Genomic DNA, 57,671 nt, shown 5'->3' on the forward strand with positions numbered 1-57,671 from the left:
TCGGTCCAGGAGACCTCCTGGCCGGTGCGGCGGATCACCAGGACGTGCTCGACGCCGTCGGTCTTGGTCAGCGCCTCGTCGATGGCGGGCTTGAGTGCGGACGGCTTGCCGCGGCGGTAGCCGCCGTCGGCGGTGATGACCAGCTTGGCCTGGGCGTCCTGGATCCGGGAGGCGACGGCGTCGGCCGAGAAGCCGCCGAAGACCACGGAGTGGGTGGCGCCGATCCGGGCGCAGGCGAGGATCGCGACGACCGCCTCGGCGATCATCGGCAGGTAGACCGCCACCCGGTCGCCCTTGGCGACGCCGAGCTCCAGCAGCGCGTTGGCGGCGCGGGAGACCTCGTCCTTGAGCTGGGCGTAGGTGATCGAGCGGCTGTCGCCGGGCTCGCCCTCGAAGTGGATCGCGACCCGGTCGCCGTTGCCCGCTTCGACGTGGCGGTCGACGCAGTTGTACGCGACGTTGAGCTTGCCGTCCGCGAACCACTTGGCGAACGGCGGGTTGGACCAGTCGAGCGTCTCGGTGGGCTCCACGGCCCAGGTGAGGCGGCGGGCCTGCTCGGCCCAGAAGCCCAGGCGGTCCTCGGAGGCCTGCGCGTACGCGGCCGCGGTGACGTTGGCGGCTGCGGCGAGCTCTGCCGGCGGGGCGAAGCGCCGCTCCTCCTTGAGCAGGTTGGCCAGGCTCTCGTTGCTCAACGCGCACTCCTCATCGAGTCATGATCGGGGTCAATCCCGTGCGTGGGGATTGTCCCGTGTGTCCCAGCGCACAGCTCACCAGGCGAAGTGGTCGGTTGACAAGAGGCGCCGGGTAATTGGTGTAGACCTTTGACCGAGAGTCGAACGGCAGGCCGAGGGAGGAGAGCCTCGGTGGCGGTACGGAGAACTGGGCCCGTGCCCCGGTCCGCCCCGGCGGGACACGGGCCCGGCTCTCAGGCGGCCAGCCGGGGGTCGCCCCCGGTGACGGCTGCCGTGGCGAGGTCCGCACCGGCGGCGGAGACCTCTTCGATTTCACTCATTCGCCCGGGCGTGTCGCAGGGTGCCGGGCCCGCCGTGCCGCCCAGGGCCTCGACCGAACTGAACCGGCCGCTCTCCCGGTCGAGCACGTAGGCCTGGGCGGTGGCGAAGTCGAAGTACATCCCCACCAGCCGCAGGCTCCCCTCGGCGACCCGGCGCTCCACTGCGGGGTTCGCCATCAGCTGGTCCAGCTGCTGGACCACGTTGGTGATGCAGAGCTGCTCCACCACGTCGGCCGCCGGGCGGGTGGCGAACTCGGCGGGCACGCGGCGCAGCCGGTCGAGCGAGCCGCGGCCGTTGCGCAGCCAGCGGGTGAGCGCGGTCGGCGGCCCGGGGCGGTCGTGGACGCCGTCCAGCAGGGCCTTCATGGCCCCGCAGCCGGAGTGCCCGCAGATCGTGATGGAGCGCACCTCCAGTACCTCGACGGCGTACTGCACCGCGGCGGCCACCGAGTCGTCGGCGGCGCCCGGCTCGAACGGCGCCGGTACGAGGTTGCCCACGTTGCGAACGGTGAACAGGTCACCGGGCCCACTGTTGGTGATCATGCTGGTGACCAGGCGCGAGTCGGAGCAGGTCAGGAACAGCTGGGAGGGCGTCTGCCCCTCCCGGGCGAGCCGGGCGAGCTCGGGGCGGACCAGCGGAGCGGTGTGCAGCTGGAACACCCGGACGCCGTCCAGGAGCCGGCCGTGCGGATCCTCCTGCTGGTCGATGCAGTGGTGGCCGACCCAGGGAGTCCAGGCGCGGCAGCGGTGCGGGCCGGAGGAACTGCCCGCCCGGACGGTGCCGTCGGGATCGAGGACCTCGTCGTCCTGGCGCCGCGTCACCATGGACACCTGGCCGCCGGCCGCCTGGCGGCCCGTCCGCCAGCTGTGCAGCGTCTCGTACGCGGCGTGGTCCAGGAAGGAGCCGTCGTGGACGACCGCCACGTCGGCGGCGGCGGGGATGCCGGCCAGCGCGCGGCTCAGCCGGGGCACGGCGGTGAAGGTGAGCGGCCCGTGCGTCTGCACCGTGAAGGAGCCGTCGGGGCCGGCCAGGACGTCCACATGGGCGCGGGTCAGGCGGTAGAGCGCGAGCAGGACGGCCGTCGCGGCGCCCAGCGCCACCCCGGGCAGAACGCCGAGCAGCACCACGCCGAGCACGGTGGCGAGGTAGACCGGGAACTCGCGGTGCCGGTGCACCTTGCGGATGTGCGCGAAGCTGACCATCTGCAGGCCGACCACCAGCACGAGCGCGGCCAGCGCGGCGAGCGGGATCCGGCGGAGCCCGCCGGTGAGCGCCAGCGCGGCCGCGAGCACCCAGACGCCGTGCAGGATCGAGGACCACCTGGTCTGTGCGCCGGCCCGGACGTTGGCCGTGCTGCGCACCGCGCCGCCGGCGATCGGCAGCCCGCCGAGCAGGCCACTGATCATGTTGGCGAGGCCCTGTCCCCGCAGCTCGCGGTCGAGGTCCCCGGTGCGGTGGGCCATCCGGTCGATGGCGACGGCGGAGAGCAGCGACTCGACGCTCGCCACGGCGGTGACGGTCAGCACGGCGGCCAGGATCGCGGCGATCGGCCCGTGCGGCAGGTCGGGGACGAGGTCGTGCGGCTCCCAGGCGGGCAGTTCGACCCGGGCGAGCTGCAGCCCGAGGGCCATCGCGAGCGCGGTGGCGGCGCCGACGGCGACCAGCGGGCCCGGCACCTTGGTCAGCCGGGCACCGAACGCCCCGGCCCTGCCGGGGAGTCGGCCGAGCCTGGGCCAGCCGAGCAGGACGGCGGCGGTGACCGTGCCGACGGCCAGCGCGGACGGGTGCGGGCCCGCCAACTGGCTCGGCAGCGCGCGCAGATTGGCCAGTGCGGAGCTCTGCGGGGATCCCCCGAGGACGACGTGCAACTGGGCGATGGCGATGGTGAGGCCGACGCCGGCCAGCATGCCGTGCACGATGGCGGGCGAGACGGCGAGCGCCGTCCGGGCCACCCGGCGGACGCCGAGCAGGAGCTGGAGCAGCCCGGCGGCGAGCGTGATGGCGCAGGTGGCCTGCCAGCCGTACTGGGTGATCAGCCCGGCGGTGATCACGGTCAGCGCGGCGGAGGGGCCGCTGACCTGGAGGGGAGTGCCGCCGAAGAAGCCGACCACGATGCCGCCGACGGCGGCCGCGGCGAGCCCGGCGGTGAGCGGGGCGCCGGTGGCCAGGGCGATGCCGAGGGAGAACGGCACCGCGATCAGGAAGACCACCAGGGAGGCGGAGAGGTCCTGCACCCAGTGACCGCGAGAGGGCGGTCCGGGCGGGGCGTGGTCGTTGGTGTCGGAGGCGATGGGTGCGCTGGAGATGTCGAGGGTCATTGTCTTCCCGTCTGTCCGGGGGAACGAACGCAGTCAGGTCCGGTGGTGAGTCCGGTTGTGGGGGCTCGGGGAGTCGGATCGGCTGTCGTGGGTCGCGACGGTGTGGCGGGATGGCGTGGGGCGCGGCGGGGATTGCGGGTGTCACCGGCCGGGCCGTGGACCATCAAGGGGCCTCGAAGAAGCCGGGGAGGACCAGGCCGCAGAGAGGACCATCAAGACTCGGTAAACCGAGGGTAATGAAAGCTTTGCACAGCGTCATCTCGGGCGGTAGGTCCAGCGCCCTTGATTCACCCCATTGGGTGGTGTTCGAACGGACGGAAATCTGCTGGTGGCGCCCGTGGCGGCGTCGAACACGCGCAAATGGGCCGTGGCTTCCCCGGGGGCGGGGGAAGCCACGGCCCATGGGCGGCGGCGGGGCGGGCGTGCGACCGGGGCGCGCTCCGGCGCGGCGTCCGAGGTGGGGCGGGATCAGCCTTCAGGCGTGGGCGCCCGCCGGGGCGGGCCGCTGGCCGCCGAGCACGAAGTCGCCGTCCACCTGGGTGGCGAGGTCGATGCCGACCTTGGCGTTGGCCCAGCTCTCCGCGTTGCGGAGGTGGAAGAGGACGGCCTGCTCGGTGTAGCGGAGGGCGTCCCGCCGCTCGTGGGCGGCGTCGGCCTCGGCGCGCAGCTGCTCCAGCACGGCGCGGTTGCCCGGCTCCAGGGCGCGCAGCGGAGGCTCGGCGCCGCGCTCCAGCCGGCGCACCCAGTCGGACTGCCCGAAGGTGGTCAGCAGGTCGTCGCCGACCTCGGCGCGCAGGAACTCCAGGTCCTCGGCGCTCTGCACCTTGTTGCCGACCACGCGCAGCCGGACGCCGAAGTCCCGGGCGTAGTCCTTGTACTGGCGGTACACCGAGACGCCCTTGCGGGTCGGCTCGGCCACCAGGAAGGTCAGGTCGAAGCGGGTGAACAGCCCGGAGGCGAACGAGTCCGAGCCCGCCGTCATATCGGTGACCAGGTACTCGTCCCGGCCGTCCACCAGGTGGTTGAGCAGCAGCTCGACCGCGCCGACCTTGGAGTGGTAGCAGGCCACCCCGAGGTCCTCCTCCGTGAAGGCGCCGGTGGCCAGCAGTCGTACGGACCCCTCGTCGAGCGCGATCGGACGGGCGCAGGCCGCGTACACCGGGTTCTCCTCGACGATCCGCAGCAGGCGCGAACCGCGGCCGGGCGGCGTGGTCTTGATCATCTCCTCGGCGGACCGGATCAGCGGATTGTCGCCGCGCAGGTACTCCTTGATCTCCGGCAGGTGGGCGCCGAGCGACGGCAGCTCCGCCGCCTGAGCGTCCGTCAGGCCGAGGGCAGGGCCGAGGTGCTGGTTGATGTCGGCGTCGACGGCGATGACCGGGCGCCCCGCGGCGGCCAGGTGGCGGATGAACAGCGAGGACAGCGTGGTCTTGCCGCTGCCGCCCTTGCCGACGAAGGCGATCTTCAACTGGGACTCCCGCTCTCGCTCTGGGGCCCGATCTCGGGGCCGCCTGCTCGGGGCCTCTGCCGGGCCGCTCCGCGCGCCCCTTCCGGGTCGCGTCCGCACTGCGCCGAGGCCGACGATCTCCTGAATTGGAAATCGTTATCGTCTCCGATAGTGGCCATGCTATCCGTGGTTTCGGGTTCACCGGCGGAGGGAAGTGAGGATTGCCTCGAACGGGTGATGCGGGGTTGCTGTTCCGGGAGGGGGTCCTCGTTCATTACTCTCGGGTAGGTGAGCACAGGAACAGATCCCCTCGCCCCGCTGGCCCAGCTCCCCGGGGTGCCCGACGCGGTGGCCGAGGTGCGCAAGGCCGTCGACCGGCTCTACGGCCACCGGGTGATGCGCCGCCGCGCGGCCGAGGTCACCTCCGAAGCCGCGCTGCGCGGGGCCCGCGCCTCGGCGGCGCTGGCCGGGGCGGACTGGCCGCTGGAGGAGGTCCGGCGCCGCAGCGACTTCAGCGCCGACGAGGAGTCCCGCACCGTCGGCGCCGCGCTGCGGATCGCGGCCGAGGCCGGTCAGCTGCTGAGCGTCTGGCGGCACTCGCCGCTCCAGGTGCTGGCCCGGCTGCACCTGCTGGCGGTCGGGGACGCCGACCCCGCGGCGGGTCGGCCGAGGCGGGCCGGGGAGGGTGTGGAAGACCTGTTCCCGCTGGAACTCAAGCCGGTGGAGAGCGTCGAGGTGGAGGCGACTCCGGCCGGGCCGGCGGTCGAACCGCCACCGGCGCCCGGGGCCGAGGAGGTCGCCGCCCGGCTGGACCAGCTCTCCCGCCTGCTGATCGCCCGTGCCGAGGGCCAGGGCGTCGGGACGCCGGCCCTGGTGGTGGCCTCGGTGGTGCACGGGGAGCTGTTGGCGCTGCGTCCGTTCGGCTCGTTCAACGGTGTGATCGCGCGCGCCGCGCAGCGGATCGTCCTGATCGCCGAGGGGCTCGACCCGAAGTCGATCTGCCCGGCCGAGGTCGGTTTCGCGGAACTCGGCACGGACACCTACCGGCGCGCGCTGGCCGGCTACCTGGCGGGCACACCGGACGGCCTTGCGGCCTGGATCGGCCACTGCGGCCGGGCGTTGCGGCTGGGCGTGCGGGAGAGCACGGCGGTCTGCGAGGCGATGCAGCGCGGCATGGTCTGACCGGTCCGGGGGCGCGGTCCGGCCGGGCGCGCGCCCTGGGCCGGACCCGGCGGGGTCGGCCGGCTTCGGCGACGCGGGCGGTTCGGCGGGCGGTGAGAGCGAGGATGCGGCGGCACCCGATCCTGCCTGGGTGCCGCCGCTGGTACAGGTGCCGGGTGACCATGCATGCACCGGAAGTGCCCATCAGACGGGGATCCTGCCCGTTCGTCTGGTGCGGCGGCCCGACAGCGGGTCGGCTGCATGTGGGTGCTCGACTATCTGTACGTGCGGTCCGTGGGGCCTGAACTGCGTTGTCGGTTTGACCTCTTCGGTCCTGTACCGGGTCTCGCGGGCCGTGCTTCCTTTGTATCGCGTTTCGGGGGAAAGGGGAACCCGAATCGAGAAGTCTTCGGCTTTTGCCCGTTCTATCCGAAGGGCCCGGGTAAGTATCTCTTTGGGGAGAGCTGCTTTCGGCAGGCCGGGACGGCGCGAGCGGCAGGCGCCCGGCGCACGGGCCGAGTGTCGGCCCACCCGCCCGGTGCGCCGGCCGCCGGCCACGCGCCCTCAGGCCGCCGGACGGCGGCGGCGCGCCACGTACCAGATCACACCGGCGGTCAGTGCCGCGGCGCCGACCGCCACCGCCGTCAGCACCGAGCCGCTCGGCGCGGAGAATTCCGGGAGCCGGCGCCGCAGTTCCACCGGACGGTCGAAGACCAGCACCGGCCACTCGCGGGCCACCGCCTCCTTGCGCAGTGCCCGGTCCGGGTTGACGGCGGACGGGTGGCCCACGGCCTCCAACAGCGGCAGGTCCGTCGAGGAGTCGCTGTAGGCGTAGCACTGGGCGAGGTCGTACCCCTCGACCTCGGCCAACTCCCGGATGGCGGCGGCCTTGTTCTCGGCATAGGCGTAGTAGTCGATCTCGCCGGTGTACCGGCCGTCCTCGATCTTCAGCCGGGTGGCGATCACGTGGTCCGCGCCGAGCAGTGCGCCGATCGGCTCGACCACCTCGGAGCCGGAGCTGCTGACGATGACCACGTCGCGCCCGGCGGCATGGTGCTGCTCGATCAGCGAGGCGGCCTCGTCGTAGATGATCGGGTCGATGAGGTTGTGCAGGGTCTCGGCGACGATCTCGCGGACCTGCTGGACGTTCCAGCCCCGGGTGAGCGCGGAGAGGTACTCGCGCATCTTCTCCATCTGGTCGTGGTCCGCGCCTCCGACCAGGAAGACGAACTGGGCGTAAGCACTGCGCAGGACGGCCCGACGGTTGATCAGACCGCCCTGGTAGAAGGGCCGGCTGAAGGCCAGGGCGCTCGACTTGGCGATGATGGTCTTGTCGAGGTCGAAGAAGGCGGCAGTCCTGGGGCCTGTCGGGCGCGTGCGGGTGACCGGCAGGCCGGCCGCCGCGGGAGCGCCGGGCTCCTCGGCCGCGGTGGCGCCGTCCTGCTCGGCCGCCGCGGAATCCGGGACGGCGCCGGAGTTCCCGCGCTTCCCCTCCGCCGCCTTCCCGTCCACCGCAGGGTTGTCGCTGTTCTCGACAGCCGCCCCCTTGGTCCCGGTGGCCGCCGAGGACTTCGAGGACGCCGCGGTCCCGGTCGTCCCGGTCGTCCCGGCGGACTCCGCGGACTCCGCGGTCTCGATGGTCTCGGCGATCTCGGCAGTCTCGGCGGTGGAGTCCGGGGACTCGTCGGCGTACTCGTCGGCGTTCTCGGTGGTGTCCACGGGAACCGAGGATAGAGGGCGCTGGAAAACAGCCCGCCATTCGGCGTACTCATGGCCGCGCGGGTTTGTGTTTCTGGCCGCTCGGGTACACCATGGAAGTCACGGATCGTTCGCGACCGTGCTAACCCGGTCCGGCTCCTCCCCCCCGAGTCGGGCTGTGGATAGACGACCCCCGCTCTCCCCCCCGGCGGGGGTCGTCGCACGTCCGGGGCCATTTTCAGGGCTTGAACGGCTGCTGCGGAGGATTCCGCGCCCGGCCCGGTGGCGATCTACAAGGGGTGTCGGATCGAGGGTGCACCGGTCCGCTTTCATCACTCTCGGTAGCCAGTTGCTCAGGTTGCCGTGCGCCGGCCCCCAGCCTCCGAAGCCGCCCTCGGGATGCTTCGAAGAGCGTGCGAAGAACCCCGGAGCGTGTTCGGGAGGCCTCGGTGGAGGCCGGGACGATCAGCCTCGGCGTGATGTTCCGACTCTTCTCGGTGAGCCCGTTTCGTCAATTCACTGCTCAATAGCCCCCTGTCCGAGTGAACGAAGTTATCCACAGACCCGAGTTGTCCACAGGGAATCGGAACGGGGCTGACGGAATCCGGATCACCCCCCACCGTGATGCACGGCAGCGGTTGCCGGTCGGGCCCCATGGGGCCGGCCGCGCGGTCGCCCGCCGCGTCCATCCGGATGCGCGCCCGTACCGCTCAGCGCGAGCGGTACGGGCGCCGTACAGGGGAGACCGTCATGTCGACACCACTCACCGACCACGCCGCCGCGGACGGCCCGGCGACCACCGGCCCGCTCGTCGTCACCGAGGACGACGGCCTGGCCGAGCACCTGCTGCGGCTGTGCGCGGCCGCAGGTACCGAGCCGCAGCTGATCCGGGGTGCCCCGCCGACGCGCGGGCTCTGGGAGAGCACACCGCTCGTACTCGTCGGGGACGACCAGGCCGAGCGCTGTGCCGGGCTCCCCCGCCGCACCGGGGTACTGCTGCTCGGGCTGGACCTGGACGACCCGGGCATCTGGGTCAGGGCCGTCCAACTCGGCGCCGAGCACGTGCTGTTCCTGCCGGACGCCGAGGCGTGGCTGCTCGACCGGATCGCGGACGCCACCGAGGGCATCGGCACCTCGGCGCTCACCGTCGCCGTCCTCGGCGGCCGGGGTGGGGCCGGTGCCTCCACCCTGGCCTGCGCGCTCGCGGTCACGGCCGCCCGCACGGGCCGGCGGACCATGCTCGTCGACGGCGATCCGCTGGGCGGCGGCCTCGACATCCTGCTCGGCGGTGAGACGGCCGGCGGCCTGCGCTGGCCCGACCTGGCCGGTTCGCGGGGCCGGGTCAGCGGCGCCGAACTCGCGAAGGCGCTTCCGGTGCTCAAACGGCTGACCTCGCTCTCCTGCCTGTCCTGGGACCGCGGCGACACGCTCGCCGTGCCGCCCGAAGCCATGCGCAGCGTGCTGGCCGCCGCCCGGCGCAGGGGCGGGCTGGTCGTGGTCGACGTGCCGCGCCGGCTCGACCCGGCCGCCGGCCAGGCGCTGGAGCAGTCCGACCTGGCACTCCTGGTGGTGCCGGCCGAACTGCGCGCGGTCGCGGCCGCCGACCGGGTCGCGGCATCCGTCCGGATGCGGCTCCACGACGTACGGGCCGTGGTGCGCCCGCTGCGGCCCTTCGGGCTCCCGGCCCACCGGATCGCGCAGGGGCTGCGGCTCCACCTGGTGGGGGAGTTGGAGCCGGAGCCCGGGCTGGCCGCCGACGCCGAGCAGGGCGTACCGCCGGGGATCCGTACGGAGGGCCCGCTGGCGCGTTTCTGCGAGACCTTCCTGGACGAGGTGCTGCCGCCGGTGCCGGCGGTGGGCGGAGGTGTGTACTGATGGTTCGTCTCGGAGGTACGGGAAGGGCGAACGCCACCGGGCGGAGCCTCGCTGCGCGGGAGCGCCGGCCGCTGCGCAGCGTGGCGACGGCGGCCGGGCCGGCGGAGTCCGGCCGGCGGCCCGAGCCGCCCCCCTACGGGCGGACGGCTCGGGAGGAGCGGACGGCGGCGCTGGTCGACGCGGTGCGGCTCAGGTTGGCCGAGTCGGGCGCCGCGCCGACCGCCGGGTCCGTCGCGGCGGCGCTCCGGGCGACCCGGCCGCCGCTCGGCGGAGACGAAGTCCTCGACACCGTGCGCTCGCTGCGCGCCGAGCTGGTGGGTGCGGGCCCGCTGGACCGGCTGCTGTCGGCGCCTGACGTCACGGACGTACTCGTCAACGGGCCGGACGAGGTCTGGGTCGACCGGGGCGGCGGTCTGCGCAGGGCCACCGGTGTCCGCTTCGCCGACGCCGAAGCGGTCCGTCGGCTGGCCCACCGGCTCGCCACGGCGGCCGGGCGCAGGCTCGACGACGCGCGGCCCTGGGTGGACGCCCGCTTGCCGGACGGCACCCGGTTGCACGCGGTGCTGCCGCCGATCGCGGCCGGGTGCACCCACATCTCGCTGCGGGTCTGCCGGCCCCGCCCGTTCACGCTCGACGAGTTGGTGGCCGGTGGCGCGCTTCCCGCCGCCGGGGCCGAACTGCTGGCAGGCATCCTGCGGGCCCGGCTCTCCCTGCTGATCAGTGGCGGAACCGGCACGGGCAAGACCACGCTGCTGGCGGCGTTGCTCGGGCTGGCCGGGCCCGGCGAGCGCATCGTCGTCGTCGAGGACTCCGCCGAGCTGCGACCGGCCCATCCGCATGTGGTACGGCTGCAGAGCCGACCGCCCAACCAGGAGGGGCTCGGTGAGCTGACCCTGCGGGATCTGGTCCGCCAGGCGTTGCGGATGCGGCCCGACCGACTGGTGGTGGGGGAGGTGCGCGGAGCCGAAGTATCCGACCTGCTGGCCGCCTTGAACACCGGACACGAAGGTGGCTGCGGCACTGTGCACGCGAACGCCGCGGCGGACGTCCCGGTCAGGCTGGAGGCGCTCGGCTCGCTCGCGGGGCTGGACCGGGCGGCGCTGCACAGCCAACTCCGGGCCGCGCTGGACGTGGTGGTGCACCTGGTGCGGGATCCGGCCTCCGGGAGGCGCCGGGTCGCCGAGATCCACACGCTGTCCGGTGACCGCGACGGGCTGGCCGTCACGACTGCGGCGGTGGCGTTCACGGCGGGCGGGGCCACCGTGCCCGGAGCCGGCCGGGACCGGCTTCTGCGGCTGCTCGCGGCCCGCGGGGTGGCGGTGGGCGCGGCGCTCGCGGGAGGACCGTCGTGATCCCGGGGGCGGTCGAGGTGGCGTTCGGCCTGCTGGTCTGCGGGTGCGCGGTGGGTGCGGCCGGGCTGCTGGGGTTGTGGCGCGGCAAGGGTGAACGGCGAAAGGAGTGAGCGGGATGACGAGAGATCAGGTCGAGCTGTGCTGGGTGGCGATGCTCTGTGTGGTGGCCACGGTGGGGTGGAGCGCTCTCCAGCGCCAGGTGGTGGGAGTCAGGCGGTCCAGGCTCCTGTTCGTCGGTGGGACGGGTGGGGGAGGGGGTGGGAGCGATGGCGTGCCGATGCCCCGGTGGCGGTGGCCCTGGTCGAGCCCCGAGGCGGCCGGATCCGGTTCGGCCGCGCGGCCGCGACGGCCGGAGTGGCTGACGCCGGAGTTGCTCCTCCTGCCCGGCGGGCTGGGAGTCGCCCAGGTGACGGCTTCGCCGGTGCCGGTGCTGGTCGCGGGCTTGGCCTTCCTTCCCTTGCGGCGCCGACGGCGGCGTCGCGCGGTGGAGGCGGAGGCCGGTCGGCGGGCCGCCGCAGTGGTGGACCTCTGCGCGGCACTGGCCGGGGAGTTGCGCAGCGGCGCCACGCCCGAGCAGGCGCTCCACCTGGTGACCACGCGAATCGCCGAGGACGACGAGGCCCTGCACCGGATCGGCCTGGAGCCGGTGGCCCGGCTCGCGGCCGGCCGGTACGGCGGAGATGTGCCCGGTGCCTTCGAGTCGCTGGCGGAGTTGCCGGGTGGCCGCGGGGCGACCGCGATCGCCGCCTGCTGGCGCGTCACGTCCGACGGCGGCGCGGGGCTGGCCGCCGGGCTGGACGGGGTCGCCGAGGCACTGCGGGCCGAACGGGCGCTGGCGGAGGAGATCGCGGCCGAGCTGGCCGCGCCGAGGACGACGATCGCCGTCCTGGCGGCGCTGCCCGTCGCCGGGCTGCTGCTCGGCGCGGCGCTCGGGGCCCGGCCGCTGACCGTCCTGCTGCACACTCCGGCCGGGCTCGCCTGCCTGGCGGGCGGAGCGGCGCTGGAGGGGCTCGGCGCGGCCTGGACGGCCCGGATCGTCCGGGCTGCCTCCCGGGGCGCCCTGGAGGGTCCTCTGGGCGACGGAGGGACGGCCGCCGGGGCCACGGTCGGGTCCGGGGTCGCGGCCGAGCCCGGAGGCGGCGGCGCAGTCGGCGACCGGCCGGACGGTGGGTGGCGGTGCGGCATCTCCCGCACGCGGGCCCGGCCCGGTCGCCCGAGCGGTTCGTTCCGTGCCGAGGCGGCTTCGGCGTGACGCCCGGTACCGAGCGGCTCGCCCTCCTGGCAGGGCTGGGAGCGGGAGCGCTGTTCCTGCGGCGGTGGTCGAGGGGGCGGACCGGCCGCCGGAGGGCGGTCGCGCTGCTCCGTTCCGGCGGCTTCCGGTCCAGTGCTCGCTCCCGGCCCCGGCGGCCGGGCCGGCCCACGGCGCGGGGGCGTCGGCCGACCTGGGCCGGGCGGCCGACCTTGCCCGGCCGGCTGGCCGGCGGGGGAGAGGGCCACCTCCGGCGCGCCGGGTCCGCCGCACCGGGCATCGCCGCGATGGTGCGTGCGCGACGGGCCGTGGTGGCGGCCTGCGCCGGGACGGCCATGGCCGCCGTGCTCGGCGGTGGGCCAGGCCTGGGGGCGGGCTTCCTGCTGGCCGTGGGTCTGCACCGGTGGCTGACCAGGGCGCGGTCCCCGGCGGAGCGGCGGTCCGCGTGGGAGGAGGAACAGCTCGCCCGGCAACTCCCGTTCGCCGCGGAGCTGCTCGCGGCCTGCCTCGGGTCGGCCGCCTCGCCCGCCGCGGCGGTGGCGGCGGTCGGCCGGAGCGTCGCCGCGCCGATGGGGCCACGGTTGGTGACGATCGCGGCCGAACTGGCTCTGGGGGCACCGCCGGAGCTCTGCTGGAGACGATTGGGTGAGGAGCACCCGGCCCTGGCGCCGCTGGCCCGCTGCCTGATCCGGACGAGTCTGAGCGGAACCCCGGCGGCCGGGCCGCTGGTCGGGCTGGCGCAGGCCCGTCGGACCGCCGCCGCCCGTACGGCGCACGCCAGCGTCCGCCGTGCCGGCGTGCTCGCCACGGCGCCGCTGGGGCTCTGCTTCCTCCCCGCGTTCGTACTGATCAGCGTCGTCCCGGTGGTCATGGGGCTCACCGCCGGCTTCGCCCGGTCGATCTGAATCGACGACCTCAAAACCTCCGCTGTCGAACTCGAAGCACCGCCCGGGCCGCGAGTCGGCCCTGAGCGGCAAAGAACCCAAGGAGAGAATCCATGACTGCATTGATCGCGCACCGGCCCGCCGACAACGGCCGACCGTACCGGCGCCTGCTCGGGGTGTGTCGCCGGCGGAGTCGCTGGGCGGCCGTCCGGATCCGACGGGCAGCTCGCGCCCGGGGCAGGTCGGACGCCGGAATGACCACCGCCGAATACGCCGTGGGCACGGTCGCCGCGTGCGCGCTGGCCGCCGTGCTGTACAAGGTGGTGACCAGCACGGCCATCGTCGAAGCGCTGACCGAGGTCATCACCCGGGCGCTCCATGCGTCGTGACGGCCGGTGGGCCGGCAGGCCTCCCGGGGCATTCGGGGCAGCCAGGACGTCCGGGGCAGCCGGGGTGACCCGGCTCCGTCGCCGGGACGCGGGCTTCGTCACCGCCGAGACGGCGGTGGCGATGCCGGCCCTGGTCCTGCTCGCCGTGATGCTGATCTGGGGAGTGCTCGCGGCGGCCGCGCAGATCCGCTGCGTCGACGCGGCGCGGGTGGGCGCCCGGGCGGCCGCACGTGGCGAGGTGGACGCTGCCGCGATCGCCCAGGCGGCGGCCCCGCCCGGGGCGGCTGTGCGGGTGGCCGTCGAGGCGGACACGGTTCGGGTCACGGTGGACGCGCCCTCGGCGGCCCCGGGCCGGCTCGCCGGCCTGCTCTCGGTACGGCTCGGCGCGGCCGCGGTGGCGGCGCGGGAGGACACCCTGACGGGCGGCGGGGGTGCGGGTCCATGGCCCTCCTGACCCCTGGGGCGGCCGTGATGGGCAGGGTGGCCAGGGCCCGGGGCGCCCGTGCGTCGGTCGGGCGCCCGACCGACGGCGGATCCGCGACGGTCTGGCTGGTCGCGTTCGCGGTGCTCGGCTGTACGACGTTCGCCGCGGTCCTCTCGGTCGGCGCGGTGGTGGGCGCCCGCCACCGCGCCGAGTCCGCCGCCGACCTGGCGGCCCTCGCGGCGGCCGACCGGCTGCTGCTGGACCTGGACGGCGGGTGCGCCCGGGCCGCCGGGATCGCACGGGCACAGGCGGCCGCCCTGGTGTCCTGCACGGTGGACCGGGAGGCGGACGCTGTCGAGGTGGTGGCGGAGGTGTCGATCGGCCGCCTTCCGGTGGATCTGCCGATCGGGCCGGCGCGGGCCCGTTCCCGAGCCGGGCCGATCCGTGCCGCGGCTGCTGCTACGGCTGCTGCCGCGGACGAGGGCGTCGGTGCGACGGCAGGCGGCTCATGAGCCCCCGGCGGACGGCTCGGCCGCCCCGGCCCCGGCCTCCGGGCCGCCGTCGCCCTGAGGCTCGTGAGGCGTCCGGCCCCCGTCCCCGTCCCCGTCCCCGTCTCGGCCCCCGTCCCCGTCTCCGTCCCCGTCTCCGTCCCCGCTTGGGGCCCCGGCCCCGTCGGCCACCGGTGCTCCGGCGAGCAGGATGTCCAGCAGTCGGACGGCGGCCGCCTTGTCCAGCGGTTCGTTGCCGTTGCCGCACTTGGGCGACTGCACGCAGGACGGGCAGCCGCGTTCGCACTCGCAGGCGGCGATCGCCTCCCGGGTGGCCGTCAGCCACTGGACGGCGCGCTGGAAGCCGCGTTCGGCGAACCCGGCCCCGCCCGCGTGGCCGTCGTAGACGAAGACCGTCGGCAGCTCGGTGTCGGGGTGCAGCGGCACCGAGACACCGCCGATGTCCCAGCGGTCGCAGGTGGCGAAGAGCGGCAGCAGGCCGATGGAGGCGTGTTCGGCGGCGTGGGCGGCTCCGGGCAACTGGTCGAGCGGGATGTCCGCGTCGAGCAGCTGGTCCTCGGTGACGGACCACCAGACCGCCCGGGTCCGCAGGGTCCGGGGCGGCAGGTCGAGTTTGGTCTCGCCCATGATCTCCCCGGTGGAGATCCGTTTGCGGAGGTAGCCGACCACCTGGTTGACGACCTCCACCGAACCGAAGCTGAGCCGGCCCTCGCCCCAGGCGAGGGAGGTGTCGGTGGAGAGCACCGAGATGGAGGTGATGTCCCGGGCGGCCGTCGTGTACGGCGGGTCGGCCGGCTCGACCAGGGCGACGGAGCTGTCCAGGTCGAAGTCCCGGACGAGGTAGCTGCGTCCCCGGTGGATGTGGACGGCCCCGGTGTGGACGGTGGTGTGGGCGGCGGAGGCGTCCACGGTGCCCAGCAGCCGGCCGGTCGGGGCCTCGACGATCTGCACCGGGCTGCCACCGCTGCCACGCAGGTCGACGGCGTCGGCGGCGCGTTCGCGGCGGGTCCAGTACCAACCGCCACCGCGGCGGCGGAGCAGCCCGCGCCGCTCCAGGACGGGCAGCAGCGGGCCCGCGGAGGGGCCGAACAGGTCCAGGTCGCCGTCCGTGAGTGGGAGTTCGGCGGCCGCCGCGCACAGGTGCGGGGCGAGGACGTGCGGATTGTCGGGGTCGAGCACGGTGGCTTCGACGGGCGTGGCGAAGAGCGCCTCCGGGTGGTGCACCAGGTAGGTGTCCAGCGGGTCGTCGCGGGCGATCAGGACGGCCAGGGCGCCCTGGGCCTCGCGCCCGGCCCGCCCGGCCTGCTGCCAGAGCGAGGCCCGGGTGCCGGGGTACCCGGCCATCAGGACGGCGTCCAGACCCGAGATGTCGACGCCCAGTTCGAGAGCGGAGGTGGAGGCGACGCCGAGCAGCCGGCCGGACTGCAGATCGCGTTCGAGGGCCCGGCGCTCGTCGGCGAGGTAGCCGCCGCGGTAGGCGGCGACCCGGTCGGCGAGCGGTCGGCCGAGCTGGTCCTGGGCCTGGAGCGCGACGAGTTCGGCCGCCCGGCGGGAGCGGACGAACACGACGGTGCGGGTCTGCCGTTCGACGAGGTCGGTCAGCAGGTGGGCGGCCTCGGCGGTGGCCGTCCTGCGGACCGGGGCCCCGTGCTCGCCGACGTTCTCGGTGAGCGGCGGTTCCCAGAGCCCGAACACCATCGGACCGCGGGGCGAGGCGTCCTCGGTGACGGCTTCGGCGGGCAGCCCGGTGAGCAGCCGGGCGGTGGCGCCCGGGTCGGCGGTGGTGGCCGAGGCCAGCAGGAAGGTCGGGGAGGAGCCGTACCGGGCACAGATCCGGCGCAGTCGGCGCAGCACCTGGGCGACGTGCGAGCCGAACACGCCCCGGTAGCTGTGGCACTCGTCGACCACCACGTAGCGCAGCGTCTTGAGGAAGGAGGACCAGCGCGCGTGCGCGGGCAGGATGCCGCGGTGCAGCATGTCGGGATTGGTGAGCACGTAGGAGGCGTACTGGCGGACCCACTCGCGTTCCTCGGGCGGGGTGTCGCCGTCGTAGAGGGCGGGCCGGACCCTGGGCGGGGCGAGTTCGGCGGCCCGTCGCCGCTGGTCGGCGGCGAGCGCCTTCGTCGGGGCCAGGTAGAGCGCGGTGGCGCCACGGCCGTTGCGGGCCTCGGTCCCGTCCAGCAGGTCGCTGAGCACCGGCGCCAGATAGCCGAGTGACTTGCCCGAGGCGGTTCCTGTGGCGATCACCACAGTATGGCCGCTTTTGGCCAGGTTCATCGCTTCTGCCTGATGAGCCCAAGGACGTTCCACGCCCAGCTCCCGGGCGGAGGCGACGATCTCGGGTCGGATCGAGTCGGGCCAGGGTGAATAACGTGCTGGTCGGGCGGGAAGGTGCTCCGTATGGGTGAGCCGGTCCGACCGCCCCCGGGTGGTGGACAGGGTCGTGAGCAGTGCCTCGGGCAGGCTGTGACGGGGCGGCATGAGGACCCAGTGTGTCACCGGCGTGACGGAGAATCGTCGTAAGCCATCGTGCGGTCATGGTCGCAGGTGGTTGAATGTGGCCGTGACGGCCGTACGGCCGGGGGTCGCAGCGCTGAGGCTCGCCACGCGTGATTGGGCGCGTCCGGGGTACGCGACCATGCGGTGACGGCCGTCCGGCCGAAGATCGCAATGACGTAGCAAGGCAAGGTGCTGGAGGTTCCGTGGACCTGTCCCTGTCGACCCGTACAGTCGGCGATCGCACGGTCGTCGAGGTTGGCGGCGAGATCGATGTGTACACCGCCCCGAAGCTGCGTGAGCAGTTGGTCGAGCTCGTCAACGACGGCAACTACCACCTCGTCGTCGACATGGAGGGCGTGGACTTCCTCGACTCGACCGGTCTGGGCGTGCTGGTGGGCGGTCTGAAGCGAGTGCGGGCCCATGAGGGCTCGCTGCGCCTGGTGTGCAACCAGGAGCGCATTCTGAAGATCTTCCGTATCACCGGCCTGACCAAGGTCTTCCCGATCCACACCTCGGTGGACGACGCGGTCAACTCGACCGACTGACCAGGCCGGGCCGGCCTCGTGTCGACCCGTCCGATCCACGTGTCCGGCGTGCCGGGGCCCCGTGTGGCCCCGGCCCGTCCGGGCCCGCCCCGGAGCCGGTGGGACCGGTTCGCAGGGGCCCGCATGCCCGGCCTCGGCCGGACACCCCGAGGGGGAGAGATGGCAACCGTCGAACTTCGATTCAGTGCGCTTCCCGAGCATGTCCGTACGGCCCGGCTGGTCGCCGCGGCTGTGGCAAGACGAGCCGGGGTCGACGAGTCGGTGCTCGACGAGGTCCGGCTCGCCGTGGGCGAGGCGTGCTCCCGTGCGGTCGGCCTGCACCAGCGCGGTGGCATCACCGGTGCGGTCAGGGTCGCTCTCACGGACCAGGAGAAGCGTTTCCTCATCGAGGTCGAGGACGAGGCGGGCCCCGCCACCGTGCCGGCCCCTGGTGCTGCCGAAGGCGATCCGGACGAGGACACCCTGGGTCTCGCCGTGATCACCGGACTGGTGGAGGAGCTGGAGGTCACCAGCGGAGCGAGCGGTGGCCTGATCCGGATGAGCTGGCCGGTCTCGGTCGACGCGATGGCACTCTGACCGGCGACTGCCGACGGCCGACCGGGCCCTCCCGTCCGGCCGGTTCCTGCTGCCCGCCGACTACGGCGGTGGCCGCTGTCGTGGTCGCTCGCGCGCTGTTGTGGCCGCGTCGCCGTCGTGACGGCCGACCGGTTGCCGCACACGTCCCTCGCGCCACGCCACGGCCGCAGCCGGGGAGTCCACCTGACGGGAGCGCATTGACAAACTGTTGAATCCAGCGGTTCCCTGCTCTCGGCACGACCGGCCCCGATCGGTGATCGGGTCTGTCGTAGAAGGTCGTAGAAGAGGGAACCCATGCGGATTCGCATCCTGTGGCCCGCCGGTCAGGCGCTCGCCACGCTCACGGCCACCCCCACCGCCCAGGCGCTCTGGGGTGCGTTGCCGATCAGCTCGTCGGCCAGTACCTGGGGCGAGGAGGTGTACTTCGGGACGCCGGTCAGCGTGCCCAGGGAGGACGACGCCCGGCAGGTCGTCGAGCCGGGCACCGTGGCGTTCTGGACGGACGGTGACAGCCTCGCGCTGCCCTTCGGGCCGACGCCGATCTCCCGGGACGGCGAGTGCCGGCTGGCCAGCCCCTGCAACATCCTCGGCTCCCTGGACGGGGATCCCGAAGTGCTGCGCACCGTCCGCCCGAACGACCCGGTCAGGGTCGAGCGGGCCTGAACCAGGTCCGCCTGGGTTCGGTCGGCCTGAGTCCATATCCCGGGGCCGGTGCGCCCGGGCCCGGTACGCCTCTCGCCGTGAGGGCCCCCGAGGCCGGGGAAAGCCGTCCGAAGGAGGGGAGCGACCGATCCAGGCCGGGGAGACCGATCGGAGCCGGTACGGGCGGGAACCGGGGGCCGGGTGGCGGCCGTGTAGGTTCGCAGTTCGACGACCGAAACCGAAAGGGCTTCTCCCGGTGAACAAGCGACTGCTGGCCGTACCCGCGCTCGGCGCGCTGCTGGCGTTCGGCGCCGTCGGCTGCGGCGACGACAACAGCAAGCAGCTGGAGTCCTGGGCGGCGAACGTCTGCGGCGCGGCCAAGGACCCGATCGCCCAGGCGCAGACCGCTCTGGCGGACACCGGCCAGGTGAAGACCGGTGAGGCCCCGGCCGATCTGCAGAAGCGCCTCTCCGCCGACATCGGGCGGCTGGCCAAGACCAACCAGGAGATCGCCGCCGCCATCGACTCCGCCGGTGCGCCCAAGGTCGACGAGGGCGGGAACCTCCAGAAGGACACCGTCTCGGAGCTCAACAAGGCGGCCGACCTGTACCTCGACGTCCAGAAGAAGCTGGACGCGCTGCCGAACGACGAACAGGCGAAGTTCGCCGACGGGCTGCGCAGCGTCGCCGACCAGGTGCAGAAGCTGGCCTCGCTCTCCACCCAGGCACAGGCCAAGCTGCAGCGCGGCGACCTGGGTGCCGCGATGGCCAAGCAGGAGGGCTGCAAGCCGGGCTCGGCCGCCGCGGCGCCGACCGCCGGAGCGAGCGGGACGCCGACGGCCGGCGGCAGCACCGGCACCCCCGCGCCCGGCGCGACCGACGGCGCGAGCCCGGCGGGCAGCCAGGCCGCGACGGACCCGGCCGCGACCTCGGCCCCGCCCGCCCCCGCCGCGTCCAGCCCCGCGCCCTCGGCGAGCTGACCCGACCGGTCCGGAGCCGACCCCGTCCGGAGCCTCGTCCCCGTCCGGAGCCGGTCCCGCCCGGCCGTGCTCGGCGCGGGCGGGTCGGCGGCCCGGCCCCGGCACGGGCGGCCCGGGCGGGGAAGCGGCCCCGGCGGGGAAGCGGGCCCGGCGGGGAAGCGGGCCCGGCGGCCGGGGGGACAATGGCGGGGTGATCAGTAGCCCCGTTCTCGACCCGACCCGCCTCCCCAAGTTCCGTGAGGCGCTGCTCGCCGCCGCGTACACCGCCGACGGCTGCCTCGACCTGCTCGGGCCCACCGGCTACGCGGCGCTGGCGCGCAGCGAGGCCGTCCCGGCGCTGCGCGCCACCCGTGGCGGCAGCCCGCTGGAGACGCTGGTGCGGCTGTTCCTGCTGCAGCAGCCCGTGCCGTACCAGGCGGCCGCCGCCGCGCTGCCGGTCGAGGACTGTCTGACCGACGGCTGGCTGCGCGCGGACGGGGACCAGGTGCGCGCCACCGTGGACGTCCGCCCGTATGCCAACGAGGTCTCCGGTCTGCCCAGTTCGGACGCCTGGGTGGTCTCCGACCTGGGCTGCGCGGTCGGCGGCGCGGGCGGGATCGGCTCCGGCGAGACCGCGCACGGCGTGGCCCGCAAGGACCTGGTGCTCGGGGTGGGGGGCGCCTCCACGACGCTGGCCAACATCACGGTGCGCCGCCCGGTCCGGGCCGCCCTGGACCTCGGCTCGGGCTCCGGGGTGCAGGCCCTGCACGCCGCCCGGCACGCGCAGCGGGTCACCGCCACCGACCTCAATCCGCGGGCGCTGAGGTTCACCGAGCTGACGCTCGCGCTCTCCGGCTTCGACAACACCGACGCCGCCGCCGGCAGCCTCTTCGAGCCGGTCGGGGAGCGGAAGTTCGACCTGATCGTCTCCAACCCGCCGTTCGTGATCTCGCCCACCGGCCGCTTCACCTACCGCGACGGCGGCATGGCCGGCGACGACCTCTGCCGCAGCCTGGTCCGCTCCGCCGCCGCGCACCTGGAGCCGGGCGGCTACTGCCAGTTGCTCGCGAACTGGCAGCACGTCAAGGGCGAGGACTGGCACGACCGGCTGGCCGGCTGGGTGGCGGGCACCGGCCTGGACGCCTGGGTCGTCCAGCGGGAGGTCCAGGACGTCGCCCAGTACGCCGAGTTGTGGCTGCGCGACGGCGGTGACCACCGCGGCGCCGGCGGTGACTACCAGGCCCGGTACGGCGAGTGGCTGGATGCCTTCGAGGCGGGCCGGGTCGAGGGCATCGGCTTCGGCTGGATCACGCTGCGGGCGAGCGGCGCCGAGCGGCCGACCGTCCGGGTGGAGGAGTGGCCGCACCCGGTCGAGCAGCCGCTCGGCCCGCACATCGAGGAGTGGTTCGACCGGCAGGACTACCTGCGCACGCACGACGACGCGGGGCTGCTCGCGGCCCGGTACGTGCTGGCCGACGAGGTGGTCCAGGAGCAGGTCGGCGCACCCGGGGCGGAGGACCCGGAGCACGTGATCCTGCGCCACAACCGCGGCATGCGGCGGGCCACCAAGGTGGACACGGTGGGAGCCGGGTTCGCCGGGGTCTGCGACGGGACGCTGTCGGCCGGCGAGATCGTGGACGCCATCGCGCAGCTGCTCGGCGAGGACCGGGTGGTCCTGCGGGACCGGGTGCCGGAGTCGTTGCGGCTCCTCACCGAGCAGGGGTTCATCCGACCGGTCGAGTAACGGCCCCGGAGCTGCCCCGCGGGCCTGCTGCCCTGCTGCCCCGCTGCCCCGCAGGCCGGCCGCCCTGCGGGTCCGCCGCCCCCCGGCGCCCGGTCGGCCGCCCACCCGCGGCCGACACCCGGTGTCCGTCCGCCACCCGCCGGTGCCCTCGTTCGTTCGGCTCGCGTCGAAGCCCGAAGGCGGCCCCGCCGCGACCTGCCGTGGCTCGAAACGGCCTGCCGTGACCCGGCACGGCCCGGCGCGGTCCGACGGCCCGCCACGGCTCGGTCCGGCACGACCCGATTCGGTCCGAACGGGCCGGCTCGAGCCCCTGCCGGTTCATCTCCCGGTGCCTCCTGGTTCGCCCGCCGGTCGCCGAACGGCTGTCCCGCGTTGGCCCCGGACTGTGAAGCTCTGTCCACAGGCTGTGGACAGAGCTGGGGGCAAGAGGTGGACACGACGACGGCCACGGCGGGCGGCGCGGTGCTCGCGCTCTTCGGCGGCGCACTGCTGCTCTGGTGCGCGTCCGAAGTGCGCCTTCGCCACCTGGTGCGACGCCGTGGCGTGCCGGCGGTGGCCACGGTGGTCGCCGAGGCCGACGCCCACGGTGAGCTGGACAGCGCACCGTTGCTCTCCTTTTCCGCGCCGGCCGTGAGGGGCGCCTCCGGCCCGGGACGATGCGCCGAGCTGGTGATCACCCGCCCGCGCGGCCACACCCCGCTGCGCCGGCCGGCCCGCTTCGCGCCCGGGGCGTCCGTCCGTATCTCCTACGATCCTCGGCGGCCGAGCCGCGCGGTCCTGGCGGCGGCGGAAACCGGCCGGGCGGCGGTGGCCGATCTGCTCTGGACCTCGCTCGGCACCGGCTGCGTGGCCGCGGGGGCGGCACTGATCGCCGCCGGCCTCAGGGGCTGAGCCCCGTCCCACCGCCCGCTCCGCCCGCCGCGAGGTGTCGATTTTCCGTTGACAGATTTTGAAATCCGTCATTCCATCCTTCGAAACCCGCCGAAGCCCCCCTCGACGGGGCGCGATCCTCCATCATCGGGTTACCGTTCGAGTGGCGTCGGTCGGCCTTGCCGGTGAAAAAGCAGGATCCTTCCGTTTGACAAGGGTGGCCGGGGTACGGTCACACTCCGCTGGTGGGGTCGTCGTGCAGCGGCGCCCCCGGGACGGTGGAGGGGTCGGGCGGAGCGCAGCCTGTGCTGCCGGCGCCGACCAGCTCACGTAACGACCGGGAGAGAAGAGCGAAGGTGTCCCCGAGCAGCGAGACCGCGCACGGACAGCGACTCGTCATTGTCGAGTCGCCGGCCAAGGCGAAGACGATCAAGGGCTACCTTGGCCCCGGCTACATCGTCGAGGCGAGCGTCGGGCACATCCGGGACCTGCCCAGCACAGCGGCCGAGGTCCCGGACAAGTACACCGGCGAGGTGCGCCGCCTCGGCGTCGATGTCGACCACGACTTCGCGCCCATCTACGTGGTGAACGCGGACAAGAAGTCCCAGGTCAGCAAGTTGAAGTCGCTGCTGGCCGAGTCCGACGAACTCTTCCTCGCCACCGATGAGGACCGCGAGGGCGAGGCCATCGCGTGGCACCTCCAGCAGGTCCTGAAGCCCAAGGTGCCGGTGCACCGGATGGTGTTCCACGAGATCACCAAGACCGCGATCCAGGAGGCGGTGGCCAACCCGCGCGAGCTGAACCAGCGCCTGGTCGACGCCCAGGAGACCCGCCGCATCCTCGACCGCCTCTACGGCTTCGAGGTCTCGCCGGTGCTCTGGAAGAAGGTCATGCCGAAGCTGTCGGCCGGCCGCGTCCAGTCCGTCGCGACCCGCCTGGTGGTCGAGCGGGAGCGCGAGCGGATCGCCTTCCGCAGCGCCTCCTACTGGGACCTGGTCGCCACCTTCGGCACCGGCCGCACCCCGGCCGACGCCGCCAACCCGGAGACCTTCGGCGCCCGGCTCTCGGCCGTCGACGGCAAGCGGATCGCCAGCGGCCGCGACTTCGGTTCGGACGGCCGGCTGAAGGCCGGCAGCGTCAACACCCTGCACCTGGACGAGCAGGCCGCCCGCGCGCTGGCCGCCGCCCTGGAGCAGACCTCGTTCGGTGTCCGCAGCGTCGAGTCCAAGCCGTACCGCCGCTCGCCGTACGCGCCGTTCCGCACCACCACGCTCCAGCAGGAGGCCAGCCGCAAGCTGGGCTTCGGTGCCAAGCGGACCATGCAGGTGGCCCAGAAGCTGTACGAGAACGGCTTCATCACCTATATGCGTACCGACTCCACCACGCTGTCGGAGACCGCGATCTCGGCCGCCCGGGCGCAGGTCACCCAGCTCTACGGGGCCGACTACCTGCCGGACGCGCCGCGCACGTACGCCAGCAAGGTCAAGAACGCCCAGGAGGCGCACGAGGCCGTCCGCCCCTCCGGCGACCGCTTCCGCACCCCGGCCGAGACCGGCCTGAGCGGCGACGACTTCCGGCTCTACGAGCTGATCTGGATGCGCACCGTCGCCTCCCAGATGAAGGACGCGGTCGGTCAGTCGGTGACCGTGAAGGTCGGCGGCCGTTCCGCGGACGGCCGGGACGCCGAGTTCTCCGCCTCGGGCAAGATCATCACCTTCCACGGCTTCCTCAAGGCCTACGTCGAGGGCGCCGACGACCCGAACGCCGAGCTGGACGACCGCGAGCGCCGGCTGCCGCAGGTGACCGAGGGCGACCCGCTGTCCGCCGAGCAGCTCACCCCGGAGGGCCACGCCACCAAGCCGCCGGCCCGCTACACCGAGGCCTCGCTGGTCAAGGAGCTGGAGGACCGGGAGATCGGCCGCCCGTCCACCTACGCCTCGATCATCGACACCATCATCGGGCGCCGCTACGTCTTCAAGAAGGGGACGGCGCTGGTGCCGTCGTTCCTCTCCTTCGCCGTGGTCAACCTGCTGGAGAAGCACTTCGGCCGGCTGGTCGACTACGACTTCACCGCGCGGATGGAGGACGACCTCGACCGCATCGCCGCGGGCGAGGCGCAGTCCGTGCCGTGGCTGAAGCGCTTCTACTTCGGTGAGGGCGAGGGCCACGCCACCGGCGGCGCCGCCGAGGCCGGCAACGGCGACGGCGACCACCTGGGCGGTCTGAAGGAACTGGTCACCGACCTCGGCGCGATCGACGCCCGGGAGATCAGCTCGTTCCGGATCAGCGACGACCTCACCCTGCGGGTCGGCCGTTACGGCCCGTACGTCGAGCGCGCCTCCACCGTGGAGGGCGAGCCCGGCCGGCGCGCCGACATCCCGGACGAGCTGCCGCCGGACGAGCTCACCGTCGAGCTGGCCGAGGAGCTGCTGGCCAAGCCCAGCGGCGACTTCGAGCTCGGCCAGGACCCGGTCAGCGGCAACCAGCTGGTCGCCAAGGACGGCCGGTACGGCCCCTACGTGACCGAGATCCTGCCCGAGGGCACGCCGAAGACCGGCAAGAACGCCGTGAAGCCGCGGACCGCGTCGCTGCTCCAGTCGATGTCGCTGGACACCGTCACGCTCGACGACGCGCTGAAGCTGCTGTCCCTGCCGCGCGTGGTCGGTCTCGACCAGGAGGGCGTGGAGATCACCGCGCAGAACGGCCGCTACGGGCCGTACCTCAAGCGCGGCACCGACTCCCGCTCGCTCACCAGCGAGGAGCAGATGTTCACGGTCACCCTGGAGGAGGCCCTGGCCATCTACGCCCAGCCCAAGCAGCGCGGCCGGGCCGCGGCCGCGCCGCCGCTCAAGGAGCTGGGCACCGACCCGGTCAGCGAGCGTCCGGTGGTGGTCAAGGACGGCCGGTTCGGCCCGTACGTCACCGACGGCGAAACCAACGCGACGCTGCGCAAGGACGACGAGGTCGAGACCATCACTCCCGAACGCGGCTACGAGCTGCTGGCGGAGAAGCGGGCCCGCGGGCCGGTGAAGAAGACGGCCAAGAAGGCCCCGGCGAAGAAGGCGGCGGCCAAGAAGACCGCCGCCAAGAAGACCACCACCACCAAGACGGCCGCGGCCAAGACCACGGCCAAGAAGACGACGACCAAGGCCGCCGCGAAGAAGACGGCGACCAAGAAGGCCGCCGCGAGCAAGACCGCCGCCGTCGACGAGGGCTGACCCTCCACCAGCGGCACCGGGCCCGCGCCCTCTTCGGAGGCGCGGGCCCGAGGTCTGTGGGCGACCGGTGCGCGAGCACCTCCGGCGCGGGGTGGCGAGCGTGTGCGCGGCGCGTCACAACCCTGCAATGACGGGCATCCGGAAGCCCGCACCCCTCTTTTCCGACCGGTGCCGACCGCTACGCTGACCGTATGACGAGCGAGGAGCAGCCCACCCCCGGCACCGGCGGTGCCGCCAGAGCCGGCACGCCCGACCTGCCGGAGGTCGCGCCCGCCGGAACCCCCGGTGAGCGCGCCCGGGCACTGTTGCGGCTGCGCCCCTACCGCCGCCTCTGGACCACCCAGCTGATCGGCGGCACCGCCGACCGGCTCGGGCTGCTGGTGCTGCTCGCGCTGACGGTGATCGCGGCCGCCCTCGGCGGGCAGTTCGGCGACCTGCCGCGCAGCCTCGCCTTCGCCGTCGCCGCGGTCTTCGCGGCCCGGCTGGCCGCCACCCTGCTGGTCGGCGCCGCCCTGCTCGGCCCGGTGCACGGGCTGCTCAGCGGCCGCCTGGACCGGCGCTGGACGCTGCTCGGCGCCGACGCGCTGCGGGCCGTGCTGATCGGCGTCGCGCCCTGGTGGATCGTCTGGCTGGGCTCCGACTCCGGGCCCTCCGCCGCCGCGACCTACGTACTGCTCGCCACCGTCTTCGTGACCGGTGCGGCCGAGCGGGTCTGGGCGATCGCCAAGGGCGCCGCCGTACCCGGCCTGCTGCCGCCGGCCAACCCCTTCGCGCCCCCCGGGGAGCAGCGTCCGTCCGCGGCCAACCTGGAGAGCGTGCGGACGCTGGACCGCCGCACCGGCTGGGCCACCGTGCCGCTCGCGGCAGCCGCGCTGGTCGCGCTCACCCTGGTCAACAACGTCTTCGCGGCCCTCGGCTCGGACTGGCTGCGCGTCCACCAGACCACCTTCGCGGCGCTCGGCGCGGCCGCCCTGTTCACGGTCTCGGCCGTCCGGGCGTACCTCCAGCAGCTGCCCGGCGGTCCGACGGTGGCCCCTCCGCACTCCCCGCTGCGGAGCCTGCGCGCGCCGACCGACGCCACGCCCGGCCCCGCGCTGAGCAAGGGCCGCACCGGCGCCGCCCCCTACTTCACCTTCTCGGTCGCCGCCGCCTTCGCCTCGATGGCGGGCGTCGCGGCGCTCGCGCTGCTGACCGCCGCCGAGCACCGGGCCGGGCCGATCGGCTACGGCCTGCTGGTGCTCGCCGCCGTCGGCACCCCGGCGCTCGGCTCCCGGCTCACCCGGGCCACCCTGCCCGCGCTCTCCCGCCGCCGGCTGCTCGCACTGGCGCTGCTGACCGAGGGCGTCGCGCTGATCCTGGCCGGCCTGGTGCTGGACTTCGTCCTGGTGCTGCTGCTGACCGTGCTGGCCGGCCTGGCCGCCGGGATCGTCGTCTCGGCCGGGCGCTCGCTGCTCGCCCAGGAGGTCGAGGAGGCGCGGCTCCCGAAGGTCGACGAGCACCTGTACGCGGTGCTGCGGGCCGTGGTGGGCGGCGCGCTGATCGTCGTCCCGCTGATCGCCGCGGCCTACGGCGAGGTCGAGTACGGCACGGTCGAGCCCGGCTCGTTCACCTTCATCCACGGCGGCGCGGCCCTCGCGGTGGCCACCGCCGGGGTGCTGACGCTGGTGCTCGCGGCCGTCGTGCTGCTCAAGACCGACGACCGGCGGGGCACCGCCCCGTTCGGCCGGGACCTCGTCGACGCCGTGCGCGGCGCCGCCGGTCCGGCCCCGCACCGCACCACCGGTACCGGCTTCTTCATCGCCCTGGAGGGCGGCGACGGCGCCGGCAAGTCCACCCAGGCCCAGGCGCTCGCCGAGTGGATCCGGGGCAAGGGCCACGAGGTGGTGCTCACCCGTGAGCCCGGCGGCAGCCCGGTCGGGCAGCGGCTGCGCGGCCTCGTCCTGGACGTCGGCAACACCGGTCTGTCGCACCGCGCCGAGGCGCTGATCTACGCCGCCGACCGGGCCGAGCACGTCGAGAACGTCATCCGCCCGGCGCTGGCCCGCGGCGCGGTGGTCATCACCGACCGCTACATGGACTCCTCGATCGCCTACCAGGGCGCCGGGCGCGACCTGGCCGCCACCGAGGTGGCCCGGATCTCGCGCTGGGCGACCGGCGGGCTGGTGCCCGACCTGACCGTCGTCCTCGACGTCGACCCGACCAGGGCCCGGGAGCGGTTCACCGAGGCGCTGGACCGGCTGGAGTCCGAGCCGACCGAGTTCCACCAGCGGGTCCGGTCCGGCTTCCTCTCGCTGGCCGCCGCCGACCCGGCCCGGTACCTGGTCGTGGACGGCAGCCAGCAGCCCGGCTTCGTCACCACCGCGATCCGCCACCGGCTCGACCGCGAGCTGCCGCTCTCCGAGCAGGAGAAGGCCGCCCGGGTCGAGCAGGAGCGGCTGGCCCGCGAGGAGGCCGAGCGCCGCGCCGCCGAGGAGGCCCGCCGGCGCGCGGCCGAGGCGGAGGCGGAGCGCAAGCGGTTGGAGCTGCTGGAGCAGCTCCGCGCCGAACAGGCGGAGAAGGAGCGGCTGGCCAAGGAGGAGGCCGAGCGGGTCGCCGCCGAGGCGGCGCGCAAGGCGGCCGAGGAGGCCCGGCGCAAGGCGGAGGAGGAAGCCCGCCAGCGGGCCGAGGAGGAGGCCAGGCAGCGTGCGGCCGAGGAGGCCCGGCTCGCCGCCGAGGCCGCCGAGCGCCGGCGGCTCGCCGAGGAGGCGGCCGCCCAGGCGGAGCTCCAGCGGCAGCGTGAGCTGCAGCGCGAGGAGCAGCGCCGGCGCGCGGAGGAGGCGCTGCAGCGGGCCGAGGAGGCCCGGCTGGCGCAGGCCGCCGCGCTCGCCGCGGCCGCTGCCGCCGCCGAGAGCGCGGCGGACCGGGCGGACCGGCCCGCTCCGCCGGCCGACGACGTGACCACCGAGCTGCGGATCGTGCCGGAGCCCGAGGACGCGACCCAGGAGATCTCCGAGCGGGACCGCCGGGCGGCCGTCCGGGCGGCCGAGGCGGCCGGCGCCGCGGGGGCCGGTGGCGCTTCCGCGTCCCGGGCTCCGGAGGCCGACGCGACGGCGAAGCTGCCGGTCGTCCCCACCGCTCCGGCGGACGAGACGGCGGTGCTGCCCCGAGTCCCTTCGGCGGACCCCGACCGGTCGGGTGCCGGGCGGCGCGACCACGCCGACCGGACGGAGGTGCTGCCGCAGGTGGAGCCGACCCGTCCGGCGGACCGGACCGAGGTGCTGCCGCGGGTCGAGCCGACCCGTCCGGCCGGACCGGCCGGACGGGAGACGCCGGTCGACAGCACCCGCGAGCTCCCGGCGGTGGAGGAGCAGCCCGCCGCCGAACCGCGCCCCCGGCCCTCCTGGGCCGAGGAGACGCCGATGGACGACCTGCCGAGCCTCACCGACACCCTGCTGGGCTCGCGCGACGAGTGGGCCCGCTGGGAGCAGGGCGGCCCCGCCGACCCGGCGCCGCAGGACCCGCGCGGTGGCGCGGCCGCTCCTCCGGCCGGCCCCGGCTGGCCGGAGAGCCGTGGCAGGACGGACGCCCAAGGCGGGTCGGACGACCGGGGCGACGGCAAGGGCAAGGGCCGGCGCTGGGGGCGCCGGAGCTGACTCGGTCCCGGCCCGCGCGGTCCCACGCGGTCCACGCGGTCCACGCGGTCCACGCGGTCCACATGGCCCACTCGGCCTGGTGGGCCGACTCGGCCGGGGCGGGGCAGGGGCCTGAAGGACGGTGGGCGGTGCGGCCGGGGCGGTGCTCCGGCGGCACCGCCCACCGTCGTACCGGGCACGTATGCTCGACTCCGGGAAACCGTGCCCGGAGCGCCGTCCGCCGCCCGGGTGACGGACGCCGGCGCAGTCCGTACCGAGCTTGGGAGCAGCAGTGGCCGTCTGGGACGACCTGGTGGGCCAGGAGCGGGTGGTCGAGCAGCTGAGCGCCGCGGCCCGGGCGGCCTGGGCGACGGCCGCCGCCGGTCGCGGGGCCGCGCCGGAGCCGGGCGGCAAAGCCTCGCTGATGACGCACGCCTGGCTGTTCACCGGCCCCCCCGGAGCCGGCCAGATCACCGCGGCCCGCGCCTTCGCCGCCGCCCTCCAGTGCACCAGCCCCGATCTCGCGCTCGGCGGTACGCCCGGCTGCGGGTTCTGCGACGGCTGCCACACCGTGCTCGCGGGCAGCCACGCGGACGTGAAGTACGTGCGCACCGACGGCCTGTCGATCGGCGTCGGCGACATGCGCGCCCTCGTACTGCGGGCGTCCAGCTACCCGACCGGCGGCCGCTGGTCGGTGATCCTGGTCGACGCCGCCCACCGGCTCACCGAGGCCGCCGCCAACGCCCTGCTCAAGGGAGTGGAGGAGCCCTCCCCGCGCACCGTCTGGCTGCTCTGCGCGCCCTCCGTGCAGGACGTCCTGCCCACCATCCGCTCGCGCTGCCGACTGCTGGTGCTGCGCCAGCCCGCCGCCGAGGCCGTCGCCGACATGCTGGTGAACCGCGACGGTGTCGACCCCACGACGGCCCGGATGGCCGCGCTCGCCGGCCAGGGGGACATCGAGCGCTCCCGTCGGCTGGCCGTCGACGACCAGGCCCGCACCCGGCGCACGGACGTGCTGCGGATCCCGCTGGAGGTCGGTGACATCGGTGGTTGCCTGGCCGCCGCCCAGCGGCTGGTCGACACGGCGAAGGCCGATGCCGAGGCGCTCGCCGAGACCCAGGACGCCAAGGAGACCGGCGACCTCAAGGCCGCGTACGGCGCGGCCGAGGGCAGCAAGGCTCCGCGGGGCATGGCCGGCGCGGTCAAGGAACTGGAGAAGCGGCAGAAGAGCCGGGCCACCCGGACCCGCCGGGAGACGCTCGGCGTCGCCCTGCTCGACCTGCTGAGCTTCTACCGGGACGTGCTCGCCCTCCAGCTGGGCTCCACCGGCGCGCTCTCCAACGAGGACCAGCGGCAGGCCCTGAACCGCGTCGCCCAGGCCGGCCCGCCGGAGGGCACGCTGCGGCGGATCGAGGCGGTGCTCGCCTGTCGGCAGGCGCTGGACCGCAACGTCGACCCGCTGCTCGCCGTCGAGGCGATGACCGTCGCCCTGCGCGCGGGCTGAGTCGGCGGACGCGGATGGCGGCCGGGGCGGGGCCGTCACCGGTAGGACCGCCGGGGGGCCGCCGGTAGGGCCTCCCGCGCTACCCGGGTGTCCCACCTTCGAGTGAACGGGCCGTACGCGCCGGGGACACCTGCGTGTGACGGCCGGATCGCCCTGCACGCTGGGGCCGACTGCGCCCCGACGCCGGGGCCGTCGCGTCCCGTCCGGCACCGGCCCCCACCGGTCGTCCGGCCCTCCTCCCGAGGCGGTGCGTCCCATGGTCCGTTCGCTCCTCGTCGTCCCACTGCTGGCAGCCGCCTCGGGCGGGATCTGGCTCGCCCGAGGCGCCCTGCTGCGCTGGCGCGACCTGCGGTCCGCCGAGACCTACGAGCTGACCGGTGATCAGCGGCCGATGCTGCTGCGCGCGGCCGGCGCGATGGTCTGCGGCATCTGCGTGACGGCACTGACCGTGTTGACGGCCCTGGGCACCTTCGGCACGTTCGGCGGACCGGCCTCGCGGTCCGACTCCGCGGAGCTCACCGCCGACAGCACGGGCCAGGGCGGGAGCCGGCAGGCCGCGCCGCCCGCCGACGAGGCACCCGCTCCGGTCGCCCCGGCTGTCGCGCCCGCGCCCGCTCCTGCTCCCGCCCCCGCCCCCGCCCCCGCGCCGGCACCGGCCGCCAGCCGGTTCGACAGCGTCGGCCACCCGGGCGGTGGCGAGCTGCTGCAGTCCGCCGTCCCCGGCCCGGACGGCCACCCCCGCAACGTCCGGGTCTGGCTGCCTGCCCAGTACGCCAAGGACCCGAACGCCCGCTTCCCGGTGGTCGTGATGCACGCGGCCACTCCCCGGATGACCGCCGACACCGAAGTCCCGGACGTCTTCGAGGGTCTCGGCTCCGCCGTCCAGACCGGCAAGGCCCGCCCGTTCATCCTGGTGGCCCCCGAGGCGCCGAACGGCACCGCGCACCCGTGCGAGCTGGTCGCCGCCGCCCCCCAGGCCATCGCCGACGACGCCGCGCTGCGCACCACCATCGCGGCCACCTTCCGCACCCTGCCGCCCGGCCCGGCCTCCTGGGGCACGCTGGGCGTCGAGGCGGGCGCGCCCTGCGCGGTGGCCGCCGGGCTGGCCCGCCCCGACCTGTACGGCGCGGCCGCCGCGGTTTCCGGCCGGTACGACACCGTCGCGCTGACCCGGACGGGGGCCGAGGCCCCCGCCAACGCCGCCCCGAAGCTGCTCCTGGCCGCCGCCAAGGCCGACGCCGCGGGCCTGGACGCGGCCCGCAAGCTGCAGACCGCGCTGCACGGCGGCGCCGGCGCGTCAGCCCGTGCCGACGTCCGGATCTCCGAGAACGTGCAGGACTACACGGCCGACCGGGAGCGGCTGCGGCTGGTCCGCCAGGCGGTCCAGTACCTGGCCGAGACGCTGGCGAAGGCGTCCTGACCAGGGTGTCCGCGAAGGCTACGCTTCGCGGTACCCAGGGCGCCGGCAGCGGCCGCGCCCCAGCACCTGAGAGGGACCGGATGAGGTCGGAGCGGGGCATGCGGGCGCGAGTGGTGGCCGCGGCACTGGCGGTCGCGGGGTTGTTGGTCGGCGGGTGCAGCTCCTCCTCGTCCACCCCCGGGGCGGCCTCCTCGGACACCACCGCGCCCGGCGCCGCCCCGTCCGGGTCCCTCGCCTCCGGGGGGCCGGCGGCGGCCGACGCCCGTCCCGGTGTCACACCGCTGGAGCCGCTCCCGGCCGCCGTTCCCGCCGCGCTGGCGCCGTACTACGGCCAGCGGCCCGCCTGGCATCCCTGCGACGACGGCTTCGAGTGCACCACCTTCACGGTGCCGCTGGACTACGACCGCCCGGGCGGCGGCGACCTCACCCTCTCGGCGGTCCGGGCCGTCGCCGTCCCGGCGGACCCGGACCAGGGCGGGGCCCCCGGCGCGGCCGGCGCCCGGCTCGGGTCGCTGCTGCTCAACCCCGGCGGCCCCGGCGGCTCGGCGATCGAGTACGTGGAGGCCGTCGCGAAGACCTACGACAGCGCCGTGCGCGCCCGGTACGACCTGGTCGGGCTCGACCCGCGCGGCGTCGGCCGAAGCAGCCCGGTGACCTGCCTGACCGGGGAGCGGATGGACGCGTACACCGCCACCGACATCACCCCCGACGACCAGGCCGAGATCGACGCCCTGGTGGCCGCGGACCGGGAGTTCGCGGAGGGCTGCCGGCAGCAGGCCGGCGACCGGCTCGGCCACCTCGGCACCGTCGAGGCGGCCCGCGACATGGACGTCCTGCGGGCGCTGCTCGGCGACGAACGGCTCAACTACGTGGGCAAGTCCTACGGCACCTTCCTCGGCGCCACCTACGCCGGTCTCTTCCCCGGCCGGACCGGCCGGATCGTGCTGGACGGCGCGATGGACCCGTCACTCGACTCGATCAGCGGCAACCGCACCCAGGCCGGCGGCTTCGAAACCGCCTGGGCGGCCTTCGCCAAGGACTGCGTCAAGCGCGAGGACTGCCCGCTCGGCCGCACCGAGCAGCAGGCGGGCGAGCAGCTCAGCGCCCTGTTCGCGGCCATCGACGCCAAGCCGCTGACCACCGTCGACGGCGCCCGCCGGCTCACCGAGTCCCAGGCGACGACCGGCGTCATCCAGGCCATGTACGCCGACTTCCTCTGGCCCAAGCTGCGCACCTCGCTCGCCGACGCCAAGGCCGGTGACGGCACCGGCCTGCTCAAGCTGTCGGACTCGTACTACGAACGCGGTCCGGACGGCTCGTACCCGAACCTCATGTTCGCCAACATGGCGGTGAACTGCCTGGACCTGCCCGCGCCGTTCACCGGCCCGGCCGACGTCCAGCGGGCCGTGCCGGACTTCGAGCGGACCTCGCCCCGGTTCGGCCGCGACATGGCCTGGATGGCGCTGACCTGCAGCTACTGGCCGGTCCGGGCCACCGGCGCCGCGCACACCGTCCGGGCCGCCGGCGCCGCTCCGATCGTGGTCATCGGCACCACCCGCGATCCGGCCACCCCGTACGCCTGGGCGCGGTCCCTCGCCGGGCAGCTGGAGTCCGGGCGGCTGCTGACCTTCGACGGCGACGGCCACACCGCGTACGGACGGCACGACGAGTGCGTCGACGGGGCGGTCAACGCGTACCTGCTGGGCGGTCCGGCGCCGGAGCAGGGCAAGCGCTGCGGCGCGTAGAGGGGGAGGGGATCGGCGGGTAATTTCGGCTTCAACCGCCGACCGGTGCGACGTTACGATGAGCGCCCCGCAGCCCCTGCCACCCCCACCGGAGCCCACCGTGCTCGGAGTCAACGACCTGGCGACGTACATCCTCGGCGCCCTCGTGATCATCCTCCTCCCCGGCCCCAACTCCCTGTACGTGCTGTCCGTCGCCGCCCGCAAGGGCGTCCGGACCGGTTACACCGCCGCCGCCGGCGTCTTCGTCGGTGACTTCACCCTGATCAGCCTCACCTCGCTGGGCGCCGCCTCGCTGCTGGAGGCCAACCCCGCGGTCTTCGCCGTGGTGAAGTTCGGCGGCGCCGCCTACCTGCTCTGGATCGGCGTCGGCATGCTCCGCGCCGCCCGCCAGCTCTGGCGCGAGCACCGCGCCGCCGCGGCCGCCCCCGACACCGCCGCGGCCGCCGTCCCGGACTCCACCGAGCGCCCGTTCCGCCGCGCCCTGGTGATCAGCCTGCTGAACCCGAAGGCGATCCTCTTCCTGCTCTCCTTCTTCACCCAGTTCGTGGACCCGTCCTACGGACAGCCGGCCCTCTCCTTCGCCCTGCTCGGCGGCATCCTGCAGACCTTCAGCCTGCTCTACCTCTCCATGCTGATCTTCGCGGGCACCACCCTCGCCACCGCCTTCCGCCGCCGCAAGCGCCTCTCCGCCGGCCTCACCAGCGGCGTCGCGGTCCTCTTCGCGGGCTTCGCCGCCAAACTGGCCGTCTCCTCCGCCTGATCCACCGCCGCGGAACCCCGTTACGGATCACCCGCGAACCTGTGTAGACTGGCCCGCGTTGCCACCACGTGCGGCAACGGTGCCGCCTTAGCTCAGTTGGCCAGAGCAACGCACTCGTAATGCGTAGGTCATGGGTTCGAATCCCATAGGCGGCTCAGAGAAGGCCCCGGTCACATAGCCCGTGACCTGGGCCTTTTGCCGTTCCTTGACGTGTGAGCAGGCGTCAGTGATGCGCTGCAAGATCGCTTGCGTGAGCGATGCGTGAGCGCGGATGTTGATCTTGGTTTAGCCCTTGGTCTTCTTGGCCTTGGCCTTCGCCTTCTTCGCGGCCTTCCGCTTCGCCTTCTCCGCTTCGGCTGCGGCCTTGGCGTGAGCCTCGGCTTCGGTCTTCCGCTGGAGGGGGACGAGCTTCGCGGCGGCCTCGGCGGCGTCCTTGGCGATCTCGGGCAGGACGCTGGTGTAAATGTCCGAGGTGATCTTGATAGAGGAGTGGCCGAGCATGTCGGACACCACCTTCATGTCGACTCCTCCTGCGAGCGCGAGGGTGGCCGCGCCGTGGCGGAGGTCGTGCAGGCGGATCGGCGGCAGGCCGGACGCGGTCACGAGCCGCTCGAACATCTCGGTGACCTTGCCCGGGTGGAGCCAGGAACCATCCTCGTTGGTGAAGACCCGGCCGGTGTCCGTCCAGGCCGGCCCCCAGTCGGCCCGCTCCTTCTGCTGCCGATCGCGGTGGCGTCGCAGGACGGCCACCGTGTCGTCGTCCAGCGCCACGGTCCGGAAGCTTCCGTCGGTTTTGGGGTCGGACTCCTCGACCTCCCAGCCGTCCTGCACGAGCTGCGCCGTCACGGTCAGCGAGCCGTTGTCGAGGTTAGTCTCGGACCACAGCTGGCCGCACGCCTCGCCCCGGCGAAGCCCGCGGAAGGCGATCACGTGCCACATCGCGTACAGGCGGTCGGCAGCAACGAAGTCGAGGAACGAGCCGGTCTGCTGCGGCGTCCAGACCATCACGGGGGAGGGCTTCACGCCGGTCGCCTGCCACTGGGCGACTCGCTCCGGCGTCCAGACCAGAGCCTTCGGCTTGGCGGCCGGGTCGAGCTTGACGTGGGCGGCCGGGTTGAGGGTGATCAGGCCCTCGGGGATCGCGTCGTTCAGGGCGGTCCGGAGCGTGGCCCGGATGCGCTGGCGGGTGGCGGCGCCGGTCGTGCGCCGGAACGGCGGCATCTCGGCGAGTTCGGCGTGCAGAGCCTTGCGGCGGGCGCGGTTCTCCGCGCCCTTGATCGGCACCGTGGCCAGCTCGGCCTTCAGCGCGTGCCGCAGGGCTTTGTTCTCCAGGATCTCCTCGTTGGCGTCGGCGATGGCCGTGAACATCTCGGCGAGCGTGCTCACCCGCAGCCGGTCGACGCGGATGTGCCCGATGCGGGGCTTGAGGTGGACCCGCACGTCACATTCGTAGCGGGTGATCCCGGACTTGCGGATCTTCTTGCCGGCCAGCCAGGTGTCGAGCCACTCGCCGACGGTGACGCGGGAGGAGAGGTCCTGACCGGCCTTCAGGCGGTTGCGGGTCTCCTCGATGTCGGGCAGTTGAGCCTTCTCGTCGGCGACCTTCACCAGGAGCTCGGCGACCAAGGCCAGGTCGTCCGGATCCTCCTTGCCGAGGGCGAGCAGGCCGCGAACATGATCGAGGTCGGCCTGAGCCTCCTTGAGCGTCTCGTAGCCGGCGCGGTTGAACGAACGGCGCGTGCCGTCTTCGGCGTTGGGCAGCTCCTGGCGTATGGAGTAGGAGCCGTGCTTACGGTTGCCGGCCTTCGGGCACGCCTTGCCGAGCGGCTTTCCGGTCTCCGCGTCGCGGCAGTAGCAGCGGTGGTAGGTGGAACCCTTCATTCGTCCTCCAGATCGGTATCGGTGTTCAGTGGGGGAAGCTCGGCGTCGAGAAAGCCGAGACTCGGTGCGAGGTGCGGGACTTCCAGGCCGATCTCGCGCAGGTGTGCCCTGGCGGGTTGAAGCCGCTCGCGGACGGCGGCGACGAAAGCGTCGAGCTTCTCCTGCGAGCCGGGAGGCCATTCCTCTCGAAACAACTTGAATTCCAGCTGGAACGCGTCGTGATGTTCCTCCTGAAGCTCTTGCCAGATCCGTTCGTGCTCCCGGTAGAGGCGGAGCCGGTACATCCCGAGCGAGTGGCGGGCCTCTCCTGTGAAGTGGGTGAGCGCCGACCAGCGGTCGCCGGGCATCTCTGGCAGGTAGTCGACCCGGCCGCCGAGGGCTGGGGAGAAGAGCAGCTCGACCGGTGCGATGTCCAGGGCCTCGGCCACGACGATCAGCTCGGGAATCGTGATCGTCTTGCGCCTGCCGGACTCCCAGTTGGCGATGACGTTCCGGGGGACTTCGTAGCCCAAGTCCCCTGTTTCGTCGGCCACATCCTGCGCGGACAGTCCAAGGTCTTGCCTCCTTCGGGTGATTGCTCGGATCACGTCCTTCGTGATCCGTTCGGGCCAGTCGGGCGCGTCTTCGTCGTCGGTGGACCAGTGTTCCTCGCGGCGTTGTGTCATATCGACACAGTAGCCACTGGAAAGCTCTTCTCCGTTGCGGCACTCCGCCGCAGCCCCCCCGTCCGGGGGAAGCTCGGATTTGGAGTTCATGTGCGAACTGGTGACATATCGGCGACGGCGCAGGGGATGGGTCGGGCCGAACTTCTCAGGCTGCCGGCGGCCATCGACCTCGACACCGCCAACCGGGCCATCGGCCTCGGGCGGAGCAAGGGCTACGAGCTGGCCCGCCTCGGCGCGTACCCCTGCCGGGTCCTGCGACTGGGCAAGAAGTACCGCGTGATCACAGCGGACCTTCTGCGCCTGCTCGGCATCGACGCGGAGCTCGGCGAAGGTCCGGCGGCTGATGCAGCTTGACGTGGTGAGAGCCCGATCCACAAGCCTGTCTGCCGTGGGCGTACTTGCCCGATTGGAGTGGATCTTCCAGCGGCATGACCGTACGTTCGTGGTCCCTCGGCGGCCTCGGCCGCCGAGGGGCCACCGCCAAGGTGCAAGCGGTCCCTGCGAGTTGAGAGGGCCAGGATCCCCGGCCCGACCACCCCAGGACGCACGAAGGCCCCCGGTGCTGCGAACACCGAGGGCCAGGCGAAATCCTTACCCACGACCTTCATTGGCGGCGCGCGACGGAACAGATCCCGCGCCCCAGTCTGGAGCTTCACCATGGAGTCTACGTCCCACCAGCCCGATCTGGCAGCTTCCATCGCGAGTTGGCCGCCGGTCGCCAAGGCCGGCGAGCCCGGCGCCTACCTGCCCGCCCAGCAGGCCCTCGTGTCCACAGCCTGTGGACACGACGCCGAGGCGGTGCCTGCCGAGCCCGCCGTCCCGGACGGGACCGACCTGATGCCCGACACCGAGGCGACCGAGGGCGCCGACCTGCTCGCGCAGCTGAGGGCCCGGATCGCGAAGTTCGTGATCCTGCCCTCGGACCAGGCCCTGGACGCCACCACGCTGTGGGTCGCCGCGACCCACCTGCAGGGCTCGTGGCAGCACGCCCCGCGCCTGGCCGTGGTCGGCCCGGCCAAGCGCTGCGGCAAGTCCCGCCTGCTCGACGTCCTCACCGAGACGGTGCACAACCCCGTGGCGACGGTGAACTCGTCTCCGTCCGCGATCTTCCGCTCCATCACCGAGGAGCCGCCCACCCTGCTGGTGGACGAGGCGGACACGATCTTCGGTAGCCCGAAGATGGCCGAGAAGAACGAGGAGATGCGCGGCCTGCTCAACGCCGGGCATCAGCGCGACCGCTACGTCCTGCGCGTGGTCGGCAAGGAGCACGCCCCGGGCAGGTTCCACACCTTCGCCATGGCGGCCATCGCCGGCATCGGCGACCTCCCCGACACGATCATGGACCGCTCCATCGTGATCCGCATGCGCCGCCGCGCCGAGGGCGAGCGCGTCTCCCCGTACCGCACCAAGCGCGACCGCCCCGCCCTGCACGCGATCCGCGACAAGATCGCCCGCTGGACGGCACCGCTCGCCGACCAGGCCCTGCGCCTGGAGCCTGCCATGCCGGTCGAGGACCGCGCGGCCGACACCTGGGAGCCCCTGGTGATCATCGCCGACCTCGCCGGAGGCCCCTGGCCCCGCCGTGCCCGCCAGGCGTGCAAGCGCATGGTCGACGCCGAGGTCCAGACCGAGGAGGACAACCCCGGCGGCGCGCGGATCCTCGCGGACATCCGGCGGATCTTCCACGCCGCCGGTGAGCCGGACAGCATCGCCACCGACCAACTGCTGTTCAACCTCAACGGCGACCCCGAGGCCCCCTGGGCCGAGACCAGCCGAGGCGGGCTGACCCCGCGCGGCCTCGGCGCGATGCTTCGCGAGTTCGGCATCTCCTCCGGCAACGTCCGCATGCCCGATGGAACCCAGTGCAAGGGCTACCTGCGCAACAAGTTCCTCGACGCCTGGCGGCGCTACTGCCCCGCAGTCCACCCCGTGAACGCCACCGCAGCGGGAAGCAGACGCTGACCACCCTCCCCGAAATGCCGTCACTGCCGTCCCAGCCGTAACACCGCAGGTCACCACACCTGCCACCAAGACGGAACGGCACCCCAAGACGGCAACGTCATCCGCACCAAGACGGATCAGGCCCACGCCAAGACGGTAGCCGTCCACTCCCACCAGCGGCCCGCCGCCGCCCCCGTCCGGGGCGCGAGCGGCGGGCCCTGGCCGGGACGGGAAACACATCCGTCTTGTGCCGTCCCAGCCGTCCCTGCCGTAAAACCGCAGGTCAAAGGCCACGCCTCCGGGACGGATACGAGCCCCAAGACGGATACCGCACCGTCCCGAACCCGAACTCCGCCGTGTCCACGGCACCACCCGGGCAGCCGGGCCCGCCCCAGCCCAGAGACCGTCCCGCAGCACCAAGACGGCAAGACGGCAAAGACGGCAATTCCACAAACCACCACCGCCCGACCCGCGAGGACCACCTTCCGCATGACCGCCACCACCCCACCGCGTCTGCCCCGCCCGGACGCCGTCCTCATACAGGCCGCCATCGCGGGCGCCCTGTCCTTCGCCCACCTCCACGACATCGCCGAAGCCGCCGGACAACACGGCTGGAAAGCCTGGGCCTACCCCGTCTCGGTCGACCTGCTGCTCGTCGCCGCCTGGCACCGCATGCGAACCCTGCGCACCACCGGACACCCCGCCGGCACCGCCTGGACCTGGTTCGCCATCGCCCTGACCGCCTCCCTCGGCGCCAACGTTGCCACCGCCGGCCTCCTCGACCTCGCCCACGTCCCCGCCTGGCTACGGATCCTCGTCGCCGGATGGCCCGCCCTCGCCTTCTTCGGCGGCACCCTCCTCGCCCACAACACCACCGCGACCGCGCCCGCCATCGACCCGAAGCGCGCCGAGGGCGAACTCCCGCTCCGCGAAAACCCCGAGCCTGCACGGGCAACCGAGCCCGCACCGGTGACGGACGCGGAGCAGTACGACCTACCCGCCGACGAACCGGTGCTCGAGCCCGACCACGACGTCCGGCCCGACAGCCGGAAACCGATGGTGGGCACCAAGCGCACCGGCCGCAAGCCCGCAGCCTCGATGGACGAGCTGGCCGAGATCGTCCGGCCCGCCGTCCAGGATCACGGCCCCACCCAGGCCGTGATCAGGACAGTCCTGCGCGAAGCCGGCATACCCATCGCCAGCGACCGCCTCGGCAAGCTGACCCAGCGCTTCAAGGACGAACAGGCCAGCCAGCAGGCCGACGCGCAAGCCAGGGCCTCGGCGGCCTGACACCCCCGCCGCTCGCCCGAGCACCGGCCCGCTTCCGGACAGGGCGAGCGGCCCCTCACCGACGCTGACCGACGCTCACCGGAACTCTCCCAGCGCCCATCCGGAGACCCCGGAAGTCCTGAACCGGCGACGTCTACACCGGAACTCCGGCACCGCCAAACCCCTCCTCCGCCGGACCATCACCCCGTATCCGGCGAACACCCCACCAACCGACAACCACCTGCCGTCACAGAAGAACCGGAAGATCCCCGTGCCCGACCAGCAGCACCACCTCGCCCCTGCTTCCGTCACGCCCGAGCAGGAAGCACAGCCCCGCGGAACCGGTAGCGACAAGCCCGGACGTGGTCGCATATTCGCCCGCGTCAAGCAGGCCCTGCCCTGGACCGGCCACAGTCACGACGACGACGGAGCAAGCTGGGGCAAAGTCCACAACGCCGTTGGCGCCGCGGACTTTGCGCTTGACCCCGCCCCAGGGGTGGCGGGGCAGGACCGGCGCGAGGGCGCGCCGGACCAGGAGGTCGCGACCGAGGGCGGCCACGACCAGGAGCAGCTTCCCGAGCACGATGCCGAGCCGCGCAACGACATCGACGCCGAGCGTGCCGACGCCGCCGACCGCGTCGTACGTGAAGCGCCGACCGTCACCGCCGCCGAGTTCATCCATGAGCGCGTTCCGGTTCTCGACCGCTTCGTACTTCCGGTGGACGACACCTCGCTTCCGCTGGCGGTGCGGATGTACCGGCCGCGTTCCGGAACCAAGCGCGATGACCAGGTCACCTGCTCGGTGGAACCGGCCGAGAAGGAGCTGCTCGACTTCGTCGCCAAGAAGCTCAAGCGCTCGCGCTCCTCCTTCCTGGCGGATTCCGCCATGAGCGTGGCCCTGGCGTACCTGAGGACCGGCCGCCGCGACGCCTTCGTCCCCATGCCCGACTACGAGGCCGTCACGCTCCTCACCGAAGCGGTCGGTACCCACCAGCGGGCGATCGACCGGGCCGGCAACAACCTCAACCAGCTCATGGTCGAGATCTACCGGGGCGAGATCCCGGAGCGCGCCATGGAGACCCTGGACGCCCTTCACGCCTGCGCGATCGAGGCCCGTCACGCCTACCAGCGCGTCCTGCCGGGAGGCCGCCGTGGTGCCTGACGTCTCCACCGGCTCGCGCACCCGCGGCCTGCTCTCCTACCTCTTCGGCCCCGGCCGGCGCGACGAGCACACAGACCCGCACATCGTCGCCGCATTCGCCATGCCCGGCCTGCCCGACCCCGGCCGAGCGCCCCTCGACCAGCACCACGCCCTCCTCGACGAGCTCGCCGACTACCTCGACCAACCCGTGCGCGCACGCGAGAGGCGCGTCGGCACGAAGGTGCCGCAGCACGTGTGGCACTGCCCCGTCCGCACCGCGCCCGGCGACCGGTACCTCACCGACGCCGAGTGGGCCGAGGTCGCCCGCCGCATCGTCCACGCCACTGGCATCGCGCCCGATGGCGACGACAAGGGCTGCCGGTGGATCGCCGTACGTCACGCCGACGACCACATCCACATCATGGCCACCACCGTCCGCGAGGACGGCCGCCGTCCCCGCAACAAGCGCGACGGCCAACGCGCCCAAGCCGAGTGCCGCAAGATCGAGAAGGAACTCGGCCTGCGCCAGCTCAACTCCGGCGACCACACCGCCGCCCCGATGCCCACCAGCGCCGAGCAGGCCAAGGCCCAGCGCACCGGCCACCAGCAGACCGCCAAGGAGTGGCTGCAGGAACAGGCCCAAGCCATCGCCGCCGCCGTCCGCGACGAGCAAGAGTACTTCTCCACCCTCACCGCCCTCGGCATCGAGGTCCGCTACCGCATCGGACCCGAGAGCGGCGACGTCATCGGCTACAGCCTCGCCCGCCCTGGCGACGTCAACGCCCAAGGCGAACCCGTCTACTTCGGCGGCTCCAAGCTCTCCCCCGATCTGTCCATCAACCGCCTGCGCGAACGCCTCGCCGCCCAGCAGCCCACCACGCCCGCACGGGGCACGGTCGAACCGGACCGCTGGCGACAGGCCGAGACCACCCTGCGGGAGACCGCCCGCTTCGCCTACCAGGGCCAGCACCTCTCCTACGAGTCCGACGCCGTCGTCCAGGCCCAGGCCGCCGCTTTCGGCGAACTCCTCCACACCGCCGCCCTCACCGCACCCGCCCACACCCGCGCCGAACTACGAGCCGCCGCAACCGCGTTCAACCGCGCCACCCGATCCAAGGTCCGTGCCGAACACCAGCAGGCCGCAGCTCTGCGCACCGCCGCCAAGCAACTCCTGCACACCGCCGGCTCCGGCGAGGACGGCGGCACCGTCGCCGCCCTGCTGTCCACCGCCGTCTTCGTCGTGATCGCCATTGCCCGCTGGCACCAGACCCGAGGCCACCAGCAGCAAGCCCACGCCGCCCAGCAGTCCCTCGTCCACCTGCGAACCGCCTACCGGCAGACGGCCGAGCCGGTCATCGCCGACCTCACCCGCCGCACCCCCACCCCCAAGACCACCGACCGCCTCGCCGCCCACATCCACGCCGCCGTCCCCGACCAGGCCCAGCACATCCTCGCCGACCCCTCCTGGCCTGCCCTGGCTACCGCGCTCGCCCAGGCCGAATCCGCCGGCCAACCACCGCACCGCGCCCTCAGCGAGGCCGCCCAACAGCGGGAGCTCACCACCGCCGACCGCCCCGCCGAAGTCCTCCTCTGGCGCCTCCGAAGCTCCACCAACGACCGCGTCGAGCAGCGGACCCAGGCCGCACGCGCCCGTACCGGCAGCCGCACCACCCCGACAACCGTGCCCGCGTTGCCAGCCGTGGCGACCAGCACCAGGGCCGCCAACGGTCCCAACCGCCGACGCTGACCGACCGAGACGACGAGATACCCCGGCCCCATCCTGGTCGGGCTTGAGCGTCGGGGCACCGGGCTGGTGCCCCGGCGTGACTCGGCCTGGCCTGGGTGCCAGGGCCGCCAGGCCGGGGCCAGAACCTCGCCAGCCTTCACCGCCGCTGACACCGCCTAGCGGTGGCCGGTCAACGAGAGCGAGCCAGGCCCGCGGTCGGTCCGTTGGGGCAGGCTTAGGTCCCCTCCGATGTGCGGTACGGGATCTCCAGGGAGTGCTCCTCCAGGCTTCGGAGGATCACTTGCCCGTCTCTTACCTGGTTGAGGAGAAACAACTCCCGCGTCCGGCAGTGCGGGCAGAGACTAACCATGGCCAACGGCCACAGATCAACTGGCCCGCCTGAAAGATCGCTGTCGACGTAGATCCGGTCGGGGCGCAGAGGGTAGGTGGTAGGGCGCTCGAATGGCTCCCAGCTCGGATGGCTCCCTCGAAGTTGCAGGCCCACTGTGCGATAGGAGGACTCGTCGAGGTACTCGCAGCGCTCCACCCAGTACCACTGGATCCCGGCCAACCAGTTGACCGAGCTGATGGCTGAGACCACGCGCGGTTCGAGCTTTTCGACGTCCTCGTCGATCTCGTGGCTCATACGGACGCCGTGGGCATGATGGGAGTGGTTGCGGAAGTCCTTGATCTCTTCCAGGAGCGTGCGTGTCGCCTCACGTTCCTGGATCGCTGCCAATTCCGGCAGGACGGAGGTTCTTCCCACCTCGTCCATGAAGCGGTCGATGAGCCAGAGCCAGGTGCCGAAGGTCGCCCCATTGCGGAACTGCTGGCGAAGCGATCGGGTAAAGCCGTTGTGGTGTGCGATGAGTGCACTGAGTGCGAGGATGCCCAGTGTGCGTGCAACGCCCTCGCCGAGCTTGAGCAGCCCGTCCTTGCGCTCGGCCGGATGGGTGCTGACGCGGTAGCGGCGGGCGAGGGCGGCCATGTGGAAGGGGTAACTCGACTCCGCCCGCCAGATTGGGTCGTCAAAGGGGCGTACCAACTGGCTCGCGAGTCGTGCCTCATGGGAGGCGAATCGTAGGGCGGTTCGAATCTCCTCGCTGAGGGTCTCGCTGCCTGAGAAGATGTTCGGGAGGATGCCCTCGGTCGCGGCGCGTAGGGCACGGCGGCCTTCCTGGACCTCCTCTAGGAGGTCGTTGACAGCTGTGTCGGTGACCAGGTCAACTGGTACGGGCGTATCGAGCAGGTCACGGACGCGCGGGAATGCGCTGCTTTCCTTACGGGAGTTAAGCCACTCGCACAGCACTCTGCCGCGCCCCTGTAGCGGGTGCAGCACAAAGAGCGGTGTGACGGCTTCGCCGAACCCTGAAGGCAGAAGCCTCCAATTTCCGAAGCGCCCTACAAGGTCACCGCCTGAACACGGGGTCAGTTCGGAGTCATCCATTTCCGCGTCAGGAAGCTCCAGGGCTGAACCGACGCTGTGCAGATGAGGCGTGGTCAGGTGCTTGGGCGGCGGCGGTGCGTCATCGCCCGGATCCGGGCGGTGCAGCTTGACCCGGTTCATTTCTAGCCGGGCGAAGTTCTGAAGCGGTTCGAAGAGACCGTCGAACTCCGCAACGTAGAAGAGCGCGGACGGAACCTCGCAGCCCAGTCGCGTCCGGGCAGGGTCGATCCAGGCATCGGGCGTGTGGGGCAAGATCTTGGTCCGGAAATACTCCTCCGGTTCTTCCTGGAACGGCAGGGAGACCACGCTCCGCAGCTCCGGGTCGGGCTCCTTCGCTCCACCGCGCTGTTGAAGCTCACCTTCATCGTCGCGCACACCGATTGCGTTTCGGACAGCCTTCTCGAATGCGGCTCCGCCGGGCCAGGCCAGGCCCACGGCCTCTGTGGCGCGGCGCAGCGCTGCACGTACGTCGGAGCTCGCTTTCCACGTCGTACCGATGAGGCCCCGCAACGCCGATACCAAGGCCTCGGGATTGTTGGTCCGCTGGACCGGCCGCAGAGCCGCGAGCCGGACGAGGGCTTCCTCGGAGAGCTCGAAACGCAGTCGCAGCGGGCGTTCGATGACGATCTGGTGATAGAGCAAATCCTCCTTCCGCACGACGCGTACGAGGTCGCGCTGAGACCGGGTCAGGGAAGGAGGGGAGGACGTGGCTTCGCTGTAGAGCTGGACAATCTCGGTTAGCTGGTCGGGCCCGAGGTACTTCCGCTTACTGCCGACCGACTGGCGCATCTTCTGCCAGTGGTCCTGTGCTTTGACGAGAATCACGCGCCCCTGGCGGTGGGCGGGCTTCCGGTTGCTGAGCACCCAGACATACGTGCTGATGCCGGTGTTGGCCATAAGCTGGTCGGGCAGGGCGACGATGCCCTCGAGCCAGTCGTTCTCGACGATCCACCGTCGGATGTCGGACTCTCCTGAACCGGCAGAACCGGCGAACATGGGAGAGCCGTTGAAGACGACCGCGATCCGGCTTCCCCCGCGGCCGGAGTCGTCCACGGGCTTCATCTTCGCGAGCATGTGCTGGAGGAACAGTAGGGAACCGTCGTTGATACGAGGGAGGCCGGCACCGAAGCGACCCTTGCGGCCGAGGTCCTCGTGCTCGGCACGGACGTGATCCTCGACCTTCTTCCATTCGACGCCGAACGGAGGATGGGCCACTAGGTAGTCGAATCGTTCTGCTGCGAATACGTCCTCGCGCAGGACGTTTCCCAGAGCCATCTGCTCCGGGTCGTGCCCGCTCATCAGCATGCTGGAGCGAGCAATCGCCCAGCTCTCAGAGTTGAGTTCCTGGCCGGATGGCTGAATCTGGGCCTCGGGATTGACGGCGCTGATGCGCTCGGCCAGCTCAAGAAGCAAGCCGCCGGTGCCGCAGACTGGATCGTGGATCTTCCTCACCACGCCAGGGGCCGCGATCTGCCCCAGATCGGGTTCCATCACGAGTGCAGCCATAAGCTGGCTGACGTCGCGTGGCGTGGTGTGCTCGCCGCCGAGCTCGCCCGCTCGCTCGGCAAAGGTCCGTACCAGTTCCTCGAAGATGAAGCTCATCTCGCGTGCTGGAATGGCCGACCCCAGATCCAGATGCTGGAATTGAGCGACGATGGGGTAAAGCAGATTGGAATCGGCCAGGCGTTTGACCGTGATATCGAATTCGAAATGTTCGAAGATCTCCTGAACGTTTCGGGAGAAGCCGCGCACATAAGCGAGCAGGTGACGATCAGCATCCCGCGGGTCACCGGCGACGCTCGCCAGGGTGAAGGGGCTGATGTTGTAGAAGGGGTAGCCGGAGGCATCCCGGAGCTTGGCGTCCGAGTCCTCGGTGTGCGAGAGCTCCTCTGCGGTGGCGAGCACGGCTTGCCGGGTGGGGGCAAGGAGGCAGTCCAGGCGTCGAAGCACTGTGAACGGCAACATGACCTTGCCGTAGTCGGACCTCTTGAAGTCTCCGCGAAGCAAGTCCGCAACTGACCAGATCAGTCCGGACAGCTGCGTCACCGAATCACTCATGTGCTCCCCGTTGCTGGACACGTGGTTCTTCTGGGCTCACCTGGCCATCCACCGTGATGGGGCCAAGGTCTTGTAGGTGGTCACCAGCCGGCGGCCCGCTCGCAGAGCCTCTTAGCGAAGTCGGTCAGCTCCTGAGTGTGGCGTCCAGGAACTCCTGCACCGGTTCGTAGAGTCCGTACGGCACGTACTCGGGGATCTCGGCGAGTGTCACCCACGCGAGGGCGTCCAGCTCGTCCGTGTCGACCACCTCGGCGGTGCCGCTGACGGCCTCGCAGGCCGTGTACGACATCAGCCGACCGGTCTTCGGATGCACTCGCTCACCCAGGAGCTTGACGGCGGCAACGCCCAGTCCGGTCTCCTCCGCCGTCTCACGGACAGCCGCCTGCTCGGGCGACTCGCCGGCCTCGATCTCACCGGCCGGGAACTGCCAGGAGAGCTGGCCCTCGCTCACCCGTCGCCTCACCATCAGAACGCGGCCTTCGTGGACCACGATCGCGGCGGCAATGCCCGGGCGTTCCTCCGCAGTCTGCTGTGTCACGTCTGCTCCTCCAGGGCGGCCAGGATGGGTGGGAAGATCGTATCGGCGTCGATGAAGCGGGTCACCGAATTTCGAGGAACCCACATCACGTCGACGTTCTCGACGGCGTCGCTGTTGGTGGCCTCGCCGGCCAGGTACTCGCACAGGAAGTACTCGCACAGCACGCCCGTCACGGGATGGAGACGGCTGCCGAGGTTCCGGCGGACGGCACAGTGGACCCCGGTTTCGTCCAACGTTTCCCGGACGGTCGCAGTCTCCGGCTTCGCTCCGGGCTTGATCACCCCAGCCGGGAACTGCCAGGTGATCCCGGACGCGTCGTCGTCGCGCCGACAGACCAGCAGCACGTCGCCCTGCCGGAGGACAACCGAGATGGCCACCCGTAGGGCCTGCGCAGTCGGCGCGCCGGACTCGGGGGCTTCGCCGCCTTCTTTCGCTGCCAGGAGGGCGAAGCGCTGACGAGCCGTGTCGGTAGCCCTCTCGTATGCCGCGTCGAGGAGCTGCTGCATCTCGGCTCTCGGTACGACGGAGGGGTCAGCGTGCCACGCGGCCACCGTTCTCACCGCGATCCCGAGCTGATTGGCGAAAGCCTCGTTGGTGAGGCGGAGGGCGGACTGGAGCAGGCAGGCGTAACGGCCGCTCCAGACCTCGATGACGTCCAACGCCGTTCCCTCTCGGTCGTGGTCGCTGCAGTGCAGGAAGCGCGCGGCGAAGATGCACATCGACTGCACTGGCGCTTCATCGCTGCGCAGCGTGGATACCGGAAGACTTGCAGCCGGCACCCCAAGGTCAGGCTCATCTAGGCAACTTGAGCTCTGAGAGGTGCCTGGGAGCGACAGGACACACACGCCAACCCCCTCGGAGATTCTAGGTGAGTGCCCAAAGCAGGACAGCGAGTTGGGCGATTGCGCCTGTGAGATCGCCGTGTCGGCAGGATGGCCGATCGAACGCCACCGAGCTGCGCAAGGTTCACCCGTTCGGGGGGTAGGTCGGAGCGCCGAAAGTGGCTCGCCAGCGCCGGTAACCTCAGTTCATGACGTGCTGACTATTCGTCATGATCGTTATGCTGGAACGCTGAAAGGGAACTGATGGCCGAGGACCAGGTCCACACGGTCGAGCGCACGCTCGTCCTGCTCAAGCCCGACGCGCTGGTACGCGGCCTCGCGGGGAGGGTCATCTCGCGCTTCGAGGACGCCGCACTGAAGATCGTCGGGGTCAAGATGAAGTGGATGGACGAGGAGTTCACCCGCAAGCACTACTTCGACCTCGAAGAGCGGCTCGGGGCCGAGGTCTACAACCTCACCGCCACCTTCATGCAGCAGGGGCCGGTCATCGCCCTGGTGCTGGAGGGCTACGACGCCATCGCCACCGTTCGGAAGATCGTCGGCAGCACCTACCCGAACCAGGCTCCGGCTGGCACCATCCGGGGCGACCTCTCGCACATGAGCTCTGCGGGCAGCGTGGCCGTCGGTAAGGCCGTGGCCAACCTCGTGCACGCCTCCGGCAACAAGGAGGAGGCCACGCAGGAGGTCGAGCTGTGGTTCGCCAAGGACGAGCTGAACGACTACCGCACGCTCGCCGAGATCTACACCAACTGACGGCAGGTTGCGGCGTCACCGCAAGTGCGCCGCTGCGTTGATCACCACTGGGGCACCACCGTCTGATCTGAGAGGGCACCATGACCAACCAGACCCGCCTGGCCTCCGCCGAGGAGCTGGAGTCCATCTTCCAGCGCGAGCTGGCGACCGACCGGTGGGCTGCCACCGAGACCGCCTACGCGCTGGCGGTCTGGCTGCGGGATGCCGGCGACTGGCCCAAGTCCCGTGAGTGGGTGCAGCAGTGCCTCCAGCTCTTGGAGGGCTTCCCGAGCGAGACCGAGGACCAGGTGGCGACCACCCGTGTGGCGGTCGGCGGCGTCCCGCTGCCGAACTACCTGCACGCCGGTGTGATCCGGGAGCGCTTCGGCGACCTGGGCTGACCATCTCGGGTGGTGCGGCCGGCGAAGTAGCCGCTGGGCCGCACCACCCGGCACCAATCACCAACTCCATACCGACCCATCCGGACCAGCCAGGGGCCCGCCCGTTCTGGTTCGGCTGGATTCGTCATGCCTGAAACGAGGAGCAACGACCGTGGCTGTCGAGATCGAGATGCGCGCCCGCTTCGACAAGGAGACGCATGACCGGCTCATGGACCGGCTGAGGCACGACGGCGAGGACCTGGGCGACGACGCCAAGCACATCTACTTCTACGTGCTGCCCGAGCAGCTGCTCAAGGTCACGGACAACACGGCCGCCGGCACCGCCAAGATCACCCTCAAGGGCGGCAAGATCGGCCAGGGTGCGGCCTTCCCCGAGACCGAGTTCGCCATCGCCCGCGAGGACGTCGCGGCGGCGGTGAAGGTCTTCAACGCTCTGGGCTTCGAGTCCGCGATGCACGAGGCGTTCAACTTCCGCCACAACTTCCGCTTTCGGGGCGTGGAGATCGCGCTCAAGTGGAGCGAGGCGTGGGGCTACCACGCCGAGTTCGAGGTGCTGCTCGACGACGGCGCCTCGGACGCCGCCCGGGACGAGGCGTCGGCCGAGATCATCGACGCCGCCACCGAGCTCGGCGTGACGCTGATGAGCGAGCAGGAGCTGGCCGACTTCGCGGCCGCCTTCGAGGCCGCCGAGCAGGAGCGCAAGGCCCGCCAGGAGCAGGCCGCCCCGCTCCGGTAGGAGCACGTCACCGCGGTAGACCACCAGAAGGGGGTGGGCACAGATGAGCACGACCCCGATCACCACGAGCCTGGTCGACCTGGCTGCCCGCAAGCAGCTGCCGCACCACCAGTACATGGACCTGGCCACCATCGAGTGGATCAAGGCCAACCGGCCGGACCTCGGCGCGGCCTGGCCGCCGCCCCTGCGGCCGGCCTCGAAGACGCTCCTCGGCCGGTCCGCCCTTCCGGCAACGTGGCTGGCGGAGCCCCAGCTCCACGCCTCGATCCACGGCATCCGGCACAGCATGCGGACCGCCGCGCTGGCCGCCCTGCTCGCCGAAACACACGAGATGGACGAGAGCGAGACCGCCACGGTCATCCTGGCGGCTGCCGTCCACGACTGCCAGCGCCTGCACGACAAGGACGACCAAGGCCACGGCGCCCGCGCCGCCGTCTGGCTGGCCGCCAACGCCGACACCGTCTGGGCCCACTTCGGCCTGGTCGCCACGCCCCGGCGGATCATCCAGGCGGCTACCGCCATCCGCCTGCACGACCTGTCGTACGACGCCTTCGGCGCGGACGACCGAGCGGACCATGGCCGAGCCGAGCGCATCTGCGACCTGGTAAAGGCCGCCGACGCGCTCGACCGGTACCGCTTGCCGAAGCTCAGCTGGTGGCCCGACGCGCGGTACGTCCGCGAGCCGGCTTTCGAGCAGCTCCGCGCCGTCGCCTTCGACCTCGTGGTCGTCTCCGAGACCGCCCACCTCGCCGGGGCCAGCAGCGCCGAGGCCGTCCTGTACGCGCTCGCCGAGAAGGGACTGGTGTAGCCGTGAGCCTCCGCGACGCCTACAACCTGTGGGCCGACGCGCACGCCTTCTTCGACTCCGCGCTGCTGCCGCCCGACGCTGGGCAGCGCGACCCGCTGGCGCCCCAGACGGCTGCCTGGCACAAGCGCCTGACCGACGAGACACCGAACGGCAGCCTGCTCCGCAAGAACGCGCTCTTCGACAGCCTGAGCAGCGATGGCAAGCTGCACCTGCTCCACGTCACCCACGCCCTGGAGGAGATCAGCCAGCAGGGCGTGCTCTACCCCTCCGGCGGATGCCTCGTCGGCAGCATCTACTGCGCACCACTCACACCGACCGACCGCGGCTTCCGCATGCACAACCTGGCCGCCTACGTCCTCACCAAGGAGGCCCCGGCCTCCCTCACCAAGATTGGCCTGACCGAGCGCGCGCCCACACCGCTGATCTTCGAGATCACCGCACCGCCCCAGGCGTACCGCGGACTGGCAGGCGTGGACTACCTACGGCTGGGCTCGATCCACCTGCAGATCTTCACCGACCTCGAATACCTGCTCAGCAAGGCCGAGCGGCACCACCTGCGGGAGACCGTTGTCGGCCGGGTCAAGAACTCGGCGGCCTTCCTGGCCCTGGCCGCCGGCATCGCCTACCAGGGCTCGACCGTGGCAGCCGACGGTTTCCTGCAGCTGCTCGACGCGGCCATACCCCGGCTGCCGATCCTCGGATACCTCTACTTCGAGGCCCTCGCCGAGTACCTGATGCTCCACTCCACCTCGGTGCGGACCCGAGAGCTGGCCGACCTCGGGGAGTTCAACAACTGGCTCTACAAGGAGATGCTGTTCGCCTCCTTCCCGGACATGGCCGGCAAGTTCAACCTCGCACGGTTCCGCCCCCGGCCGCAGCAGCTTGCGAGCCTGCTCCAACGGGTGGACCCGACCATCGACGCCGACCACGCCCGCACCTACCTGGTCGAGCGGATCAGCTATCTCGTCGCCGCCCGGCTCTTCACCAGCGGCCAAGTGCCCGAAGCCTGGCACCGCACGCGCTGGGAGTTCGACAGCCTCGCCACCCAGCTCGGCCCGCTGCTCGGCCATCTCATCCACCGGGAGCTCCGCAGCTTCGGCCGGTACCCCGACTTCTACTTCTACTTCGACCAGCACAAGGCCCTGCAAGCCTGGAACTACTGGAACCACATGGACATCGTCGCGCCGTTCAACGGCACGATGCCCAAGGGCGAGATCGGCATCAACCCGGCCTACCCCAACCTGGACTACCGCGTCTGGCGTGCCGAGCCGGACGACTCCGGGCACCTCCACCCGACCGAGCAGCTTGCGCTGAGCATCGCGCCTCGCCTCGTCGACATCAAGTACACGCTGATGCGCAACAGCAGCCGCTGACTGCTGCCGCCCCAAGCCCCTCGACGACCAATCGCGGAGGAGACGCATGCCCACCCACGACCCCACCAACCCGTCCACCGCCCCCTGGCCGGTGCCCACGCAGCCTGCCGAGGCGCTCTTCACCGAGATCTACCGCACCAACCACTGGGGATCGCCCGAGTCGGTCTCCGGGCCCGGATCGGAGCTGCGGCAGACCAAGGCGGTCCGGGCCGCCCTCGCCTCGATCCTCGCGTGCTACCCGATCCGCACCATCACGGACGCCGGATGCGGAGACGTCAACTGGATCCGCCACGTCGACGGATTCGACCAGCTGGACGCCTACGTCGGCCTTGATGTCGTCGCCGACCTCGTCCGGCGCAACCAGGAACGGCACGGCAGCGAGCGGGCCTCCTTCCGGCAGGCCGACCTGAGCCGCGACGAGATCCCGGCTGCCGACCTCGTCATCGCGCGGGACTGCCTCGTCCACCTCACCCACCACGAGGTGCTCGCCTTCCTCGGCCGCGTGGCCAACAGCGGCTCGACGTACCTGCTCGCCACCACCTACGTCGACCTCGCCGAGAACCGCGACACCGCGGACACGCACTGGCGACCGCTCAACCTCCAGGCAGCCCCGTTCCACCTGCCCGAGCCCGTCGAGCACTTCGACACCGACTTCACGGACGCCGGCCGACACCACCCCGGCAACGGACTGGGCCTGTGGAAGATCGACCAGCTCAGCTCCCGAACCACCTGACCCTCACCCCAGGCGACCCAGGAAGCGAGACACGATGACCCCGCACGACCAGCAGATAAGCGCCCTCGTCGCCCAGCTCGACCAGGCCCTCGACTCGCCGGCGACCACCCACGGCCTCGCGCGCACACTCCGGACGACCCTCAAGGAGGTCGACCTCCACCGGCACCACCGGGCCAGCCTCGCCGCCCTCCCCGACGGCGTCCTCACGCCGGGCCCCGGCAAGGTCCAGATCGGCGGTGGCGGCCACCGCATCGACGGATTCTTCAACATCGACATCGTCCCGCCGGCCGATCTCCTGTGGGACGTGCGCGAGGGCATCCCGCTCGCCAACGCCAGCGCCGAGGCGATCTTCTCCGAGCACTTCCTGGAGCACATCGACTACCCCCGCTCCGCCAAGCACTACGCCCGCGAGGCTCACCGCGTCCTCGCGCCCGGCGGGCAGCTCATCACCGGTGTCCCGGACGCGGCCTTCGTCCTGAACGAGTACCCGGCCTCGCCGGACCGGGCCGCCGAAATGATCGAGCGCTGGTACGCCAAGCGGCAGTGCCGAGGCGACATCAACACCTACCTCGACCTCATCAACTACGTCTTCCGCGACCAGGACGACGACCCGACCTACAACCCCCACTACTGGGCGTACGACCACGAGAAGCTCACCCAGCTCTTCACCGAGGCCGGCTTCAAGACCGTCGAGTCGTGGACCTTCGACCCGACCATGGCCAACCCGAAGCGCCAGTGGGCCAGTGTCTACGTGATCGCTACGAAGTAGCCGCGAAGCTGCGTAGCCCGCGGGCGATCCGCACGCGAGCGCATAGAACCTCTGCCCCGTGGTGGCTGGAGCCGCCCCGGCCACCACGGGGCGGCGGGATCACCCGATCAACGCCAGCGCAGGTACGTGTGCGCCTACGCAGCCCCGAGCGGGAGGCACCTCATGTCTCAAGGCCATCCGTACATCAGCCACCTGACCTTGGCCGACACCCCCAACGCGGTCCCCTGGGCTCGCCGACACACCGCCGACATTCTGCGGCGCTGGCAGATTCCGGAGGCCGTCATCGAGACGACCAACCTCATCGTCTCCGAGCTCACCACCAACGCGATCCGCCACCCAGCCGACAACGAGCCGCACAGCACCGGATACGCGGGCCTGGCCGATGTCGGCACGTTCACCCTCGCCCTCCAGCAGACAGGAACGGGCGTGCTCGTCCAAGTGGCAGACCGCGATCCCCGGCCGCCAGTGCGGCGAGAGGTCGGAGTGGACGCCATCGGCGGACGCGGGCTGTTCCTGGTGAGCGAGATGGCCAATCGATGGGGGTACTACCCGACCGCAGCCTCCGGGAAGGTTGTCTGGGCAGAACTTCTCCTTCACGTGCCCGGACAGTCCGGCCCCGGCCACGCGGCGCAGGCTAAGGAGCGTGGGCAGCCAAGCGACTCCACCGGCCCGATCTCCGACCCGTTATTGATCGGAAGGGTGCTGGTCGGACTACGTGAGCTGTAGCCACACGGGGAGCCGAACGAGAGCGCCCTGACCCGGGGACGGATCTGAGATCGGGCAGGTTCTCGGACCAGACGGCCGCCATGGCGCGTGCCAGGCGAGAGGATTCAGGCGGCATAGTGCCGGAGCGGAAGGAGTCCAACAAGCTGGGGTGTGTCGTGGGGGACGGCTATCGTTGGCAGGTCGCCCGTGCAGGGATCGCGACGCCCCGCCTAGGTGACCAGTAGGAACACTACGGCCTTCGGGTCGCCGCCCTTTTACCAGCAAGGACACACCCGACTGATGGCAGTGACCCAGCAGGAGATCGAGAACCGGTTGTGGGACGCCGCCGACGAGCTGCGCGTGGCGATGCCCGAAGCGCAGTACTCCTCGGTCATCTTCCCGCTGATGTTCTGGAAGTACCTGTCAGACACCTGGGACCATGAGCACCAGAAGTTCCTGGCCGACAACGAGGGTTTGGACGACCTCTCCCCCGAGGAGTCCCACCAGATCGAGTACCGCGACTACCAGTCGTTCGAGATCCCGTTGGTCCTTCCCGGCACCGACCAGGAGCGTCGCGCCTCCTGGTCGACCCACCTCGCCACCATCACCCAGCCTGGCCTTGGTCAGCGGGTCCGCACCTCTCTGCGGGCCATCGAGACGGCCAACCCCGACAAGTTCTCACGCCTGTTCGGGAACATGCCCTGGACTTCCGAAGAAGTGCTGCCGGGGGACGTGCTGGCGGCGGTCATGCAGGTGATGAACCGCACCCCGAAGATGCACGAGGGCAACATGTCTCACGACGTGCTCGGCGGGGCGTACGAGTACCTGCTGAAGCGGTTCTCTGACGGATCCGGCACCCGCGCCGGCCAGTTCTTCACACCGCGGGAGGTCGTCGAGCTGATCATTGAGATCCTGGACCCCCAGAACTTCGAGTCGGTGTACGACCCTGCGTGTGGGTCGGGCGGCATGCTCATCGCTTCCGCGAACCTTCTGAAGGCCCGCGGCAGGCGCGGCTACACGCTCAGCCTGTACGGACAGGAAACCGTGGCCGACACCGCGGGTGTGGCACGCATGAACCTCTTCATGCACAACCTCACCCAGTTCAAGATCGAGGTTGGCGACACTCTGAAGGACCCGCGCTTTAAGAAGTCGGACGGGTCCGTCAGGCAGTTTGATGTGGTCGTCGCCAACCCGCCGTACAGCCTGAAGTGGAAGCCTTGGTCCAACGACCCGCGCGCCATCGGTGGAGTCGCGCCGCAGTCATCGGCGGACTGGGCATTCGTCCAACACATGATCGCCAGCATGGATCCGGAGAAGGGACGTGCCGGTGTCGTCCTTCCCCTAGGTGTTCTGTTCCGGGGAGGCCAGGAAGCGGCCATCCGCAAGCGCGTCCTGGACGACGACCTGCTCGAAGCGGTCATTGGCCTGCCTGCCAACCTCTTCTACAACACCAGCATCCCTACGGCGATCTTGGTGTTCCGTGCCCCCGGCACCAAGGCCCCGCAGCGGCAGAACGGAGTGCTGTTCATCGATGCCTCCAAGCGGTTCGCCAAGGCCAAGAACCGCAACGTCCTAACCGACACCGATATCGCTGACGTCGTGACTGCCTACAACTCGAAGTTCGACGCTGACGGTAACCCGGTGGACATCGGCGGAGAAAGCGGGATCGGAGCGCGATTCGTGCCCGTCGCGGAGATCGTGGCGAACGGGTACCACCTCAACATCGGAAGGTACATCAAGCAGGCCGCTGCCGAGCAGGAAGACCTCGGCACCCTCATTGACGCCTACAACCTTGCTCGAGCCGAGCGCGAAGAGACCGAGCAGCGCATGCTCGCTGTCCTCGCTGAAGCCGGGATCGAGGGCTTCGATGAGTGACTGGCGGCAGGTCTCGCTATCGGAAGTTGTGACGCGCGTCACGACGAAAAACGTGGACGGGGCCAACGAGAACGTCCTGACCGTCTCCGCCGAGCACGGGTTGATCGCGCAGGAATCGTTCTTCACGAAGAAGGTCGCCAGCAAAGACACTTCGGGCTACTACGTTGTCGGGCCCGGGCACTTTGTCTACAACAAGAGCACGTCGAAGTCGGCCCGCTATGGCACGGTGGCTCGAAACCTTAGCGACGAGTCCGGCATCGTCTCCCCGCTGTACTTCGTGTTTGAGGCCAAGGACGGGGCTGCTCTTCCCGAGTATCTGGAGCTTGCCCTCAACTCGGACCAGTTCTTCGGCTCGCTCGCTGGCACTCTCCGGGAGGGGGCGCGTGCTCACGGCCTGTTGAACGTCCGCCTGAAGGAGTTCTATGCAGCCACCGTCACTCTGCCGCCCGTAGTCGTGCAAGAGCGGATCGTCGAGGTCGTCCGTGCGGTGGACGACCAGATCGTCGCGCTCGACAACGAGGTTGAGGCGCTGGACGGCGTTTACCGGGGCTTTCTCCTCTCGCTCGGAGCACGCTACGGCGAGGTCGAGATCAACGAGGTGGTGTCAGGGGCCTTCGCCGGCGGGACTCCCTCGCGAAGCAAGGCCGAGTTCTATGGCGGCGACATCCCGTGGCTGAAGTCGGGCGAGGTCGAGAACGACAGCATCGTCACGGCTTCGGAGTTCATCACTGAGGCGGGACTGCAAGGCAGCAGCGCGAAGATGGTTCCGCCGGGCGCGACCGTCGTAGCGATGTACGGACAAGGTGACACCAAGGGGCGAGCGGGATTCGTGGAAGCGCCCATCTGCACGAACCAGGCGGTACTCGCCCTGGTCCCGGACGAGAGCGTGGTCCTGCCGCGGTTCCTGCTCCATGCGGTCAGGTCAAAGACCGACGACCTTCGTCATCGTGCGGTCGGTTCGTCGCAGCCGAATCTGAGCAAGGGCCTGGTGCTGACCCAGTCAATCCCGATGCCCGACTCGCTCGCCGACCAGGACCGAGCGCTGGTTGCTATCGACTCGGTTCGAGCGACCCAGGCCGCGACACGTGCTGAGGCTGACCATCTGCGTAGGGTTCGTCCGTCGCTTCTCAGCGGCCTGCTGGATCGCACCATCAACATCGAGTCAGTCGAGCTGGAGGTCTGAGCCGTGGCGAAGGGCGTACGGGAGCGTGAGTTCCAGAACCTGATGATCCAGTGGTCTCTCCCGATGGGCTGGGGCTTCACGGCCGGCAGGGCACTGCCGCGTGAGACGACGCAGACGGTGGTCGCTGGCCAGCTGCGGGACGCCATTGTCCGGCTCAACCCGGGGGTGATCGACGGGTTCGATGTGGACACGGTGGTCGAGGAGATCAAAGCCACGGTCAACGCTGTCGAGGGCGGTCTTGTTCGTGCCAACGAGCAGGTTCTGCATCTGTTGCGGGGGCGAAAGGAGTTTCGGGACGCCGACGGCGCGTGGCACGCCCTGAAGGTCATCGACTTCGAGCATCCGACTGCCAACACGCTGATCGTGTCGGACGAGGTGACCATCACCGTGCCCGGCAAGACCTCCCGCCGGTTCGACCTTGTGTACTGGGTCAACGG

The 57,671-nt window shown here is 71.9% G+C and carries 45 protein-coding genes, 1 tRNA gene and 1 pseudogene (1 of these 47 running past the window's edge); 37 read left to right on the forward strand and 10 right to left on the reverse strand.

Annotated features, from left to right (window positions below):
• The 3 genes from ACZ34W_RS11715 to ACZ34W_RS11725 all read right to left on the reverse strand — a co-directional run.
• Nucleotides 1–692 (reverse strand): AMP-binding protein (locus ACZ34W_RS11715; RefSeq protein WP_465603363.1); only part of this gene is annotated, 692 nt, incomplete at its 3' end.
• 233 nt (nt 693–925) lie between these two features.
• Entirely contained in the window at nt 926–3,331 is a 2,406-nt protein-coding gene (locus ACZ34W_RS11720; RefSeq protein ID WP_465603365.1) for a SulP family inorganic anion transporter, read from the reverse strand.
• A gap of 475 nt (nt 3,332–3,806) precedes the next feature.
• Nucleotides 3,807–4,799: an ATP-binding protein gene (locus ACZ34W_RS11725; protein ID WP_329488508.1), complete on the reverse strand. Its 993-nt coding sequence runs from the start codon at nt 4,797–4,799 to the stop codon at nt 3,807–3,809.
• A 267-nt stretch (nt 4,800–5,066) separates the two neighbouring features.
• Here ACZ34W_RS11725 and ACZ34W_RS11730 point away from each other — a divergent pair, with 267 nt between their 5' ends.
• Complete coding sequence (locus tag ACZ34W_RS11730) at nt 5,067–5,960, forward strand: Fic family protein (protein WP_465603368.1); 894 nt, start codon at nt 5,067–5,069, stop codon at nt 5,958–5,960.
• 543 nt (nt 5,961–6,503) lie between these two features.
• Here the strand turns inward: ACZ34W_RS11730 and ACZ34W_RS11735 are convergent.
• Complete coding sequence (locus tag ACZ34W_RS11735) at nt 6,504–7,331, reverse strand: HAD family hydrolase (protein WP_359804183.1); 828 nt, start codon at nt 7,329–7,331, stop codon at nt 6,504–6,506.
• A 1,056-nt stretch (nt 7,332–8,387) separates the two neighbouring features.
• On the opposite strand from ACZ34W_RS11735, the gene ssd reads away from it, so the two are divergent.
• From ssd to ACZ34W_RS11770, 7 genes are all read left to right on the forward strand, one after another.
• Nucleotides 8,388–9,512 carry a septum site-determining protein Ssd gene (gene ssd, locus ACZ34W_RS11740; RefSeq protein ID WP_465603370.1) on the forward strand — a complete coding sequence of 375 codons (1,125 nt, stop codon included), beginning with the start codon at nt 8,388–8,390 and terminating at the stop codon, nt 9,510–9,512.
• The gene (locus ACZ34W_RS11745) at nt 9,512–10,864 is read left to right on the forward strand and encodes a TadA family conjugal transfer-associated ATPase (protein WP_465603372.1); all 1,353 of its coding nucleotides are present in this window, start codon (nt 9,512–9,514) and stop codon (nt 10,862–10,864) included. The genes ssd and ACZ34W_RS11745 overlap by 1 nt, the downstream gene beginning before the upstream one ends.
• A 406-nt stretch (nt 10,865–11,270) precedes the next feature.
• A complete protein-coding gene (locus ACZ34W_RS11750; protein ID WP_329488503.1) occupies nt 11,271–12,116 on the forward strand; it encodes a type II secretion system F family protein in 846 nt (281 codons plus the stop codon).
• A 284-nt stretch (nt 12,117–12,400) separates the two neighbouring features.
• Nucleotides 12,401–13,018 carry a type II secretion system F family protein gene (locus ACZ34W_RS11755; protein WP_465603374.1) on the forward strand — a complete coding sequence of 206 codons (618 nt, stop codon included), beginning with the start codon at nt 12,401–12,403 and terminating at the stop codon, nt 13,016–13,018.
• Nucleotides 13,019–13,251: 233 nt separating this feature from the next.
• Complete coding sequence (locus ACZ34W_RS11760) at nt 13,252–13,386, forward strand: DUF4244 domain-containing protein (protein ID WP_396485931.1); 135 nt, start codon at nt 13,252–13,254, stop codon at nt 13,384–13,386.
• 64 nt (nt 13,387–13,450) lie between these two features.
• Nucleotides 13,451–13,840, forward strand: a complete 390-nt coding sequence (locus ACZ34W_RS11765; RefSeq protein ID WP_329488501.1) for a TadE family type IV pilus minor pilin — start codon at nt 13,451–13,453, stop codon at nt 13,838–13,840.
• Entirely contained in the window at nt 13,828–14,322 is a 495-nt protein-coding gene (locus tag ACZ34W_RS11770; protein WP_465603377.1) for an Rv3654c family TadE-like protein, read from the forward strand. Before ACZ34W_RS11765 ends, ACZ34W_RS11770 begins: the two co-directional genes overlap by 13 nt.
• Here the strand turns inward: ACZ34W_RS11770 and ACZ34W_RS11775 are convergent.
• On the reverse strand, nt 14,317–16,800 hold the full coding sequence (locus ACZ34W_RS11775; protein WP_465603379.1) for a DEAD/DEAH box helicase: 2,484 nt from the start codon (nt 16,798–16,800) through the stop codon (nt 14,317–14,319). The genes ACZ34W_RS11770 and ACZ34W_RS11775 overlap by 6 nt on opposite strands.
• 221 nt (nt 16,801–17,021) lie before the next feature.
• On the opposite strand from ACZ34W_RS11775, the gene bldG reads away from it, so the two are divergent.
• The 13 genes from bldG (at nt 17,022) to ACZ34W_RS11840 (ending at nt 34,566) form a co-directional block, all read left to right on the forward strand.
• On the forward strand, nt 17,022–17,363 hold the full coding sequence (bldG, locus tag ACZ34W_RS11780; protein WP_148644090.1) for an anti-sigma factor antagonist BldG: 342 nt from the start codon (nt 17,022–17,024) through the stop codon (nt 17,361–17,363).
• A gap of 159 nt (nt 17,364–17,522) precedes the next feature.
• Nucleotides 17,523–17,939: an ATP-binding protein gene (locus ACZ34W_RS11785; protein ID WP_329488498.1), complete on the forward strand. Its 417-nt coding sequence runs from the start codon at nt 17,523–17,525 to the stop codon at nt 17,937–17,939.
• 294 nt (nt 17,940–18,233) lie between these two features.
• The gene (locus tag ACZ34W_RS11790; RefSeq protein ID WP_352291048.1) at nt 18,234–18,602 is read left to right on the forward strand and encodes a cyclophilin-like fold protein; all 369 of its coding nucleotides are present in this window, start codon (nt 18,234–18,236) and stop codon (nt 18,600–18,602) included.
• Between the two features lie 235 nt (nt 18,603–18,837).
• A complete protein-coding gene (locus ACZ34W_RS11795) occupies nt 18,838–19,560 on the forward strand; it encodes a hypothetical protein (RefSeq protein WP_329488496.1) in 723 nt (240 codons plus the stop codon).
• A gap of 190 nt (nt 19,561–19,750) precedes the next feature.
• Entirely contained in the window at nt 19,751–21,283 is a 1,533-nt protein-coding gene (locus ACZ34W_RS11800) for a DUF7059 domain-containing protein (protein WP_329488495.1), read from the forward strand.
• A 429-nt stretch (nt 21,284–21,712) separates the two neighbouring features.
• Nucleotides 21,713–22,174, forward strand: coding sequence for a hypothetical protein (locus ACZ34W_RS11805; RefSeq protein WP_465603382.1), 462 nt, complete (start codon nt 21,713–21,715; stop codon nt 22,172–22,174).
• 335 nt (nt 22,175–22,509) lie between these two features.
• The gene (gene topA, locus ACZ34W_RS11810; protein ID WP_329488493.1) at nt 22,510–25,371 is read left to right on the forward strand and encodes a type I DNA topoisomerase; all 2,862 of its coding nucleotides are present in this window, start codon (nt 22,510–22,512) and stop codon (nt 25,369–25,371) included.
• 191 nt (nt 25,372–25,562) lie between these two features.
• Nucleotides 25,563–29,003 (forward strand): dTMP kinase, encoded by a 3,441-nt coding sequence (gene tmk, locus ACZ34W_RS11815; protein ID WP_465603384.1) that lies wholly within the window; start codon nt 25,563–25,565, stop codon nt 29,001–29,003.
• Nucleotides 29,004–29,274: 271 nt separating this feature from the next.
• Nucleotides 29,275–30,486, forward strand: a complete 1,212-nt coding sequence (locus ACZ34W_RS11820) for a DNA polymerase III subunit delta' (protein ID WP_465603637.1) — start codon at nt 29,275–29,277, stop codon at nt 30,484–30,486.
• 256 nt (nt 30,487–30,742) lie between these two features.
• Entirely contained in the window at nt 30,743–31,906 is a 1,164-nt protein-coding gene (locus ACZ34W_RS11825; RefSeq protein WP_465603386.1) for an alpha/beta hydrolase, read from the forward strand.
• A 98-nt stretch (nt 31,907–32,004) separates the two neighbouring features.
• Complete coding sequence (locus ACZ34W_RS11830; protein ID WP_465603388.1) at nt 32,005–33,651, forward strand: alpha/beta hydrolase; 1,647 nt, start codon at nt 32,005–32,007, stop codon at nt 33,649–33,651.
• A 100-nt stretch (nt 33,652–33,751) separates the two neighbouring features.
• Nucleotides 33,752–34,411: a leucine efflux protein LeuE gene (gene leuE, locus ACZ34W_RS11835; protein ID WP_329488488.1), complete on the forward strand. Its 660-nt coding sequence runs from the start codon at nt 33,752–33,754 to the stop codon at nt 34,409–34,411.
• An 81-nt stretch (nt 34,412–34,492) separates the two neighbouring features.
• Nucleotides 34,493–34,566 (forward strand) — tRNA-Thr (locus tag ACZ34W_RS11840).
• Between the two features lie 130 nt (nt 34,567–34,696).
• Here ACZ34W_RS11840 and ACZ34W_RS11845 read toward each other — a convergent pair.
• Nucleotides 34,697–36,292, reverse strand: a complete 1,596-nt coding sequence (locus ACZ34W_RS11845) for a tyrosine-type recombinase/integrase (protein WP_465603391.1) — start codon at nt 36,290–36,292, stop codon at nt 34,697–34,699.
• A complete protein-coding gene (locus ACZ34W_RS11850) occupies nt 36,289–36,957 on the reverse strand; it encodes a helix-turn-helix domain-containing protein (protein WP_465603393.1) in 669 nt (222 codons plus the stop codon). The genes ACZ34W_RS11845 and ACZ34W_RS11850 overlap by 4 nt, the downstream gene beginning before the upstream one ends.
• A gap of 126 nt (nt 36,958–37,083) precedes the next feature.
• Here ACZ34W_RS11850 and ACZ34W_RS11855 point away from each other — a divergent pair, with 126 nt between their 5' ends.
• The 5 genes from ACZ34W_RS11855 (at nt 37,084) to ACZ34W_RS11875 (ending at nt 43,055) form a co-directional block, all read left to right on the forward strand.
• Nucleotides 37,084–37,311: a hypothetical protein gene (locus ACZ34W_RS11855; RefSeq protein WP_465603639.1), complete on the forward strand. Its 228-nt coding sequence runs from the start codon at nt 37,084–37,086 to the stop codon at nt 37,309–37,311.
• A 303-nt stretch (nt 37,312–37,614) separates the two neighbouring features.
• Nucleotides 37,615–38,919 carry a DUF3631 domain-containing protein gene (locus tag ACZ34W_RS11860; protein WP_465603395.1) on the forward strand — a complete coding sequence of 435 codons (1,305 nt, stop codon included), beginning with the start codon at nt 37,615–37,617 and terminating at the stop codon, nt 38,917–38,919.
• A gap of 468 nt (nt 38,920–39,387) precedes the next feature.
• Nucleotides 39,388–40,188 carry a DUF2637 domain-containing protein gene (locus ACZ34W_RS11865; RefSeq protein ID WP_465603397.1) on the forward strand — a complete coding sequence of 267 codons (801 nt, stop codon included), beginning with the start codon at nt 39,388–39,390 and terminating at the stop codon, nt 40,186–40,188.
• 250 nt (nt 40,189–40,438) lie between these two features.
• Nucleotides 40,439–41,329, forward strand: a complete 891-nt coding sequence (locus tag ACZ34W_RS11870) for a hypothetical protein (RefSeq protein ID WP_465603399.1) — start codon at nt 40,439–40,441, stop codon at nt 41,327–41,329.
• Complete coding sequence (locus tag ACZ34W_RS11875; RefSeq protein WP_465603401.1) at nt 41,319–43,055, forward strand: relaxase/mobilization nuclease domain-containing protein; 1,737 nt, start codon at nt 41,319–41,321, stop codon at nt 43,053–43,055. Before ACZ34W_RS11870 ends, ACZ34W_RS11875 begins: the two co-directional genes overlap by 11 nt.
• A gap of 214 nt (nt 43,056–43,269) precedes the next feature.
• Here the strand turns inward: ACZ34W_RS11875 and ACZ34W_RS11880 are convergent, their stop codons facing one another.
• The 3 genes from ACZ34W_RS11880 to ACZ34W_RS11890 form a co-directional block, all read right to left on the reverse strand.
• Complete coding sequence (locus tag ACZ34W_RS11880; protein WP_465603403.1) at nt 43,270–46,539, reverse strand: type I restriction-modification system subunit M; 3,270 nt, start codon at nt 46,537–46,539, stop codon at nt 43,270–43,272.
• A gap of 124 nt (nt 46,540–46,663) precedes the next feature.
• Nucleotides 46,664–47,077, reverse strand: a complete 414-nt coding sequence (locus tag ACZ34W_RS11885) for an NUDIX hydrolase (RefSeq protein ID WP_465603405.1) — start codon at nt 47,075–47,077, stop codon at nt 46,664–46,666.
• Nucleotides 47,074–47,736 carry an NUDIX hydrolase gene (locus ACZ34W_RS11890; protein WP_465603641.1) on the reverse strand — a complete coding sequence of 221 codons (663 nt, stop codon included), beginning with the start codon at nt 47,734–47,736 and terminating at the stop codon, nt 47,074–47,076. Before ACZ34W_RS11890 ends, ACZ34W_RS11885 begins: the two co-directional genes overlap by 4 nt.
• A 426-nt stretch (nt 47,737–48,162) precedes the next feature.
• Here ACZ34W_RS11890 and ACZ34W_RS11895 point away from each other — a divergent pair, with 426 nt between their 5' ends.
• The 11 genes and pseudogenes from ACZ34W_RS11895 to ACZ34W_RS11945 all read left to right on the forward strand — a co-directional run.
• A complete protein-coding gene (locus ACZ34W_RS11895; RefSeq protein WP_465603407.1) occupies nt 48,163–48,672 on the forward strand; it encodes a nucleoside-diphosphate kinase in 510 nt (169 codons plus the stop codon).
• An 80-nt stretch (nt 48,673–48,752) separates the two neighbouring features.
• Nucleotides 48,753–49,052: a hypothetical protein gene (locus ACZ34W_RS11900; protein WP_465603409.1), complete on the forward strand. Its 300-nt coding sequence runs from the start codon at nt 48,753–48,755 to the stop codon at nt 49,050–49,052.
• Nucleotides 49,053–49,203: 151 nt separating this feature from the next.
• Nucleotides 49,204–49,788, forward strand: a complete 585-nt coding sequence (locus ACZ34W_RS11905; protein WP_465603411.1) for a CYTH domain-containing protein — start codon at nt 49,204–49,206, stop codon at nt 49,786–49,788.
• A 43-nt stretch (nt 49,789–49,831) separates the two neighbouring features.
• Nucleotides 49,832–50,596 (forward strand): hypothetical protein, encoded by a 765-nt coding sequence (locus ACZ34W_RS11910; RefSeq protein ID WP_465603414.1) that lies wholly within the window; start codon nt 49,832–49,834, stop codon nt 50,594–50,596.
• A gap of 2 nt (nt 50,597–50,598) precedes the next feature.
• Nucleotides 50,599–51,992: pseudogene (locus tag ACZ34W_RS11915) on the forward strand (hypothetical protein); the annotation flags it as partial.
• Between the two features lie 23 nt (nt 51,993–52,015).
• A complete protein-coding gene (locus ACZ34W_RS11920; RefSeq protein WP_465603648.1) occupies nt 52,016–52,702 on the forward strand; it encodes a class I SAM-dependent methyltransferase in 687 nt (228 codons plus the stop codon).
• A gap of 34 nt (nt 52,703–52,736) precedes the next feature.
• Nucleotides 52,737–53,471, forward strand: a complete 735-nt coding sequence (locus ACZ34W_RS11925) for a class I SAM-dependent methyltransferase (RefSeq protein ID WP_465603416.1) — start codon at nt 52,737–52,739, stop codon at nt 53,469–53,471.
• Between the two features lie 162 nt (nt 53,472–53,633).
• The gene (locus ACZ34W_RS11930) at nt 53,634–54,197 is read left to right on the forward strand and encodes an ATP-binding protein (RefSeq protein ID WP_465603417.1); all 564 of its coding nucleotides are present in this window, start codon (nt 53,634–53,636) and stop codon (nt 54,195–54,197) included.
• Between the two features lie 279 nt (nt 54,198–54,476).
• Entirely contained in the window at nt 54,477–56,051 is a 1,575-nt protein-coding gene (locus tag ACZ34W_RS11935; RefSeq protein ID WP_465603419.1) for a type I restriction-modification system subunit M, read from the forward strand.
• Nucleotides 56,044–57,234, forward strand: coding sequence for a restriction endonuclease subunit S (locus ACZ34W_RS11940; protein ID WP_465603421.1), 1,191 nt, complete (start codon nt 56,044–56,046; stop codon nt 57,232–57,234). Before ACZ34W_RS11935 ends, ACZ34W_RS11940 begins: the two co-directional genes overlap by 8 nt.
• 3 nt (nt 57,235–57,237) lie before the next feature.
• A protein-coding gene (locus tag ACZ34W_RS11945; protein ID WP_465603423.1) for a type I restriction endonuclease subunit R crosses the window boundary here: on the forward strand, nt 57,238–57,671 show its beginning. Its footprint extends 2,644 nt past the window's final position; 434 of the gene's 3,078 nt are visible here — the first part of the coding sequence; its start codon is at nt 57,238–57,240; its stop codon lies off the right edge, out of view.

This window comes from Kitasatospora sp. NPDC022856 (genome assembly GCF_055561235.1).

Bases quoted from the DNA above. Each gene is read 5' to 3' on its own strand.
- ACZ34W_RS11720 (WP_465603365.1), bottom strand. From the start codon at position 3,331: ATGACCCTCGACATCTCCAGCGCACCCATCGCCTCCGACACCAACGAC.
- ssd (WP_465603370.1), top strand. From the start codon at position 8,388: ATGTCGACACCACTCACCGACCACGCCGCCGCGGACGGCCCGGCGACC.
- ACZ34W_RS11745 (WP_465603372.1), top strand. From the start codon at position 9,512: ATGGTTCGTCTCGGAGGTACGGGAAGGGCGAACGCCACCGGGCGGAGC.
- ACZ34W_RS11755 (WP_465603374.1), top strand. From the start codon at position 12,401: ATGGTGCGTGCGCGACGGGCCGTGGTGGCGGCCTGCGCCGGGACGGCC.
- ACZ34W_RS11760 (WP_396485931.1), top strand. From the start codon at position 13,252: ATGACCACCGCCGAATACGCCGTGGGCACGGTCGCCGCGTGCGCGCTG.
- ACZ34W_RS11770 (WP_465603377.1), top strand. From the start codon at position 13,828: ATGGCCCTCCTGACCCCTGGGGCGGCCGTGATGGGCAGGGTGGCCAGG.
- ACZ34W_RS11775 (WP_465603379.1), bottom strand. From the start codon at position 16,800: ATGCCGCCCCGTCACAGCCTGCCCGAGGCACTGCTCACGACCCTGTCC.
- ACZ34W_RS11785 (WP_329488498.1), top strand. From the start codon at position 17,523: ATGGCAACCGTCGAACTTCGATTCAGTGCGCTTCCCGAGCATGTCCGT.
- ACZ34W_RS11790 (WP_352291048.1), top strand. From the start codon at position 18,234: ATGCGGATTCGCATCCTGTGGCCCGCCGGTCAGGCGCTCGCCACGCTC.
- tmk (WP_465603384.1), top strand. From the start codon at position 25,563: ATGACGAGCGAGGAGCAGCCCACCCCCGGCACCGGCGGTGCCGCCAGA.
- ACZ34W_RS11825 (WP_465603386.1), top strand. From the start codon at position 30,743: ATGGTCCGTTCGCTCCTCGTCGTCCCACTGCTGGCAGCCGCCTCGGGC.
- ACZ34W_RS11830 (WP_465603388.1), top strand. From the start codon at position 32,005: ATGCGGGCGCGAGTGGTGGCCGCGGCACTGGCGGTCGCGGGGTTGTTG.
- ACZ34W_RS11845 (WP_465603391.1), bottom strand. From the start codon at position 36,292: ATGAAGGGTTCCACCTACCACCGCTGCTACTGCCGCGACGCGGAGACC.
- ACZ34W_RS11850 (WP_465603393.1), bottom strand. From the start codon at position 36,957: ATGACACAACGCCGCGAGGAACACTGGTCCACCGACGACGAAGACGCG.
- ACZ34W_RS11855 (WP_465603639.1), top strand. From the start codon at position 37,084: ATGGGTCGGGCCGAACTTCTCAGGCTGCCGGCGGCCATCGACCTCGAC.
- ACZ34W_RS11860 (WP_465603395.1), top strand. From the start codon at position 37,615: ATGGAGTCTACGTCCCACCAGCCCGATCTGGCAGCTTCCATCGCGAGT.
- ACZ34W_RS11865 (WP_465603397.1), top strand. From the start codon at position 39,388: ATGACCGCCACCACCCCACCGCGTCTGCCCCGCCCGGACGCCGTCCTC.
- ACZ34W_RS11880 (WP_465603403.1), bottom strand. From the start codon at position 46,539: ATGAGTGATTCGGTGACGCAGCTGTCCGGACTGATCTGGTCAGTTGCG.
- ACZ34W_RS11895 (WP_465603407.1), top strand. From the start codon at position 48,163: ATGGCCGAGGACCAGGTCCACACGGTCGAGCGCACGCTCGTCCTGCTC.
- ACZ34W_RS11900 (WP_465603409.1), top strand. From the start codon at position 48,753: ATGACCAACCAGACCCGCCTGGCCTCCGCCGAGGAGCTGGAGTCCATC.
- ACZ34W_RS11910 (WP_465603414.1), top strand. From the start codon at position 49,832: ATGAGCACGACCCCGATCACCACGAGCCTGGTCGACCTGGCTGCCCGC.
- ACZ34W_RS11920 (WP_465603648.1), top strand. From the start codon at position 52,016: ATGCCCACCCACGACCCCACCAACCCGTCCACCGCCCCCTGGCCGGTG.
- ACZ34W_RS11925 (WP_465603416.1), top strand. From the start codon at position 52,737: ATGACCCCGCACGACCAGCAGATAAGCGCCCTCGTCGCCCAGCTCGAC.
- ACZ34W_RS11930 (WP_465603417.1), top strand. From the start codon at position 53,634: ATGTCTCAAGGCCATCCGTACATCAGCCACCTGACCTTGGCCGACACC.
- ACZ34W_RS11935 (WP_465603419.1), top strand. From the start codon at position 54,477: ATGGCAGTGACCCAGCAGGAGATCGAGAACCGGTTGTGGGACGCCGCC.
- ACZ34W_RS11940 (WP_465603421.1), top strand. From the start codon at position 56,044: ATGAGTGACTGGCGGCAGGTCTCGCTATCGGAAGTTGTGACGCGCGTC.